This is a genomic window from Streptomyces sp. B3I8, from assembly GCF_030816915.1.
GTDB lineage: Bacteria > Actinomycetota > Actinomycetes > Streptomycetales > Streptomycetaceae > Streptomyces.
This window is the reverse complement of sequence record NZ_JAUSYN010000002.1, coordinates 1,025,172-1,082,842: the sequence shown is the minus strand read 5'-3', so window position 1 is coordinate 1,082,842 and position 57,671 is coordinate 1,025,172. Positions and strand designations below refer to the sequence as shown.

At 72.2% G+C, this 57,671-nt stretch carries 52 protein-coding genes and 1 riboswitch (2 of these 53 cut by a window edge); of the genes, 48 read left to right on the top strand and 4 right to left on the bottom strand.

The genetic code is table 11. The features are described from left to right. The 18 genes from QFZ64_RS07050 to nusB all read left to right on the top strand — a co-directional run. A protein-coding gene (locus QFZ64_RS07050) for an MBL fold metallo-hydrolase (RefSeq protein ID WP_307063455.1) crosses the window boundary here: on the top strand, nt 1–195 show its 3' end. It extends 522 nt beyond the left edge of the window; the window shows 195 of its 717 coding nt (coding positions 523–717); its start codon lies off the left edge, out of view; its stop codon occupies nt 193–195. Between the two features lie 13 nt (nt 196–208). Beyond that, a complete protein-coding gene (hisS, locus tag QFZ64_RS07045; RefSeq protein ID WP_307063453.1) occupies nt 209–1,471 on the top strand; it encodes a histidine--tRNA ligase in 1,263 nt (420 codons plus the stop codon). Between the two features lie 377 nt (nt 1,472–1,848). Beyond that, nucleotides 1,849–2,514: a vitamin K epoxide reductase family protein gene (locus QFZ64_RS07040; RefSeq protein WP_307063451.1), complete on the top strand. Its 666-nt coding sequence runs from the start codon at nt 1,849–1,851 to the stop codon at nt 2,512–2,514. 89 nt (nt 2,515–2,603) lie between these two features. Next, nucleotides 2,604–3,965 carry a replication-associated recombination protein A gene (locus QFZ64_RS07035; protein WP_307063450.1) on the top strand — a complete coding sequence of 454 codons (1,362 nt, stop codon included), beginning with the start codon at nt 2,604–2,606 and terminating at the stop codon, nt 3,963–3,965. 411 nt (nt 3,966–4,376) lie between these two features. Next, entirely contained in the window at nt 4,377–4,991 is a 615-nt protein-coding gene (gene rpsD, locus QFZ64_RS07030; RefSeq protein ID WP_307063447.1) for a 30S ribosomal protein S4, read from the top strand. 256 nt (nt 4,992–5,247) lie between these two features. Next, complete coding sequence (locus QFZ64_RS07025; protein WP_307063445.1) at nt 5,248–5,718, top strand: DUF948 domain-containing protein; 471 nt, start codon at nt 5,248–5,250, stop codon at nt 5,716–5,718. A 6-nt stretch (nt 5,719–5,724) separates the two neighbouring features. Further along, on the top strand, nt 5,725–6,081 hold the full coding sequence (locus QFZ64_RS07020) for a hypothetical protein (RefSeq protein ID WP_307063443.1): 357 nt from the start codon (nt 5,725–5,727) through the stop codon (nt 6,079–6,081). Further along, nucleotides 6,081–8,753 carry an alanine--tRNA ligase gene (alaS, locus tag QFZ64_RS07015; protein WP_307063441.1) on the top strand — a complete coding sequence of 891 codons (2,673 nt, stop codon included), beginning with the start codon at nt 6,081–6,083 and terminating at the stop codon, nt 8,751–8,753. The genes QFZ64_RS07020 and alaS overlap by 1 nt, the downstream gene beginning before the upstream one ends. After that, entirely contained in the window at nt 8,753–9,217 is a 465-nt protein-coding gene (gene ruvX / locus QFZ64_RS07010) for a Holliday junction resolvase RuvX (RefSeq protein ID WP_307063439.1), read from the top strand. Before alaS ends, ruvX begins: the two co-directional genes overlap by 1 nt. Nucleotides 9,218–9,340: 123 nt before the next feature. Then, nucleotides 9,341–11,194, top strand: coding sequence for an endolytic transglycosylase MltG (mltG, locus tag QFZ64_RS07005; protein WP_307063437.1), 1,854 nt, complete (start codon nt 9,341–9,343; stop codon nt 11,192–11,194). A gap of 7 nt (nt 11,195–11,201) precedes the next feature. Next, entirely contained in the window at nt 11,202–12,038 is an 837-nt protein-coding gene (locus QFZ64_RS07000; protein WP_307063435.1) for a shikimate dehydrogenase, read from the top strand. A gap of 175 nt (nt 12,039–12,213) precedes the next feature. After that, the gene (aroC, locus tag QFZ64_RS06995) at nt 12,214–13,398 is read left to right on the top strand and encodes a chorismate synthase (protein ID WP_307063433.1); all 1,185 of its coding nucleotides are present in this window, start codon (nt 12,214–12,216) and stop codon (nt 13,396–13,398) included. Next, nucleotides 13,395–13,913: a shikimate kinase gene (locus QFZ64_RS06990; RefSeq protein WP_307063431.1), complete on the top strand. Its 519-nt coding sequence runs from the start codon at nt 13,395–13,397 to the stop codon at nt 13,911–13,913. Before aroC ends, QFZ64_RS06990 begins: the two co-directional genes overlap by 4 nt. Continuing rightward, on the top strand, nt 13,910–15,001 hold the full coding sequence (aroB, locus tag QFZ64_RS06985) for a 3-dehydroquinate synthase (RefSeq protein WP_307063429.1): 1,092 nt from the start codon (nt 13,910–13,912) through the stop codon (nt 14,999–15,001). The genes QFZ64_RS06990 and aroB overlap by 4 nt, the downstream gene beginning before the upstream one ends. A gap of 227 nt (nt 15,002–15,228) precedes the next feature. Continuing rightward, nucleotides 15,229–16,215 (top strand): AAA family ATPase, encoded by a 987-nt coding sequence (locus tag QFZ64_RS06980; RefSeq protein ID WP_307063427.1) that lies wholly within the window; start codon nt 15,229–15,231, stop codon nt 16,213–16,215. Between the two features lie 97 nt (nt 16,216–16,312). Then, the gene (locus QFZ64_RS06975; RefSeq protein ID WP_307063425.1) at nt 16,313–17,440 is read left to right on the top strand and encodes an aminopeptidase P family protein; all 1,128 of its coding nucleotides are present in this window, start codon (nt 16,313–16,315) and stop codon (nt 17,438–17,440) included. Between the two features lie 48 nt (nt 17,441–17,488). Further along, a complete protein-coding gene (efp, locus tag QFZ64_RS06970; RefSeq protein ID WP_307063422.1) occupies nt 17,489–18,055 on the top strand; it encodes an elongation factor P in 567 nt (188 codons plus the stop codon). 2 nt (nt 18,056–18,057) lie between these two features. After that, the gene (gene nusB, locus QFZ64_RS06965) at nt 18,058–18,486 is read left to right on the top strand and encodes a transcription antitermination factor NusB (protein WP_307063420.1); all 429 of its coding nucleotides are present in this window, start codon (nt 18,058–18,060) and stop codon (nt 18,484–18,486) included. Nucleotides 18,487–18,575: 89 nt separating this feature from the next. On the opposite strand, the gene bldD is transcribed toward nusB, so the two are convergent. Beyond that, complete coding sequence (gene bldD, locus QFZ64_RS06960) at nt 18,576–19,076, bottom strand: transcriptional regulator BldD (RefSeq protein WP_006141583.1); 501 nt, start codon at nt 19,074–19,076, stop codon at nt 18,576–18,578. A 360-nt stretch (nt 19,077–19,436) separates the two neighbouring features. On the opposite strand from bldD, the gene pyrR reads away from it, so the two are divergent. The 14 genes from pyrR to QFZ64_RS06890 all read left to right on the top strand — a co-directional run bounded on the left by pyrR (nt 19,437) and on the right by QFZ64_RS06890 (nt 36,119). Then, complete coding sequence (gene pyrR, locus QFZ64_RS06955; protein WP_307063416.1) at nt 19,437–20,024, top strand: bifunctional pyr operon transcriptional regulator/uracil phosphoribosyltransferase PyrR; 588 nt, start codon at nt 19,437–19,439, stop codon at nt 20,022–20,024. Nucleotides 20,025–20,211: 187 nt separating this feature from the next. Continuing rightward, complete coding sequence (locus QFZ64_RS06950; RefSeq protein ID WP_307063414.1) at nt 20,212–21,201, top strand: aspartate carbamoyltransferase catalytic subunit; 990 nt, start codon at nt 20,212–20,214, stop codon at nt 21,199–21,201. Next, nucleotides 21,198–22,493 carry a dihydroorotase gene (locus QFZ64_RS06945; protein WP_307063412.1) on the top strand — a complete coding sequence of 432 codons (1,296 nt, stop codon included), beginning with the start codon at nt 21,198–21,200 and terminating at the stop codon, nt 22,491–22,493. Before QFZ64_RS06950 ends, QFZ64_RS06945 begins: the two co-directional genes overlap by 4 nt. After that, nucleotides 22,490–23,056 carry a hypothetical protein gene (locus QFZ64_RS06940; RefSeq protein ID WP_307063410.1) on the top strand — a complete coding sequence of 189 codons (567 nt, stop codon included), beginning with the start codon at nt 22,490–22,492 and terminating at the stop codon, nt 23,054–23,056. The genes QFZ64_RS06945 and QFZ64_RS06940 overlap by 4 nt, the downstream gene beginning before the upstream one ends. Continuing rightward, nucleotides 23,053–24,207, top strand: a complete 1,155-nt coding sequence (carA, locus tag QFZ64_RS06935) for a glutamine-hydrolyzing carbamoyl-phosphate synthase small subunit (RefSeq protein ID WP_307063408.1) — start codon at nt 23,053–23,055, stop codon at nt 24,205–24,207. The genes QFZ64_RS06940 and carA overlap by 4 nt, the downstream gene beginning before the upstream one ends. Further along, nucleotides 24,200–27,508, top strand: coding sequence for a carbamoyl-phosphate synthase large subunit (carB, locus tag QFZ64_RS06930; RefSeq protein WP_307063405.1), 3,309 nt, complete (start codon nt 24,200–24,202; stop codon nt 27,506–27,508). Before carA ends, carB begins: the two co-directional genes overlap by 8 nt. 52 nt (nt 27,509–27,560) lie before the next feature. After that, nucleotides 27,561–28,667: a quinone-dependent dihydroorotate dehydrogenase gene (locus tag QFZ64_RS06925; protein ID WP_307063403.1), complete on the top strand. Its 1,107-nt coding sequence runs from the start codon at nt 27,561–27,563 to the stop codon at nt 28,665–28,667. After that, nucleotides 28,664–29,524 (top strand): orotidine-5'-phosphate decarboxylase, encoded by an 861-nt coding sequence (gene pyrF, locus QFZ64_RS06920; RefSeq protein WP_307063401.1) that lies wholly within the window; start codon nt 28,664–28,666, stop codon nt 29,522–29,524. The genes QFZ64_RS06925 and pyrF overlap by 4 nt, the downstream gene beginning before the upstream one ends. A gap of 233 nt (nt 29,525–29,757) precedes the next feature. Next, nucleotides 29,758–30,081, top strand: a complete 324-nt coding sequence (locus QFZ64_RS06915; protein WP_030382391.1) for an integration host factor — start codon at nt 29,758–29,760, stop codon at nt 30,079–30,081. Between the two features lie 71 nt (nt 30,082–30,152). Further along, nucleotides 30,153–30,746, top strand: a complete 594-nt coding sequence (gmk, locus tag QFZ64_RS06910) for a guanylate kinase (protein ID WP_307063400.1) — start codon at nt 30,153–30,155, stop codon at nt 30,744–30,746. 41 nt (nt 30,747–30,787) lie between these two features. Continuing rightward, nucleotides 30,788–31,060 carry a DNA-directed RNA polymerase subunit omega gene (rpoZ, locus tag QFZ64_RS06905; RefSeq protein WP_030610454.1) on the top strand — a complete coding sequence of 91 codons (273 nt, stop codon included), beginning with the start codon at nt 30,788–30,790 and terminating at the stop codon, nt 31,058–31,060. 161 nt (nt 31,061–31,221) lie between these two features. Next, complete coding sequence (gene coaBC, locus QFZ64_RS06900) at nt 31,222–32,433, top strand: bifunctional phosphopantothenoylcysteine decarboxylase/phosphopantothenate--cysteine ligase CoaBC (RefSeq protein WP_307063397.1); 1,212 nt, start codon at nt 31,222–31,224, stop codon at nt 32,431–32,433. Between the two features lie 241 nt (nt 32,434–32,674). Continuing rightward, a complete protein-coding gene (metK, locus tag QFZ64_RS06895) occupies nt 32,675–33,883 on the top strand; it encodes a methionine adenosyltransferase (RefSeq protein ID WP_307063395.1) in 1,209 nt (402 codons plus the stop codon). 106 nt (nt 33,884–33,989) lie between these two features. Beyond that, on the top strand, nt 33,990–36,119 hold the full coding sequence (locus QFZ64_RS06890; protein WP_307063394.1) for a primosomal protein N': 2,130 nt from the start codon (nt 33,990–33,992) through the stop codon (nt 36,117–36,119). A 221-nt stretch (nt 36,120–36,340) separates the two neighbouring features. On the opposite strand, the gene QFZ64_RS06885 is transcribed toward QFZ64_RS06890, so the two are convergent. Then, nucleotides 36,341–36,883, bottom strand: a complete 543-nt coding sequence (locus QFZ64_RS06885; protein WP_307063392.1) for a hypothetical protein — start codon at nt 36,881–36,883, stop codon at nt 36,341–36,343. Between the two features lie 359 nt (nt 36,884–37,242). Between QFZ64_RS06885 and fmt the strand changes: the two genes are divergently transcribed. The 9 genes from fmt (at nt 37,243) to QFZ64_RS06840 (ending at nt 48,310) form a co-directional block, all read left to right on the top strand. Continuing rightward, the gene (fmt, locus tag QFZ64_RS06880; RefSeq protein ID WP_307063390.1) at nt 37,243–38,175 is read left to right on the top strand and encodes a methionyl-tRNA formyltransferase; all 933 of its coding nucleotides are present in this window, start codon (nt 37,243–37,245) and stop codon (nt 38,173–38,175) included. Nucleotides 38,176–38,435: 260 nt separating this feature from the next. Then, on the top strand, nt 38,436–39,854 hold the full coding sequence (locus QFZ64_RS06875; protein ID WP_307063388.1) for an RsmB/NOP family class I SAM-dependent RNA methyltransferase: 1,419 nt from the start codon (nt 38,436–38,438) through the stop codon (nt 39,852–39,854). A 255-nt stretch (nt 39,855–40,109) separates the two neighbouring features. After that, on the top strand, nt 40,110–40,796 hold the full coding sequence (gene rpe, locus QFZ64_RS06870; RefSeq protein ID WP_307063385.1) for a ribulose-phosphate 3-epimerase: 687 nt from the start codon (nt 40,110–40,112) through the stop codon (nt 40,794–40,796). A gap of 103 nt (nt 40,797–40,899) precedes the next feature. After that, entirely contained in the window at nt 40,900–41,925 is a 1,026-nt protein-coding gene (locus QFZ64_RS06865) for a sugar-binding transcriptional regulator (protein WP_307063383.1), read from the top strand. A gap of 210 nt (nt 41,926–42,135) precedes the next feature. Next, the gene (locus QFZ64_RS06860; protein WP_307063381.1) at nt 42,136–43,587 is read left to right on the top strand and encodes a GuaB1 family IMP dehydrogenase-related protein; all 1,452 of its coding nucleotides are present in this window, start codon (nt 42,136–42,138) and stop codon (nt 43,585–43,587) included. A 115-nt stretch (nt 43,588–43,702) separates the two neighbouring features. Continuing rightward, nucleotides 43,703–44,155: an Lrp/AsnC family transcriptional regulator gene (locus QFZ64_RS06855; RefSeq protein ID WP_307063378.1), complete on the top strand. Its 453-nt coding sequence runs from the start codon at nt 43,703–43,705 to the stop codon at nt 44,153–44,155. 172 nt (nt 44,156–44,327) lie between these two features. Continuing rightward, nucleotides 44,328–45,662, top strand: coding sequence for an MFS transporter (locus QFZ64_RS06850; protein WP_307063376.1), 1,335 nt, complete (start codon nt 44,328–44,330; stop codon nt 45,660–45,662). Nucleotides 45,663–45,702: 40 nt separating this feature from the next. Further along, nucleotides 45,703–46,500, top strand: coding sequence for a carbon-nitrogen hydrolase family protein (locus QFZ64_RS06845; RefSeq protein ID WP_307063374.1), 798 nt, complete (start codon nt 45,703–45,705; stop codon nt 46,498–46,500). A 97-nt stretch (nt 46,501–46,597) separates the two neighbouring features. Further along, the gene (locus QFZ64_RS06840; RefSeq protein ID WP_307063372.1) at nt 46,598–48,310 is read left to right on the top strand and encodes an NAD(P)/FAD-dependent oxidoreductase; all 1,713 of its coding nucleotides are present in this window, start codon (nt 46,598–46,600) and stop codon (nt 48,308–48,310) included. 57 nt (nt 48,311–48,367) lie between these two features. Here QFZ64_RS06840 and QFZ64_RS06835 read toward each other — a convergent pair whose 3' ends face one another. Further along, a complete protein-coding gene (locus tag QFZ64_RS06835) occupies nt 48,368–49,069 on the bottom strand; it encodes a DUF5995 family protein (protein ID WP_307063371.1) in 702 nt (233 codons plus the stop codon). A gap of 285 nt (nt 49,070–49,354) precedes the next feature. Between QFZ64_RS06835 and QFZ64_RS06830 the strand changes: the two genes are divergently transcribed. Both QFZ64_RS06830 and QFZ64_RS06825 read left to right on the top strand, forming a co-directional pair. Beyond that, the gene (locus QFZ64_RS06830) at nt 49,355–50,737 is read left to right on the top strand and encodes a uracil-xanthine permease family protein (protein WP_307063369.1); all 1,383 of its coding nucleotides are present in this window, start codon (nt 49,355–49,357) and stop codon (nt 50,735–50,737) included. 198 nt (nt 50,738–50,935) lie between these two features. Then, on the top strand, nt 50,936–51,400 hold the full coding sequence (locus tag QFZ64_RS06825; protein WP_307063368.1) for a thioesterase family protein: 465 nt from the start codon (nt 50,936–50,938) through the stop codon (nt 51,398–51,400). On the opposite strand, the gene QFZ64_RS06820 is transcribed toward QFZ64_RS06825, so the two are convergent. Further along, entirely contained in the window at nt 51,357–52,589 is a 1,233-nt protein-coding gene (locus tag QFZ64_RS06820; protein WP_307063367.1) for an MFS transporter, read from the bottom strand. The two genes, QFZ64_RS06825 and QFZ64_RS06820, sit on opposite strands and share 44 nt — an antisense overlap. Before the next feature lie 194 nt (nt 52,590–52,783). Here QFZ64_RS06820 and QFZ64_RS06815 point away from each other — a divergent pair, with 194 nt between their 5' ends. The 5 genes from QFZ64_RS06815 to ribH form a co-directional block, all read left to right on the top strand. Next, complete coding sequence (locus tag QFZ64_RS06815; RefSeq protein ID WP_307063366.1) at nt 52,784–53,965, top strand: ROK family transcriptional regulator; 1,182 nt, start codon at nt 52,784–52,786, stop codon at nt 53,963–53,965. Nucleotides 53,966–54,353: 388 nt separating this feature from the next. Beyond that, a riboswitch (FMN riboswitch) is annotated at nt 54,354–54,484 on the top strand. 204 nt (nt 54,485–54,688) lie between these two features. Then, nucleotides 54,689–55,324: a riboflavin synthase gene (locus QFZ64_RS06810; protein WP_307063364.1), complete on the top strand. Its 636-nt coding sequence runs from the start codon at nt 54,689–54,691 to the stop codon at nt 55,322–55,324. Next, the gene (locus QFZ64_RS06805; protein ID WP_307063363.1) at nt 55,321–55,965 is read left to right on the top strand and encodes a nicotinamide mononucleotide transporter family protein; all 645 of its coding nucleotides are present in this window, start codon (nt 55,321–55,323) and stop codon (nt 55,963–55,965) included. The genes QFZ64_RS06810 and QFZ64_RS06805 overlap by 4 nt, the downstream gene beginning before the upstream one ends. After that, nucleotides 55,962–57,269: a bifunctional 3,4-dihydroxy-2-butanone-4-phosphate synthase/GTP cyclohydrolase II gene (locus tag QFZ64_RS06800; RefSeq protein WP_307063362.1), complete on the top strand. Its 1,308-nt coding sequence runs from the start codon at nt 55,962–55,964 to the stop codon at nt 57,267–57,269. Before QFZ64_RS06805 ends, QFZ64_RS06800 begins: the two co-directional genes overlap by 4 nt. Nucleotides 57,270–57,410: 141 nt before the next feature. After that, a protein-coding gene (ribH, locus tag QFZ64_RS06795) for a 6,7-dimethyl-8-ribityllumazine synthase (RefSeq protein WP_307063360.1) crosses the window boundary here: on the top strand, nt 57,411–57,671 show its 5' portion. It continues 225 nt past the right edge of the window; 261 of the gene's 486 nt are visible here — the first part of the coding sequence; the start codon lies at nt 57,411–57,413; its stop codon lies off the right edge, out of view.

Genomic DNA, 57,671 nt, shown 5'->3' with positions numbered 1-57,671 from the left:
GGCGGTGACACGGAAGAGCTGCTCGCGTCGCTGGCCCGCGTGTGCCTGCCGCTCGAGGACCCGACCGTGGTGCTGTCCGGTCACGGCCCCCAGACGACCATCGGCCAGGAGCGCGCCACCAACCCGTATCTGCGGCAGGTGGCCGCGGGCAGCCGCGAGAGCGGCGCACCCGGCGCTCCCCGACGAGGAATGTGACGAGAAACCCTCCGTGAGCACTTTCAACGCCCCCAAGGGCACGTACGACCTGCTGCCGCCCGACTCCGCCACGTTCCTGGCGGTGCGCGAGGCGATCGCCCGGCCGCTGCGCAACTCCGGCTACGGCTACATCGAGACGCCCGGCTTCGAGAACGTCGAACTCTTCGCGCGCGGCGTCGGCGAATCGACCGACATCGTGACCAAGGAGATGTACGCGTTCGAGACCAAGGGCGGCGACCGGCTCGCCCTGCGCCCCGAAGGCACCGCCTCCGTGCTGCGCGCCGCCCTGGAGGCCAACCTCCACAAGGCGGGCAACCTCCCCGTCAAGCTCTGGTACTCGGGCTCCTACTACCGCTACGAGCGCCCCCAGAAGGGCCGCTACCGCCACTTCTCCCAGGTCGGCGCCGAGGCCATCGGCGCGGAGGACCCGGCGCTCGACGCCGAGCTGATCATCCTCGCCGACCAGGCGTACCGCTCGCTGGGACTGCGCGACTTCCGCATCCTGCTCAACAGCCTCGGCGACAAGGAGTGCCGCCCGGTCTACCGTGCCGCCCTCCAGGACTTCCTGCGCGGCCTCGACCTCGACGAGGAGACGCTGCGCCGCGCGGAGATCAACCCGCTGCGCGTCCTCGACGACAAGCGTCCCGACGTCCAGAAGCAGCTCACCGACGCCCCGATCCTGCGCGACTACCTGTGCGACGCGTGCAAGGCGTACCACGAGGAGGTCCGCGAGCTGATCGGTGCGGCGGGCGTCGTCTTCGAGGACGACGCGCGGCTCGTGCGCGGCCTGGACTACTACACCCGAACGACCTTCGAGTTCGTCCACGACGGTCTGGGCGCCCAGTCCGCGGTGGGCGGCGGCGGCCGCTACGACGGCCTCTCCGAGATGATCGGCGGGCCCGCGCTGCCCTCGGTCGGCTGGGCGCTGGGCGTGGACCGCACGGTGCTGGCGCTGCGGGCGGAGGGCGTCGAACTGCCGCTGCCGACCGTGACGAGCGTGTACGCGGTGCCACTGGGCGAGGAGGCCCGGCGGGTGCTGTTCGCCAAGGTGACGGAGCTGCGCAAGCTCGGCATCGCGACGGACTTCGCGTACGGGGGGAAGGGGCTCAAGGGAGCGATGAAGAACGCGAACCGGAGCGGAGCGCGGTACGCGATCGTCGCCGGGGAACGGGATCTCGCGGAGGGCGTGGTCCAGCTCAAGGACATGGAGTCCGGCGACCAGGCCCCGGTCGGCCTCAACGAGATCGTCGCCGAACTGGAAACCCGCCTGGGCTGAGCCGGCCCGGGGTTTTCCCGCCCCCGCCGCCCCTTCCCAGTTCCGTCCCCGGACTCAGAAGATCGCGCGGTTCCCCGCGCCCCTGACAGGGGCGCGGGGAACCGCGCGAGAAGCCCCGCCCACCCGCACGTCCGGGGTCGAAGGGGCAGCGCCCCCGAAGGGACGGGAAGGGTAAGGACGGTGAGGGCGGGAGAAAAACGAACACCCACCCCCGCGCTCGCTCACCCGTACCCCCACCCCGTCCATCGATGGCGTGAACCCGGCGGCCCCCACCCCCCAACCACCACCCCTTATCCGCAGCGAACGGTGAACACCCCTCCTCGTACGGCACAATGGCCCTGCCCACCCACCTCACCTCAAGCGACGGAATCGGCGTGATGAGCAAGACGACAGTCAGGGACGTCTCGACAGAGGACACCGAGCCGGAGCCGGAGCGCACCGCCGCGCCCCGCACGGTCGGCGCCGGCCGCGCCTTCTCCGTGATGCTGTTGATCACCGGTGCCCTCGGCCTGCTCGCCTCCTGGGTCATCACCCTGGACAAGATCAAGATCGCTGAGGCCAAGGCCGAGGGCAGGACGTTCACGCCCAACTGCAGCATCAACCCGATCGTCTCCTGCGGCAGCGTGATGGAGAGCAAGCAGGCCGCGGTGTTCGGGTTCCCCAACCCGTTCCTCGGCCTGGTCTGCTACGGCATCGTGATCTGCGTCGGCATGAGCCTGCTCACCCGGGCCCGCTTCCCCCGCTGGTACTGGCTGACCTTCAACTTCGGCACACTCTTCGGGGTGGGCTTCTGCACCTGGCTCCAGTTCCAGACGCTGTACGAGATCAACGCCCTGTGCCTGTGGTGCTCCCTGGCCTGGGTGATCACGATCACCATGTTCTGGTACGTGACCTCGCACAACGTGCGCAACGACTTCCTGCCCGCACCCCGCCCGGTGAAGAACTTCCTGAACGAGTTCACCTGGGTCCTGCCGGTCACCCACGTGGGCATCATCGCCATGCTCGTGCTGACCCGCTGGGGCAGCCAGCTCTGGGCCTCCTGAGCCCGTGAACCCCGCCCGGGTCCTCATGGGGCCCGCCCCGGCGGCCGGCCGGCCGCGGACTGTCAGTGGCGTGACTTAGGGTTTTCTCCGTGGAACCCGACCTGTTCACCGCCGCCGCCGAGGCCCGCCAGGAGAAGGACCCGGCCGCCAGCCCCCTGGCCGTCCGCATGCGCCCGCGCAGCCTCGACGAGGTGGTGGGCCAGCAGCACCTGCTCAAGCCCGGCTCCCCGCTGCGCAGACTGGTCGGCGAGGGCACCACCGCCGGCAGCCCGGCCGGCCCCTCCTCGGTCATCCTCTGGGGTCCGCCCGGCACCGGGAAGACGACCCTGGCGTACGTCGTCTCCAAGGCCACCAACAAGCGCTTCGTGGAACTGTCCGCGATCACCGCCGGCGTCAAGGAGGTCCGTGCCGTCATCGACGGCGCCCGCCGCGCCACCGGCGGCTACGGCACGGAGACCGTCCTCTTCCTCGACGAGATCCACCGCTTCAGCAAGGCCCAGCAGGACTCCCTGCTGCCCGCCGTCGAGAACCGCTGGGTCACTCTGATCGCCGCGACCACCGAGAACCCGTACTTCTCGGTCATCTCCCCGCTGCTCTCCCGCTCGCTCCTGCTCACCCTCGAACCCCTCACCGACGAGGATCTGCGCGGGCTGCTCCACCGGGCGCTGGCCGACGAACGCGGGCTGAAGGGCGCCGTCACCCTCCCAGAGGAGACCGAGGCGCACCTGCTGCGGATAGCCGGTGGTGACGCCCGGCGGGCGCTGACCGCCCTGGAGGCGGCGGCCGGCGCCGCGCTGGACAAGGGCGAACCGGAGATCGCCCTGACCACCCTGGAGGAGACGGTCGACCGGGCAGCAGTGAAGTACGACCGCGACGGCGACCAGCACTACGACGTGGCCAGCGCCCTCATCAAGTCCATCCGCGGTTCCGACGTGGACGCCGCGCTGCACTACCTCGCCCGCATGATCGAGGCCGGCGAGGACCCCCGGTTCATCGCCCGCCGATTGATGATCTCCGCCAGCGAGGACATCGGCCTCGCCGACCCCAGCGCACTGCCCACGGCCGTCGCCGCCGCCCAGGCCGTCGCCATGATCGGCTTCCCGGAGGCCGCGCTCACCCTCAGCCACGCCACGATCGCCCTCGCCCTGGCCCCCAAGTCCAACTCCGCGACGACCGCGATAGGCGCCGCCCTGGAGGACGTGCGCAAGGGCCTTGCGGGCCCCGTCCCGCCGCATCTGCGCGACGGGCACTACAAGGGCGCCGCCAAGCTCGGCCATGCCCAGGGATACGTCTTCCCGCACGACCTCCCCGAGGGCATCGCCGCCCAGCAGTATGCCCCGGACGCGCTCAAGGACCGCTCCTACTACCAGCCCACCCGGCACGGCGGGGAGGCCCGGTACGCGGACGCCGTGGAGTGGACCCGCAAACACCTCGGCCGCAAGCAGCCGTAGCCGGCGAATGCGGCGAGGAGCTCGCGGACGAGGAAGGGAGCCCGCGGCCGCCCCGGTCGAGAGCAGTGGCGGCCGCCCTGTAGAATTGCCGGGAGTGCTGCGTCCCGTGTCGGCTCCGGCCGACGCCACCAGAGCGGGACACCCAGCCGGAACCCCCTCGCCTCGCGGCAGGAGGATCCAGGAGCGTCGCGCACCGTCGAAGGTGTCGCGGGCAGCCCACCACCACCCCCGAAGTTTTCACGGACCCCGGGGTCCCGGTCGGTGGGCCACTCGCGTGCTGCACGTATGTGCCCAGAACAGGGGAGCGGCTGCCCGGCAGGCCCGGTTTCACCGGCCCGGCGGGTTTCCCCGGCTGCGGATGCGACCTCCCGTAACCCTGGTGAAGCCGTAAGCGAGAGAAGAGAAGAAGAAGTGGCGAACCAGCCCCGCCCCAAGGTCAAGAAGTCGCGTGCCCTCGGCATCGCGCTGACCCCGAAGGCCGTCAAGTACTTCGAGGCCCGCCCCTACCCGCCGGGTGAGCACGGCCGCGGCCGCAAGCAGAACTCGGACTACAAGGTCCGTCTGCTCGAGAAGCAGCGTCTGCGCGCGCAGTACGACGTGTCCGAGCGCCAGCTCGTCCGCGCCTACGAGCGTGCCGCCAAGACGCAGGGCAAGACCGGTGAGGCCCTGGTCATCGAGCTCGAGCGCCGTCTCGACGCGCTGGTCCTGCGGTCGGGCATCGCCCGCACGATCTACCAGGCCCGCCAGATGGTCGTCCACGGACACATCGAGGTCAACGGCCAGAAGGTCGACAAGCCGTCCTTCCGCGTGAAGCCGGACGACGTCGTCATGGTCCGTGAGCGCAGCCGGGAGAAGACCCTCTTCTCCATCGCCCGTGAAGGCGGCTTCGCCCCCGAGGGCGAGACCCCGCGCTACCTCCAGGTGAACCTCAAGGCCCTGGCGTTCCGCCTGGACCGCGAGCCGAACCGCAAGGAGATCCCGGTGATCTGCGACGAGCAGCTCGTCGTCGAGTACTACGCCCGCTGATCACCCCTCAGCGGACGCGGCGCACACCGTGTGCCCGGGCCCGTCGCCCCGCCCTCGTGGCCGGGACGGCGGGCCCCGGCGTTTGCGGGCGCCGTCGCCGGTAATGCGGTACGGACCGGCACTCCGGGCGCGATAGTCTCGGGGGTACTGCTCGTCGCCGGGTTCGACACGTTCGACGAGTTCAGCGGATTCGACGAGTTGAGCGAATTCGACGGATACGACGGTCAGACACGTTTCAGGGAGCGGGTGCGCACAGGTGTCCGGTGGAGAGGTGGCCGGAATCCTGGTGGCCGTGTTCTGGGCGATCCTGGTCTCCTTCCTCGCCGTGGCACTGGCGAGGCTGGCCCAGACGCTCCGGGCGACCACCAGACTCGTCGCGGACGTGACCGAACAGGCCGTCCCGCTGCTGAACGACGCCTCCGCGGCGGTGCGCTCGGCGCAGACCCAGATCGACCGGGTCGACGCCATCGCCACCGACGTCCAGGAAGTCACGTCGAACGCCTCCGCGCTGTCCACCACCGTCGCCTCCACCTTCGGCGGCCCCCTGGTCAAGGTCGCCGCGTTCGGCTACGGCGTGCGCCGCGCCCTCACCGGCCGCCGCGACGACCGGCCGTCCGCCGCCGAGTCCCGCCGCGAGGTGATCGTCGGCCGCACCGTCCCGGCCGCCCGCCGGGCCAGGCGCGCACAGCGGGCAGCCGACCGCGCCCACCGCGAAAAGGGGAACTGACCCAGCATGTTCCGCCGTACGTTCTGGTTCGGCACCGGCGTCGCCGCCGGGGTCTGGGCCACCACCAAGGTCAACCGCACGCTGAGGCGGCTCACCCCGGAGAGCCTCGCCGCCACCGCCGCCGACAAGGCGCTGGAGACCGGCCACCGGATCAAGGACCGGGCGGTCGGCTTCGCGCTCGACGTCCGCGACAACATGGCCCGCCGGGAGGCGGAACTGGGCGACGCGCTGGGCATCAACGCCCCCGTCCCCGGCCACGAACTCCCCGAGCCCCGGCGGTTCGCCGCCATCGAGAACCACGACACACCGCGGTACGTCGAGAGGCCGACGTACCACTCGTACAACCGGAATGAGGACCACTGATGGAGTCGGCCGAGATCCGCCGCCGCTGGCTGAGCTTCTTCGAGGAGCGCGGGCACACCGTCGTCCCTTCGGCGTCGCTCATCGCGGACGACCCGACTCTGCTCCTCGTCCCCGCCGGCATGGTGCCCTTCAAGCCCTACTTCCTCGGCGAGGTCAAGCCGCCCTTCGACCGCGCCACCAGCGTCCAGAAGTGCGTGCGTACACCGGACATCGAAGAGGTCGGCAAGACCACCCGGCACGGCACGTTCTTCCAGATGTGCGGCAACTTCTCCTTCGGCGACTACTTCAAGGAAGGCGCCGCCAAGCTCGCCTGGGAACTGCTCACCACCCCCCAGGACAAGGGCGGTTACGGCCTGGAGCCCGAGAAGCTCTGGATCACCGTCTACCAGGAGGACGACGAGGCCGAGCGGATCTGGCGCGATGTCGTCGGCGTCCCCGCCGAGCGGATCCAGCGCCTGGGCAAGAAGGACAACTTCTGGTCCATGGGCGTCCCCGGCCCCTGCGGCCCCTGCTCCGAGATCAACTACGACCGCGGCCCCGAGTTCGGCGTCGAGGGCGGCCCCGCCGTCAACGACGAGCGGTACGTGGAGATCTGGAACCTCGTCTTCATGCAGTACGAGCGGGGCCAGGGCATCGGCAAGGAGGACTTCGAGATCCTCGGGGACCTGCCGAGCAAGAACATCGACACCGGACTCGGTCTCGAGCGGCTCGCCATGATCCTCCAGGGCGTGCAGAACCTGTACGAGATCGACACCTCCATGGCCGTCATCGACAAGGCCACCGAGCTGACCGGTGTCGCCTACGGCGACGACCGGGACTCCGACGTCTCGCTGCGCGTGGTCACCGACCACATGCGCACCTCCGTGATGCTCATCGGCGACGGCGTCACCCCGGGCAACGAGGGCCGCGGCTACGTACTGCGCCGCATCATGCGCCGCGCCATCCGTAACATGCGTCTCCTCGGCGCCACCGGCCCGGTCGTCAAGGACCTCGTCGATACCGTGATCGCGACGATGGGGCAGCAGTACCCGGAGCTGGTGTCCGACCGCGAGCGCATCGAGAAGGTCGCCCTCGCCGAGGAGGCCCGCTTCCTCAAGACCCTCAACGCCGGCACCAACGTGCTGGACACCGCCGTGAGTGAGACCAAGGCCGCCGGCTCCACGGTGCTCGCCGGCGACAAGGCGTTCCTGCTCCACGACACCTGGGGCTTCCCCATCGACCTCACCCTGGAGATGGCCGCCGAGCAGGGGCTGTCCGTGGACGAGGACGGCTTCCGCCGCCTGATGAGGGAACAGCGGGAGCGTGCCAAGGCCGACGCCCTGGCCAAGAAGACCGGCCACGCCGACCTGGGCGCCTACCGCGAGATCGCCGACAGCGCCGGCGCCACCGACTTCATCGGCTACACCGACACCGAGGGCGAGTCCACCGTCGTCGGCATCCTCGTCGACGGCGTCTCCTCACCGGCCGCCACCGAGGGCGACGAGGTCGAGATCGTCCTCGACCGCACCCCGTTCTACGCCGAGGGCGGCGGCCAGATCGGCGACACCGGCCGCATCCGGGTCGACTCCGGCGCCGTCATCGAGATCCGCGACTGCCAGAAGCCGGTCCCGGGCGTCTACGTCCACAAGGGCGTCGTCCAGGTCGGCGAGGTCACGGTCGGCGCCAAGGCCCAGGCCTCGATCGACGACCGCCGCCGCAAGGCCATCGCCCGCGCCCACTCGGCCACCCACCTCACCCACCAGGCCCTGCGCGACGCCCTCGGCCCGACGGCCGCCCAGGCCGGCTCCGAGAACCAGCCCGGCCGCTTCCGTTTCGACTTCGGCTCCCCGGCCGCCGTCCCGACGGCCGTGATGACCGACGTCGAGCAGAAGATCAACGAGGTGCTCGCCCGCGACCTGGACGTCCGCGCCGACGTCATGGGGATCGACGAGGCCAAGAAGCAGGGCGCCATCGCCGAGTTCGGCGAGAAGTACGGCGAGCGCGTGCGCGTGGTCACCATCGGCGACTTCTCCAAGGAGCTGTGCGGCGGCACCCACGTCCACAACACCGCCCAGCTCGGCCTGGTCAAGCTGCTCGGCGAGTCGTCCATCGGCTCCGGTGTGCGCCGGATCGAGGCCCTGGTCGGCGTCGACGCGTACAACTTCCTGGCCCGCGAGCACACGGTCGTCAACCAGCTCACCGAGCTGGTCAAGGGCCGCTCCGAGGAGCTGCCCGAGAAGATCGCCGGCATGCTCGCCCGACTCAAGGACGCCGAGAAGGAGATCGAGAAGTTCCGCGCGGAGAAGGTGCTCCAGGCCGCCGGCGGACTCGCCGAGTCCGCCAAGGACGTGCGCGGCGTCGCCGTGGTCACCGGGCAGGTCCCGGACGGCACCTCCGCCGACGACCTGCGCAGGCTGGTCCTCGACGTACGCGGCCGCATCCAGGGCGGCCGGGCCGCCGTGGTCGCCCTGTTCGCCGTGAACAACGGCAAGCCGCTCACCGTGATCGCCACCAACGAGGCCGCCCGCGAGCGCGGTCTCAAGGCCGGTGACCTGGTGCGCACCGCCGCCAAGACCCTCGGCGGCGGCGGAGGCGGCAAGCCGGACGTGGCCCAGGGCGGCGGCCAGAACCCGGCCGCCGTCGGCGAGGCCGTGGAGGCGGTCGAACGCCTCGTCACCGAGACGGCCAAGTAGTGCGCCGGGGCCGCCGCCTCGCGATCGACGTCGGGGACGCCCGCATCGGGGTCGCCTCCTGCGACCCCGACGGGATCCTCGCCACCCCGGTGGAGACGGTCCCGGGGCGCGACGTCCCCGCCGCGCACCGCAGGCTGAGGCAGCTCGTCGAGGAGTACGAGCCGATCGAGGTCGTCGTCGGGCTGCCGCGTTCCCTCAAGGGGGGCGAGGGCCCGGCCGCGGTCAAGGTGCGCGGCTTCGCCCAGGAACTGGCGCGGCTGATCGCACCGGTGCCGGTGCGCCTGCTGGACGAGCGGATGACGACCGTCACGGCGAGCCAGGGACTGCGCGCCTCCGGCGTGAAGTCCAAGAAGGGGCGCTCCGTGATCGACCAGGCCGCCGCTGTGATCATCCTCCAGCAGGCACTGGAATCCGAACGGGTGTCAGGTACGTCTCCCGGCGAGGGCGTCGAAGTGGTCATCTGATCGCGATACGGTAACGTTCCGCGCCATGCGGACGGGGTTCGAACAGCCACCGCACAGCAAGAGGCAGAACCAAAGCCGGGCACGGGCGCGGCACTAGGGAGGCCTCGCGGCTCTAGGGGATCGATGACTGAGTATGGCCGGGGCCCGGGCTCCGAACCGTGGCATCCCGAGGACCCGTTGTACGGGGACGGCGGATGGGGAGGACAGCAGGCGCCCGCCGACCAGTCCCCCTACGGCGGCCATCAGCAGCCGCAGCAGCAGGGTCACGGCGACTGGAGCCAGGCGCAGCAGCAGCCCGGCTACGACCAGGGACAGCAGCAGTACCCGCAGCAGTACCCGGTGCAGCAGGGGCAGCAGTACCAGGGGCACGACCAGTACGGGCAGCCGTACCAGCAGGTGCAGGGCGGCTACCCCCAGCAGGGCGAGCAGAGCTACGCCGGTCATGTCCAACAGCAGTACGGGCAGGGACAGGGGCAAGGACAGGGCGACGGCGGCTGGCACGGAGCGGGACAGCAGCCGCAGACGCCCGGTGCCGGTCAGGGACAGCAGCCGCAGACGCCCGGTGCCGGTCAGGGACAGCAGCCGCAGATGCCCGCCCCGGGACAGCAGCAGGTCCCGGCCGGGGCACAGCAGCACGTTCCGTACGCCGCCGACCAGGGCGACGTCTACGCCGCGCAGCCCGCCACCGGGACCGAGCCGCGTCCGGACTGGGACCCGGGCCCGCCCGAGGAGGAGGAACACCCCTTCTTCGCGGGTGATCCGGACGGTCCCCGGGACGACGATCCGGCCGAGGACTTCGACGATCCGGACGAGCGGGACGCCCCCGACGGCCGCCGCGGCAAGGGGCGTGCCTCCACGAAGGGGGCCAAGGGCGGCAAGGACAAGGGCAGGAAGCGCCGCAACGGCTGTGCCTGCCTCGTGGTCGTCCTCGTCTTCGGTGGCGGCCTCGGCGGTGTCGGATATGTCGGCTACCACTTCTACCAGAACCGTTACGGCACGGCCCCCGACTACGCGGGCGACGGCACCGGCGAGAGCGTGACGGTCACCGTCCCGAAGGGCACCAACGGCGCCGCCATCGGGCAGCTCCTGAAGAAGGCCGGCGTGGTCAAGAGCGTGGACGCGTTCGTCGCCGCCCAGGCCGACAACGCCCAGGGCAACACCATTCAGGCGGGTGCCTACACGCTGCACAAGCAGATGTCCGCCGCCAGCGCCGTCGCCCTGATGCTCGATCCCAAGAGCCGCAACAACCTGGTCGTCTTCGAAGGCGAGCGCAACGCGGCGGTCTACGCGGACCTCGACAAGAAGCTCGACCTGGACAAGGGCACCACCAAGGGCGTCGCGGAGAAGAAGTGGTCGAAATTCGGCCTGCCGAGCTGGGCCGACACCGACGACGACATCAAGGACCCGCTGGAAGGATTCCTCTTCCCCTCCAGCTACGCCGTCTCCAAGGGCATGAAGCCCGAGGACGTGCTCGCGGACATGGTCAACCAGGCCAAGAAGCGGTACGCGGAGCTGGGCCTGGACGCGAAGGCCCAGAGCCTCGGCCTCGACAGTCCGCTGCAGGTCCTCACCGTCGCGAGCCTCGTGCAGGCCGAGGGCAAGAACAAGTCCGACTTCGAGAAGGTCGCCCGGGTCGTCTACAACCGGCTCAAGAAGGACAACACCGAGACCTACGGACTGCTCGACTTCGACTCCACGGTCAACTACCTGCGCGGCGAGTCCAAGCTGGCCACCGGTTCCGTCAACCAGCTGCGCCAGCTCGACGATCCGTACAACACGTACAAGATCAAGGGTCTGCCGCCCGGGCCGATCGACAACCCCGGCGAGGTCGCGATCGACGCCGCCCTCCACCCGGCCGAGGGCAACTGGTACTACTTCGTCTCGGTCAGCGAGGACAAGACACTGTTCGCCGAGACCAACGAGGAGCAGAACCGGAACCGCGAGAAGTACCTGGAAAGCCAGGAGAACGGACAATGACGGACCGATGACCGGCACCGACCCCACCCGCCGGGCCGCCGTGCTCGGCTCCCCGATCGCCCACTCCCTCTCCCCGGTGCTGCACCGCGCCGCCTACGCGGAACTGGGGCTCACCGACTGGTCCTACGACCGGTTCGAGGTGGACGAGGCGGCGCTGCCGGGGTTCCTCGAAGGGCTCGGGGGCGAGTGGGTGGGGCTGTCGCTCACCATGCCGCTCAAGCGGGCCGTCATCCCGCTGGTCGACGAGATCAGCGAGACGGCGGCCTCGGTCGAGGCCGTCAACACCGTCGTGTTCACCGCGGACGGCCGCCGACGCGGCGACAACACCGACATCCCCGGGATGGTCGCCGCGCTGCGCGAGCGGGGCATCGAACAGGTGGACTCCGCGGCGATCCTCGGCGCGGGGGCCACCGCCTCCTCCGCGCTCGCCGCCCTCGCCCGCGTCTGCACCGGCGAGGTCGTCGCCTATGTGCGCGGCGAGGTCCGCGCCGCCGAGATGCGGGAGTGGGGCGCGCGCCTGGAGGTGCCGGTCCGTACCCGGGACTGGGCGCACGCCGCGGAGGCGCTCGGCGCCCCCCTGGTGATCGCCACCACCCCCGCCGGGGCGACCGACGCGCTCGCCGGTGCCGTACCCGAACGGCCCGCCACCCTCTTCGACGTCCTCTACGACCCCTGGCCGACCGCCCTGGCGGCGCGCTGGTCGGCGTACGGCGGTGCCGTCGTCGGCGGGCTCGACCTGCTGGTGCACCAGGCCGTCCTTCAGGTCGAACAGATGACCGGTGTGCCTGTCGCGCCCCTGGAGGCCATGCGCAAGGCGGGGGAGCACGCGCTGGCGGCGCGCTGAGCGTCGCCGACACCGGGTCCGCGCGTCCGCTGTATGGACCGACGGCCGGTTCCTCCCGGGGGACGTGGGAGGATTCAGGCGGCGGGCCGGCACCGCGCACCCCGGTCACGCCGTCGCCGTACGCGAGGACGCGCGTACGGGGGGCAGTTCGGGGCGCGAGCACTGAGGAGCTTCGTTGAGCAGGCTGCGTTGGCTGACCGCGGGTGAGTCCCACGGTCCCGCACTTGTCGCGACGCTGGAGGGCCTTCCCGCCGGCGTACCGATCACCACCGACATGGTGGCCGACCACCTGGCGAGGCGACGGCTCGGCTATGGGCGCGGCGCCCGGATGAAATTCGAACGTGACGAGGTCACGTTCCTCGGCGGGGTGCGGCACGGTCTCACGCTGGGCTCCCCGGTCGCGGTCATGGTGGGCAACACCGAGTGGCCGAAGTGGGAGCAGGTCATGGCGGCCGACCCGGTCGACGCGGAGATCCTCGCGGGCCTGGCCCGCAACGCCCCGCTGACCCGCCCGCGTCCGGGCCACGCGGACCTGGCCGGCATGCAGAAGTACGGCTTCGACGAGGCCCGGCCGATCCTGGAGCGCGCCTCCGCCCGCGAGACCGCCGCCAGGGTGGCGCTGGGCGCGGTGGCCCGGTCGTACCTGAAGGAGACGGCCGGCATCGAGATCGTCTCCCATGTGGTGGAGCTGGCCGAGGCGAAGGCGCCGTACGGCGTGTATCCGACGCCTGCGGACGTGGAGCGGCTGGACGCGGACCCGGTGCGCTGCCTGGACGCGGACGCCTCCGCGGCGATGGTCGACCGGATCGACCAGGCCCACAAGGACGGCGACACGCTCGGCGGCGTGGTCGAGGTGCTGGCGTACGGCGTGCCGGTGGGTCTCGGCTCGCACGTGCACTGGGACCGACGGCTGGACGCCCGGCTCGCCGCCGCGCTGATGGGTATCCAGGCCATCAAGGGCGTCGAGGTCGGCGACGGCTTCGAACTGGCGCGCGTGCCGGGTTCGCAGGCGCACGACGAGATCCTGGCCACCGACGAGGGCATCAGGCGCTCCTCCGGGCGCTCCGGCGGCACCGAGGGCGGACTCACCACGGGTGAGCTGCTGCGGGTGCGGGCCGCGATGAAGCCCATCGCGACCGTGCCGCGGGCGCTGCGGACGGTGGACGTGGTCACCGGCGAGCAGGCGCAGGCCCACCACCAGCGCTCGGACGTGTGTGCGGTACCGGCGGCCGGGATCGTCGCGGAGGCCATGGTCGCGCTGGTCCTGGCCGACGCGGTCGCGGAGAAGTTCGGCGGCGACAGCGTCGCCGAGACCCACCGCAACGTGACGTCCTTCCTCGAGAACCTGGCGATCCGGTGAGCGCCGCGCCGGTCGTCGTCCTGGTCGGCCCGATGGGCGTGGGCAAGTCCACCGTGGGCGAGCTGCTCGCCGAGAGGCTCGGCGTCACGTACCGGGACACGGACGCCGACATCGTCGCCGCGCGGGGCCGCACCATCTCGGAGATCTTCGTCGACGAGGGCGAGCCGGTCTTCCGCGCCCTGGAGAAGGACGCCGTACGACGGGCGCTGGCCGAGCACGACGGCGTCCTCGCGCTCGGCGGCGGCGCGGTCCTGGACGCGGACACCCGCGCGCTGCTCACCGGGCACAAGGTCGCCTACCTCACGATGGACGTCGAGGAGGCCGTCCGGCGCACGGGCCTGAACGTCGCCCGGCCGCTGCTCACCATCAACCCGCGCAAGCAGTGGCGCGAGCTGATGGAGGCCCGGCGGCACCTGTACGAAGAGGTCGCCACCGCGGTGGTGGCCACCGACGGACGCGACCCGGAAGAGGTCGCGCAAGCCGTCCTGGACGCTATGGGATGGAAGAAGTCATGAGCGAGTCGGTCACACGCATCGAGATCGGCGGCACCGCCGGAACCGAGCCCTACGAGGTCCTGGTGGGCCGGCAGCTCCTCGGTGAGCTGGGCACACTCATCGGGCCCAAGGCGAAGCGGGTCGCGGTCGTGCACCCCGAGGCGCTCGCCGAGACCGGCGAGGCGCTCCGCGCCGACCTCGCCGACCAGGGGTACGAGGCGATCGCCGTCCAGGTGCCGAACGCGGAGGAGGCCAAGACCGCCGAGGTCGCCGCCTACTGCTGGAAGGCGCTCGGGCAGTCCGGATTCACCCGCACCGACGTGATCGTCGGCGTCGGCGGCGGGGCCACCACCGACCTGGCCGGCTTCGTCGCCGCGACCTGGCTGCGCGGGGTGCGTTGGATCGCCGTCCCCACCACCGTGCTCGCCATGGTGGACGCGGCGGTCGGCGGCAAGACCGGCATCAACACCGCCGAGGGCAAGAACCTGGTGGGTGCGTTCCACCCGCCTTCGGGCGTGCTGTGCGACCTCGCGGCGCTGGGGTCCCTGTCGGTCAACGACTACGTCTCCGGGCTCGCCGAGGTCATCAAGGCCGGGTTCATCGCCGACCCGGTGATCCTCGACCTCATCGAGGAGGACCCGCAGGCCGCCCGCACGCCGGACGGTCCGCACACCGCCGAGCTCATCGAGCGCTCCATCCGGGTCAAGGCCGCGGTCGTCTCCGCGGACCTCAAGGAGTCCGGGCTGCGCGAGATCCTCAACTACGGGCACACGCTCGGGCACGCCATCGAGAAGAACGAGCGCTACAAGTGGCGGCACGGCGCGGCCGTCGCCGTCGGCATGCACTTCGCCGCGGAACTCGGCCGCGTGGCGGGCCGCCTGGACGACGCCACGGCCGACCGGCACCGCACCGTCCTGGAGTCCGTCGGGCTGCCCCTGCACTACCGGCACGACCAGTGGCCCCGGCTCCTGGAGAACATGAGGGTCGACAAGAAGTCCCGCGGCGACCTCCTCCGCTTCATCGTCCTGGACGGCCTCGCCAGGCCGACGGTCCTGGAGGGCCCGGACCCGGCGGTACTGCTGGCCGCGTACGGAGAGGTCGCCGAGTAACGCACGCCTCCCCGTGGTCAGTTCTGGGGCCGGGGGTTCGCCCCGGCATCCTCCGGGGGGTTCAGGGGGGCAGCCCCCTCGGGGCTGGGGCGGCAGCCCCGGGGGCGGAGCCCCGTACCCCCGGCCGTTCACACAGACACGGCCAAGGACGGTACCGTTCGGTAGGCGGCGGGCGGTCGGGCCCCGCGGACAGCGCCGACAGCCTGTACGAGACGGAGTGGCACCGGATGCAGCACGCAGTGGGAGCTCCGCTGCCGCCGCCCCTTCAGCAGGGGCAGCCGCCGGCGGCCGTGTGGTCATCGGCCGCGCACCACCCCCAGGGCCACCCGGGCCCCGCGCCGGCGACACCGCCGGGCTTCGGCACCGGGCCGGTGCCGCCCCCGGGCGGGCCCTCCACGCACATGCCCGCGCCGCCGGCCCACGCCCCTGTCCCGCCCCACGCCCCCGCCCCCGTTCCGGCCGGCGTGCCCGCACCGCCCGCTCCGCAGGCACCTCCCGCTCCGGCGGGCCCGCCCGCGCACCACGGGCCGCCGCCCGCACCCTCCGCTCCGCCCGCGCAGGTCCGGCCGGAGACCACCGGTCATGTGACGCTCCCGCCGGGCGGCCCCGTCGGCATCCCGCACGTCCCGCCCGCCGCGGGCGCGCCCGATCCGACGACCACCACGCTCGCCGTTCTGCTGATCGGCCCCGCCGGGGCCGGCAAGACCAGTGTCGCCAAGTACTGGGCGGACCGCCGCCGGGTCCCCACCGCGCACATCAGCCTCGACGACGTGCGCGAATGGGTTCGCTCCGGCTTCGCCGACCCGCAGTCCGGATGGAACGACAACTCCGAGGCGCAGTATCGTCTCGCCCGCCGCACCTGCGGCTTCGCCGCCCGCAACTTCCTGGCCAACGGCATCTCCTGCATCCTGGACGACGCCGTCTTCCCGGACCGCCCCGTCGTCGGCCTCGGCGGCTGGAAGCGGCACGTGGGCCCCGGCCTGCTGCCGGTCGTCCTGCTGCCCGGCCTGGAGATCGTCCTGGAGCGCAACGCCGAGCGCTCGGGCAACCGCCGCCTCACCGACGAGGAGGTCGCCCGCATCCACGGGCGCATGGCCGGCTGGTACGGCTCGGGTCTGCCGATCATCGACAACTCCCACCTGGACGTCCCGTCCACCGCCCGGCTCCTGGACGACGTCCTGGCCCGGGCGATAGCGAGCCCGCCCACCTGGTGACGGCCGGCCGGACGGACGGACCGCGGGAACGGTTCTGCCACCCCCGCCCGGCGGCCCCCAACCGGCACAAATCGCCCGCAGCTCATACGCTCGGGACATGTCCGAGGTGTACGCGATCCGCCGCAACCGCCTGAGGGACCGCTGCAGCGCGAGCGGCAGCGCGACGGCACTGATCTCCCGCCCCGTCAACGTCCGCTATCTCGCTGGCGCCGCGCCCCGCGGTTCGGTCCTGCTGCTCGGCCGTGACGAGGACCTGCTGCTCAGTCCCGGTCCGCCCGATCCGCAGCCCGGGGCCGACCGCCTCGACGAATCGCTGCGCGTCCAGACCCTGCCGGGCCGTGCCGCGGGCCAGGGCGCCCGCGTCGGTGACGCGGCGGTCGCCGCCGCCGACCTGGCCGCCGGTCAGGGCGCCGAGTCCCTCGCGGTGGAGGAGCACCACCTCACGGTCTCCCGTCACCGTGCCCTGCGCTCCGTGGCGCCCCGGCTGCGGCTGGACGACGTCGGCGGCGTCGTCGAACAACTGCGCCTCGTCAAGGACGAGGAGGAGATCGCCCTGCTGCGCGTCGGCGCGGAGATCGCCGACCAGGCCCTCGGCGAACTCCTGGAGTCGATCCTGGTCGGCCGCACCGAGCGGCACCTCGCCCTCGAACTGGAGCGCCGCCTCGTGGACCACGGCGCCGACGGCCCCGCCTTCACCACCTCCGTCGCCACCGGCCCGCACTCCGGCCGCCGCGGTCACCGCCCCACCGACCGCCGGGTGGAGGAGGGCGACTTCCTCACCGTGTGCCTCGGCGCCGCCTACCACGGCTACCGCTGCGAGATCGGCCGTACGTTCGTCATCGGAACCTCGCCCGCCGACTGGCAGATCGAGCTGTACGACCTGGTCTTCGCCGCCCAGCGGGCCGGACGCGAGTCCCTGGCACCCGGTGTGGCGTGCCGCGACGTGGACCGGGTGGCGCGGCAGGTGATCGACTCCGGGGGCCACGGGGACGAGCAGCCGCAGATGACGGGACACGGTGTCGGACTGGAAATCGAAGAGGACCCTCAATTGGCCCCCACGGCCATGGGTAAACTGGACGCTTGCGTGCCGGTCACCGTCGAACCGGGGGTCCACCTTCCGGGCCGGGGCGGTGTCCGGATCGATGACACGCTCGTCGTACGCCCCGAGGCGGACGGCGGACCCGAGCTACTCACCATCACGACCAAGGAGCTGCTCGCGCTGTAGCGCTTGCCTTCTTGTCGTCCACTCGTCAGTCCAGGAGATTCCGCAACCGTGGCTTCCACGAACGACCTCAAGAACGGCCTGGTGCTCAAGCTCGAAGGCGGCCAGCTCTGGTCCGTCGTCGAGTTCCAGCACGTCAAGCCCGGCAAGGGCCCGGCCTTCGTGCGCACCAAGCTCAAGAACGTGCTCTCCGGCAAGGTCGTCGACAAGACGTTCAACGCCGGCGTCAAGGTCGAAACGGCCACCGTCGACAAGCGCGACATGCAGTTCTCCTACATGGACGGCGACTACTTCGTCTTCATGGACATGGAGACCTACGACCAGCTCCACGTCGACCGCAAGGCCGTCGGGGACGCCGCGAACTTCCTGATCGAGGGCTTCACGGCCACCGTCGCGCAGCACGAGGGCGAGGTGCTCTTCGTGGAGCTGCCCGCCGCCGTCGAGCTGACCATCCAGGAGACCGAGCCGGGTGTCCAGGGCGACCGCTCCACCGGCGGTACCAAGCCCGCCACCCTGGAGACCGGTCACCAGATCCAGGTCCCGCTCTTCATCACCACCGGTGAGAAGATCAAGGTCGACACCCGTTCGAGTGACTACCTCGGCCGGGTGAACAGCTAACCGTGGCTGCCCGTAACACGGCCCGCAAGCGCGCCTTCCAGATCCTCTTCGAAGGCGACCAGCGAGGCGCCGACGTCCTGACCGTGCTCGCGGACTGGGTCTCCCTGTCCCGGAGCGACACCCGGCAGCCGCCGGTCAGCGAGTACACGATGCAGCTCGTCGAGGGCTACGCGGAGCATGTGACGCGGATCGACGAGCTCCTCGCGCAGTACGCGGTGGGCTGGACGCTGGACCGGATGCCGGTCGTCGACCGCAACATCCTGCGGCTCGGCGCCTACGAGCTGATCTGGGTCGACGAGACGCCGGACGCGGTCGTGCTCGACGAGATGGTCCAGCTCGCCAAGGAGTTCTCCACGGACGAGTCACCGGCGTTCGTGAACGGCCTCCTCGGCCGTCTGAAGGAGCTGAAGCCGTCGTTGCGGCGCGGATAGCGCCGCGGCGCCTCACACGGCCGCCGGGGTGGCGGGAACCTCCTGGGTTCCCGCCACCCCGGCGGCACGTTTCTGCGTGAGGCCGCCGGTCAGGCGTCCTCGTGGGCGACGGCGCGGCGCGCGTCCGCGTCGAGGACACCCCAGGTGATCAGCTGCTCGGTGAGCACCGAGGGCGACTGGTCGTAGATGACGGCGAGTGTCCGCAGGTCGTCCTGGCGGATGGAGAGGACCTTGCCGTTGTAGTCACCACGCTGCGACTGGATCGTCGCCGCGTAGCGCTGCAGGGGGCCGGCTTTCTCCACCGGCACAGTGGCCAGCCGCTCCAGGTCGAGGACGAGCTTCGGCGGCGGCTCGGCGGCCCCGCCCGGCGTGGTGCCCGGCAGCAGCTCCTGCACCGGTACCCCGTAGAAGTCCGCCAGCTCGGCGAGGCGCTGCACGGTCACGGCACGGTCGCCGCGCTCGTACGAACCGACGACGACGGCCTTCCAGCGTCCCTGGGACTTCTCCTCGACACCGTGGAGGGACAGCCCCTGCTGGGTGCGGATCGCCCGGAGCTTGGCCCCGAGCTGTTTGGCGTATTCGCTGGACATATGGCTCCCGGACACTGTGTCGACGTGCGGCGCGGCCGCGCGGCTTGGTGACTCACTGTGAGGTTACGCAGCGTGACTCTCCCCCGTCAAGCGGAATCGGTCGGCCCGCCCCTTCCACGTGCCGGCGGCGGGTGGTGGCGCCGAACGGGTGGCATCCGTCGGCCGAAGGGGTGACCGGGCGGCGGGTCGGAGGGGGAAACCGGTGCAGAACGGGGGGAGGAACCGGGGGATCCCGGTGGCAAACCGGCGCCGCGGAGGGGGCGCGGGCAGGAGCCCAAGCCGGACCTGGTAGCGTGGATGGCGCAAATCCGACGTCCTTTAAGGTCCGTCCCGTGAGGCGGAGAAGGAGGTCCGTTTCCCATGGACAACAAGGTCGGCAGGCCTGTCGACACGCAGGCTTCCGATGCCCGGCCCGTGCTCGAGGGGCCCGACATCGCGCGGGTACTGACCCGCATCGCCCACGAGATCGTCGAACGCGCCAAGGGCGCCGACGACGTGGTGCTCCTCGGCATTCCGACCCGGGGCGTCTTCCTCGCCCGCCGGCTCGCCGTCAAGCTCGAACAGATCACCGGCCGTACCGTCCCGGTCGGCTCCCTCGACATCACCATGTACCGCGACGACCTGCGCATGCAGCCCCCGCGTGCGCTCGCCCGCACCGACATCCCCGGTGACGGCGTCGACGGCCGCCTCGTCGTCCTCGTCGACGACGTGCTCTTCTCCGGCCGCACCATCCGCGCCGCCCTGGACGCGCTGGGCGACATCGGCCGGCCACGCGCCGTGCAGCTCGCCGTCCTCGTCGACCGCGGCCACCGCGAACTCCCGATCCGCGCCGACTACGTCGGCAAGAACCTCCCCACGTCGCTCCGGGAGACGGTCAAGGTCCTGCTCTCCGAGGAGGACGGCCGCGACACCGTGCTGCTCGGGGTGAAGCCGGCCGCCCAGCCGTAGCTCCCGGCGTACGGCACCGCCGTACGCCTGCCGCGAGCGAGCCCCCGCCGGGCACCCGTGCGCCCGCGCGTGTGCCGTACCGCCACACCGGAAGCCCCTGCCGGCGAAAGGCCCTGCCGCCGGAAGGCGCCCGGCCTCCCCGCACCCCGGCCCCCTGCCCCGAACCGCCCTACGGAGCCTGAAAAAGATGCAGCGTCATCTCATCTCGGCCGCCGACCTCACCCGCGACGACGCCGTCCTGATCCTCGACACCGCCGAGGAGATGGCCCGGGTCGCCGACCGGCCGATCAAGAAACTGCCCACCCTGCGCGGCCGTACCGTCGTCAACCTCTTCTTCGAGGACTCGACCCGCACCCGGATCTCCTTCGAGGCCGCCGAGAAGCGCCTGTCCGCGGACGTCATCAACTTCACCGCCAAGGGCTCCAGCGTGTCCAAGGGCGAGTCCCTCAAGGACACGGCGCAGACCCTGGAGGCGATGGGCGTCGACGCCGTCGTCATCCGGCACGGCGCCTCCGGCGCCCCCTACCGGCTGGCCAACTCCGGCTGGATCGACGCCGCCGTGATCAACGCGGGCGACGGCACCCATCAGCACCCCACCCAGGCCCTCCTGGACGCCTTCACCATGCGCCGCCGCCTGGTCGGCCGGGACGCCGGGCTCGGCCGGGACCTCACCGGCAAGCGCATCACGCTCGTCGGCGACATCCTGCACAGCCGGGTCGCCCGCTCCAATGTCGACCTGCTGCACACCCTGGGCGCCGAGGTGACCCTGGTCGCCCCGCCCACCCTGCTCCCGGTCGGCGTGGAGAGCTGGCCCTGCGAGGTCTCCTACGACCTCGATTCGACACTCCCCAAGTCCGACGCGGTGATGCTGCTCCGCGTGCAGCGCGAACGCATGAACGCCGCGTTCTTCCCGACCGAGCGCGAGTACTCCCGCCGCTACGGCCTCGACGGCGACCGCATGGCGCGGATGCCCGGCCAGGCCGTCGTGATGCACCCCGGACCCATGGTCCGCGGCATGGAGATCACCGCCGAGGTCGCCGACTCGCCGCGCTGCACCGCTGTCGAGCAGGTCGCCAACGGCGTCTCGATCCGCATGGCCGTCCTGTACCTGCTGCTCGGCGGCAACGAACCCGCCCTCACGCACGCCCGCACCACGGAGGAGAACCAACCGGCATGAGCAAGACCCTGATCCGCGGTGCGAAGGTGCTCGGTGGCGCGCCGCAGGACGTCCTGATCGACGGCGAAACGATCATGCACATCGGCACCGGGCTGTCCGCCGGTGACACCGAGGGCGCGGAGATCGTCGAGGCCGACGGCAAGGTGCTGCTGCCGGGCCTGGTCGACCTGCACACCCATCTGCGCGAGCCCGGCCGCGAGGACTCCGAGACCGTGCTCACCGGTACCCGCGCGGCGGCCTCCGGCGGCTACACGGCCGTCTTCGCCATGGCCAACACCTTCCCCGTCGCCGACACCGCCGGCGTGGTCGAACAGGTGTACCGACTCGGCCGGGAACACGGATACTGCGACGTGCAGCCCATCGGCGCCGTCACCGTCGGCCTGGACGGCAAGAAGCTCGCCGAACTGGGCGCCATGCACGACTCGGCGGCCGGCGTGACCGTCTTCTCCGACGACGGCAAGTGCGTCCACGACGCCGTGATCATGCGCCGCGCCCTGGAATACGTGAAGGCCTTCGGCGGCGTCGTCGCGCAGCACGCGCAGGAACCGCGCCTCACCGAGGGCGCCCAGATGAACGAGGGCGTCGTCTCCGCCGAGCTCGGTCTCGGCGGCTGGCCGGCCGTCGCAGAGGAGTCGGTCATCGCCCGGGACGTGCTGCTCGCCGACCACGTCGGCTCCCGCGTCCACATCTGCCACCTGTCCACCGCGGGCAGCGTCGACATCGTCCGCTGGGCCAAGTCCCGCGGCATCCGGGTCACCGCCGAGGTCACCCCGCACCACCTGCTCCTCACCGACGAACTGGTGCGCACCTACAACCCGGTCTACAAGGTCAACCCGCCGCTGCGCACCGAACGCGACGTGCACGCGCTGCGCGAGGCGCTGGCCGACGGCACGATCGACATCGTCGCCACCGACCACGCCCCGCACCCGCACGAGGACAAGGACTGCGAGTGGGCCGCCGCCGCCATGGGCATGGTCGGCCTGGAGACCGCGCTGTCGGTGGTCCAGGAGACGATGGTGGAGACCGGGCTGCTGGACTGGGCCGGGGTGGCCGCGCGCATGTCCGCCAAGCCCGCCGAGATCGGACAGGCGCACGGCCACGGCCGGCCCGTCTCGGCAGGTGAGCCCGCCAACCTCACCCTGGTCGACACGGCATACCGTGGGCAGGTGGACCCCGCGGGCTTCGCCTCGCGCAGCCGCAACACCCCGTACGAGGGCCGCGCGCTGCCGGGCCGTGTCACCCACACCTGGCTCCGGGGCAGGGCCACGCTCGTCGACGGGAAGCTCACGTGACATCTCTGCAGCTACTGGCCGCCGAACAGAAATCGGCGGAAGTGACCGACTGGGCCGCCCGCATCGGCTGGCTGGTGGGCCTCGCTCTCTTTGTCGCCCTCCTCTACTGGCTGATGCGCGAGGGCTGGAAGTGGCGCGGCACCCTCCAGAGCGACCTCCCGGAGCTTCCCGAGGCGCCGGACGACCGGGGCCCCGCCACCCTCACGGCGAGCGGCCGCTACCACGGCTCCACCACCGCCGGACAGTGGCTCGACCGCATCGTCGCGCGCGGCCTGGGCACCCGCAGCCGGGCCGAGCTCACCCTGACCCACGCCGGACTGGAGGTCGTACGCCCCGGGGCGGCCGACTTCTTCGTCCCGGCCGCCGCACTGCGCGGGGCCCGGCTCGACAAGGGCATCGCCGGCAAGGTCCTCACCGAGGGCGGACTGCTGGTGGTCACCTGGGAGCACGGCGACAGGCTGATCGACTCCGGCTTCCGCTCCGACCACGCGGCCGAGCACCCGGAGTGGGTCGAGGCCCTGAGCCACATGATCAACAAGACGGAAACGGAAGGCGCACGATGACCACCTCCACAAGGGGAGCCAAGTCTCCCGCCGTACTCGTCCTGGAGGACGGCCGTATCTTCCGCGGCCGTGCCTACGGGGCCGTGGGGGAGACCTTCGGTGAAGCGGTGTTCTCCACCGGCATGACCGGCTACCAGGAGACCCTCACCGACCCGTCGTACCGCCGGCAGGTCGTCGTGATGACCGCCCCGCACGTCGGCAACACCGGCGTCAACGACGAGGACGCCGAGTCGAAGCGCATCTGGGTCGCGGGCTACGTGGTGCGCGACCCCGCGCGCGTGCCGTCGAGCTGGCGCAACCGGCGCACCCTCGACGAGGAACTGGCCGGCCAGGGCGTCGTCGGCATCTCCGGCGTCGACACCCGCGCCCTCACCCGCCACCTGCGCGAACGCGGCGCCATGCGGGTGGGCATCTTCAGCGGCGACGCCCTGAAGGACGACGCCACCCTGCTGGCGCGCGTCCGGGAGGTGCCCGAGATGAAGGGCGCCAGCCTCTACGAGGAGGTCACCACCGAGGAGGCGTACGTCGTCCCGGCGCACGGGGAGAAGAAGTTCACCGTCGCCGCGATCGACCTCGGCATCAAGGGGATGACCCCGCACCGCATGGCCGAGCGCGGCATCGAGGTGCACGTCCTGCCCGCCACGGCCACGCTCGACGACGTGTACGCGGTCTCCCCGGACGGCGTGTTCTTCTCCAACGGTCCCGGCGACCCGGCCACCGCCGACCACCCCGTCGCCCTCATGCGCGGCGTCCTGGAGCGCGGCACCCCGCTGTTCGGCATCTGCTTCGGCAACCAGCTCCTCGGCCGCGCGCTCGGGTTCGGCACCTACAAGCTGAAGTACGGCCACCGCGGCATCAACCAGCCGGTGCAGGACCGTACGACCGGCAAGGTCGAGGTCACCGCGCACAACCACGGCTTCGCCGTCGACGCGCCCACGGACAAGGTCTCCGAGACCCCCTTCGGCCGCGCCGAGGTCTCCCACGTCTGCCTGAACGACAACGTGGTGGAGGGCCTGCGGCTCCTCGACCGGCCGGCCTTCAGCGTCCAGTACCACCCCGAGGCGGCGGCCGGCCCGCACGACGCCGCCTACCTGTTCGACCGTTTCACGTCTTTGATGAGCTCAGTCCCGATGGAGGGCCAGCGTGCCTAAGCGCACCGATATCCAGTCCGTCCTGGTCATCGGCTCCGGCCCGATCGTCATCGGCCAGGCCGCCGAGTTCGACTACTCCGGCACCCAGGCGTGCCGCGTCCTGAAGGCCGAAGGCCTGCGGGTGATCCTCGTCAACTCCAACCCGGCGACGATCATGACCGACCCGGAGATCGCCGACGCCACCTACGTCGAGCCGATCACCCCGGAGTTCGTCGAGAAGATCATCGCCAAGGAGCGCCCCGACGCGCTGCTGCCCACCCTGGGCGGCCAGACGGCCCTGAACACCGCGATCTCCCTGCACGGTAACGGCGTCCTGGAGAAGTACGGTGTCGAGCTGATCGGCGCCAACGTGGAGGCCATCCACAAGGGCGAGGACCGCGACCAGTTCAAGCTGGTCGTCGAGGAGGTCCGCAAGAAGATCGGCCACGGCGAGTCCGCCCGCTCGGTCATCTGCCACACCATGGACGACGTCCTCGCGGGCGTCGAGACGCTCGGCGGCTACCCGGTCGTGGTCCGCCCCTCCTTCACCATGGGCGGCGCCGGCTCCGGCTTCGCCCACGACGAGGAGGAGCTGCGCCGCATCGCCGGCACCGGCCTCACCCTCTCGCCGACCACCGAGGTGCTCCTGGAGGAGTCCATCCTCGGCTGGAAGGAGTACGAGCTGGAGCTGATGCGCGACAAGCACGACAACGTCGTGGTCGTCTGCTCCATCGAGAACTTCGACCCCATGGGCGTGCACACCGGCGACTCCATCACCGTCGCCCCCGCGATGACGCTCACCGACCGCGAGTACCAGATCCTGCGCGACATGGGCATCGCGATCATCCGCGAGGTCGGCGTCGACACCGGTGGCTGCAACATCCAGTTCGCGGTCGACCCCGCCGACGGCCGGGTCATCGTCATCGAGATGAACCCCAGGGTCTCGCGTTCCTCCGCGCTCGCCTCCAAGGCGACCGGTTTCCCCATCGCCAAGATCGCGGCCAAGCTCGCCGTCGGCTACACCCTCGACGAGATCCCCAACGACATCACCGAGCAGACCCCGGCCTCCTTCGAGCCCACGCTCGACTACGTGGTGGTCAAGGCCCCGCGGTTCGCCTTCGAGAAGTTCCCCTCCGCCGATTCCACGCTGACCACCACCATGAAGTCGGTCGGCGAGGCCATGGCGATCGGCCGGAACTTCACCGAGGCCTTCCAGAAGGCGCTGCGCTCCCTGGAGAAGAAGGGCAGCCAGTTCACCTTCGTCGGGGACCCCGGGGACAAGGCCGCCCTCCTCGAAGAGGCCGTGCGCCCCACCGACGGCCGCATCAACGCCGTCATGGGCGCCATCCGCGCGGGCGCCACCCCCGAGGAGGTCTTCGAGGCCACGAAGATCGACCCGTGGTTCGTCGACCAGCTCTACCTCCTCAAGGAGATCGCCGACGAGCTCGCCTCCGTCGAGCGCCTGGACGCCGGACTGCTCGCCGAGGCCAAGCGGCACGGCTTCTCCGACCAGCAGATCGGCGAGATCCGCGGGCTGCGCGAGGACGTGGTGCGCGAGGTGCGGCACGCGCTGGGCGTGCGCCCGGTCTACAAGACCGTCGACACCTGCGCCGCCGAGTTCGCCGCCCGGACGCCGTACTTCTACTCCTCCTACGACGAGGAGAACGAGGTCGCCCCGCGCGAGAAGCCCGCCGTCATCATCCTGGGCTCCGGCCCGAACCGTATCGGCCAGGGCATCGAGTTCGACTACTCCTGCGTCCACGCCTCCTTCGCACTCAGCGACGCCGGCTACGAGACCGTGATGGTCAACTGCAACCCCGAGACCGTCTCCACCGACTACGACACCTCCGACCGGCTCTACTTCGAGCCGCTCACCCTGGAGGACGTCCTGGAGATCGTCCACGCCGAGCAGCAGGCCGGACCCGTCGCGGGCGTCCTCGTCCAGCTCGGCGGACAGACCCCGCTCGGCCTCGCGCAGGCCCTGAAGGACAACGGTGTGCCCGTCGTGGGCACCTCCCCGGAGGCCATCCACGCCGCCGAGGACCGCGGCGCCTTCGGCAGGGTGCTCGCCGAGGCCGGCCTGCCCGCCCCCAAGCACGGCACCGCCACCACCTTCGCCGAGGCCAAGACCATCGCCGACGAGATCGGCTACCCGGTCCTGGTGCGGCCCTCCTACGTGCTCGGCGGGCGCGGCATGGAGATCGTCTACGACGAGACCCGGCTGGCGACCTACATCGCCGAGTCCACCGAGATCAGCCCCTCCCGGCCGGTCCTGGTCGATCGCTTCCTCGACGACGCCATAGAGATCGACGTCGACGCCCTCTACGACGGCACCGAGCTCTACCTCGGCGGCGTCATGGAGCACATCGAGGAGGCCGGCATCCACTCCGGCGACTCCGCCTGCGCCCTGCCCCCGATCACCCTCGGTGGCCACGACATCAAGCGGCTGCGCGCCTCCACCGAGGCCATCGCGCGCGGCGTCGGCGTCCGCGGACTGATCAACATCCAGTTCGCGCTGTCCGGCGACATCCTCTACGTCCTGGAGGCCAACCCGCGCGCCTCCCGTACGGTGCCCTTCACCTCCAAGGCGACCGCGGTGCCGCTGGCCAAGGCCGCCGCCCGCATCTCGCTCGGCGCCACCGTCGCCGAACTGCGCGCCGAGGGGCTGCTGCCGGCGAACGGTGACGGCGGCACCCTGCCGCTGGACGCGCCGATCTCCGTCAAGGAGGCCGTGCTGCCCTGGAGCCGCTTCCGGGACACCTCCGGGCGCGGCGTCGACACCGTGCTCGGCCCCGAGATGCGCTCCACCGGCGAGGTCATGGGCATCGACTCCGTCTTCGGCACCGCCTACGCCAAGTCGCAGGCCGCCGCCTACGGGCCGCTGCCCACCAAGGGCCGCGCGTTCATCTCGGTCGCCAACCGCGACAAGCGCTCCATGATCTTCCCCGCCCGCGAACTGGTCGCCCACGGCTTCGAACTGTTCGCGACCTCCGGCACCGCCGAGGTCCTGCGGCGCAACGGCATCGACGCCACCGTCGTACGCAAGCAGTCCGAGGGCCCCGGCCCGAACGGCGAGAAGACCATCGTCCAGCACATCCACGACGGCGAGGTCGACCTCATCGTCAACACCCCCTACGGCACCGGCGGCCGCCTCGACGGCTACGAGATCCGCACGGCGGCCGTGGCCCGCTCCGTGCCCTGCCTGACCACGGTCCAGGCGCTGGCCGCCGCCGTCCAGGGCATCGACGCCCTCCACACCGGTGGCGTGGGAGTGCGCTCCCTGCAGGAACACGCCGAATCGCTGACCGCGGCCCGCGACTGACGGACGAGGGGGACACCGGAAACGGTGTCCCCCTCCTCATGAGGACACCCACATGTACCCGCTCTTCTTCCGGCTCGTCTTCTCCCGCCTGGACCCGGAACGCGCGCACCACCTGGCAATGCGCTGGATCCGCCTCGTCGCCCGCGTCCCCGTCCTGCGCACGCTCGTCGCGGCGGCCCTCGCCCCCCGCCACAGGGAACTGCGCACCGAGGCGCTGGGGCTGCGCCTGCACAGCCCTTTCGGGCTCGCCGCGGGCTTCGACAAGAACGCCGTCGCGATCGACGGACTGGCGATGCTCGGCTTCGACCACGTCGAGATCGGCACCGTCACCGGCGAGCCCCAGCCCGGCAACCCGAGGAAGCGGCTGTTCCGCCTGGTGCCGGACCGGGCGCTGATCAACCGCATGGGCTTCAACAACGACGGCTCCGCCGCCGTCGCCGCCCGCCTGGCCGCCCGCACCCCCGTCTTCCGGACGGTGCTCGGCGTCAACATCGGCAAGACCAAGGTCGTCCCGGAGGGGGAGGCCGTCGCCGACTACGTGAAGTCCGCCGAACGGCTCGCCCCGCACGCCGACTACCTCGTCGTCAACGTCTCCTCGCCCAACACCCCCGGCCTGCGCGATCTTCAGGCCACCGAGGCGCTGCGCCCGCTGCTGACCGCCGTCCGGGAGGCCGCCGACCACGCGGTGACCGGGCGCCGCGTGCCCCTGCTGGTCAAGATCGCGCCCGACCTGGCCGACGAGGACGTGGACGCCGTCGCCGACCTCGCCGTGGAACTCGGCCTCGACGGGATCATCGCCACCAACACCACCGTCGCCCGCGAGGGCCTCGGCCTGCGCGCCGACGCCTCCGTGGTGAGGGAGACCGGCGGCCTGTCCGGTGCCCCGCTCAAGGAACGCTCCCTCGAGGTGCTGCGCCGCCTCTACGCGCGCGTGGGCGACCGCGTCACCCTGGTCGGCGTCGGCGGCATCGAGGACGCCGAGGACGCCTGGCGGCGCATCCTGGCCGGCGCCACCCTGGTCCAGGGCTACAGCGCCTTCATCTACCAGGGCCCCTTCTGGGGCCGCTCCGTCCACAAGGGTCTCGCCGCGCGCCTGCGCACCAGCCCGTACCCGTCCCTCGCCGACGCGGTCGGCGCCGACGTGAGGAACCCCGCATGACCTCGTACGAGCCCTTCGGCGCCCGGCTGCGCCGTGCCATGGACGAGCGCGGACCGCTGTGTGTCGGCATCGACCCGCACGCCTCCCTGCTCGCCGACTGGGGCCTGAACGACGACGTGAGCGGCCTGGAGCGGTTCAGTCGCACGGTCGTCGAGGCCGTGGCCGGCCGGGTCGCCGTACTGAAGCCGCAGAGCGCGTTCTTCGAGCGCTTCGGCTCGCGCGGCGTCGCCGTCCTGGAGGCGACGGTCCAGGAGGCGCGGGCCGCAGGCGCGCTCGTCGTCATGGACGCCAAGCGCGGCGACATCGGCTCCACCATGGCCGCCTACGCCGAGGCCTTCCTGCACCGGGACGCCCCCCTGTTCTCGGACGCGCTCACCGTCTCGCCGTACCTGGGGTACGGATCGCTGCGGCCCGCCGTGGAGCTGGCCCGGGGGAGCGGCGCCGGCCTCTTCGTCCTCGCGCTCACCTCCAACCCGGAGGGCGGCGAGGTGCAGCACGCGGTGCGCGCCGGGGACGGCGAGGGCGCGGGCCGGAACGTGGGCGCCACGGTCCTGGCCCACCTGGCCGCCGAGAACGCGGGGGAGGACCCGCTGGGCTCCTTCGGGGCGGTCGTCGGCGCGACACTCGGCGACCTGTCGTCGTACGACCTGGCGATCAACGGTCCGCTCCTCGCACCCGGCATCGGCGCCCAGGGCGCCACCCCGGCCGATCTCCCGCGGGTCTTCGGCGCCGCGGTGCGCGACGTCGTGCCCAACGTCAGCCGCGGCGTGCTCCGCCACGGGCCCGACGCGGGCGCGTTGCGGAGGGCCGCGGACCGCTTCGCGGAGGAGGTCAGGGCGGCAGTGACGGCTTCTTGACACCACTTGAGCCTGAATACAGGCTCAAATCCAGGCCGTTATGCCGCAAATGTCTGGCTCGACAGAGGCTGACCAGGACTTTTCCGCTGTTCTCGCTGACTCTCGCGGACTTGACCGCTAGTCTCCGACGAGAGTGAACGGGCGAGCGTGTTGCCCGTGCCTCACCAGGTGTGGGACGACTAGGTTCCTCACCGGTCCGTATCCGACAGTTCGACATCCGAGGTGACGTAGGCGTGGCTCTTCCGCCCCTTACCCCCGAACAGCGCGCAGCCGCGCTCGAAAAGGCCGCCGCGGCTCGCCGGGAGCGGGCCGAGGTGAAGAATCGACTCAAGCACTCCGGCGCCTCCCTTCACGAGGTCATCAAGCAGGGCCAGGAGAACGACGTCATCGGCAAGATGAAGGTCTCCGCACTCCTGGAGTCCCTGCCGGGCGTGGGCAAGGTCCGCGCCAAGCAGATCATGGAGCGGCTCGGCATCTCCGAGAGCCGCCGGGTCCGCGGTCTCGGCTCCAACCAGATCGCCTCCCTGGAGCGGGAGTTCGGCAGCCAGGCCAGCTGAGTACGGGGCCCCGGGATCGCTGGAATCCCGTCGAGTCCGGGGCACCCCGGGATTGCTGGAATAATCACCGCATGGCTGTAACACCCCGGGGGACGTCCCCCGTACCCCCGGACGCACGTCCGCGGCTGACCGTGCTCTCCGGCCCCTCCGGGGTCGGCAAGAGCACGGTCGTCGCACATATGCGCAAGCAGCACCCCGAGGTCTGGCTCTCGGTGTCGGCGACGACCCGCACGCCCCGCCCCGGTGAGAAGCACGGGGTCCAGTACTTCTTCGTCACCGACGAGGAGATGGACAAGCTGATCGCCAACGGCGAGCTCCTGGAGTGGGCCGAGTTCGCCGGCAACCGCTACGGCACGCCGCGCGCCGCCGTGCTGGAGCGGCTGGAGGCGGGCGAGCCGGTCCTGCTGGAGATCGACCTCCAGGGTGCCCGGCTGGTCCGCGAGTCCATGCCGGACGCCCGTCTCGTGTTCCTGGCGCCACCCTCCTGGGAGGAGCTCGTGCGCCGGCTCACCGGGCGCGGCACCGAGCCGCCCGAGGTGATCGAGCGCCGTCTCGCGGCGGCGAAGATCGAACTCGCGGCCGAGTCGGAGTTCGACGAGACCCTTGTCAACACCTCCGTCGAGGACGTGGCGCGCGAGCTGCTAGTGTTGATGGACGTAGTGTGATCGTTTTCTTCGATCTCATCCCATCTTTCGGAAGGTAGAGCGTGTCCTCTTCCATCACCACGCCCGAGGGCATCATCAACCCGCCGATCGACGAGCTCCTCGAGGCCACCGACTCGAAGTACAGCCTCGTGATCTACGCGGCCAAGCGGGCCCGCCAGATCAACGCGTACTACTCGCAGCTCGGCGAAGGTCTCCTCGAGTACGTCGGTCCCCTGGTCGACACGCACGTCCACGAGAAGCCGCTGTCGATCGCCCTGCGTGAGATCAACGCCGGTCTGCTGACCTCCGAGGCCGTCGAGGGCCCGGCGCAGTAACGGCGCGCAGGAACGGCGTCCAGCGGTAGCGGCAGTCGCATTTTCAGACTGCAAGTAGTTTTTCCACAGGCCCGGCAGCGCGACTGCCGGGCCTGTGGTGTGTCATGGAACCCGTACGCCGACGAGCCGATGCGTACGGGTGTCGAGAGCGGGGAGGCCCGGTGCATCCGGACAGCAAGCCCAAGGTCGTTCTGGGGGTCAGCGGTGGCATCGCCGCTTACAAGGCGTGCGAGCTGCTGCGCCGGCTGACCGAGTCCGGCCATGACGTACGAGTCGTCCCCACCGCCTCCGCGCTGCACTTCGTCGGCGCCGCCACCTGGTCCGCGCTCTCCGGCCACCCGGTCTCCACCGAGGTCTGGGACGACGTCCACGAGGTGCCGCACGTGCGCATCGGCCAGGCCGCCGACCTCGTCGTCGTCGCACCCGCCACCGCCGACACCCTGGCCAGGGCCGCCCACGGCCTCGCCGACGACCTGCTGACCAACACCCTCCTCACCGCCCGCTGCCCGGTCGTCTTCGCCCCCGCGATGCACACCGAGATGTGGGAGCACCCCGCCACCCGGGAGAACGTGGCGACGCTGCGCCGCCGGGGCGCCGTCGTCATCGAGCCCGCCGTCGGCCGTCTCACCGGCGTCGACACCGGCAAGGGCCGGCTGCCCGACCCGGCCGAGATCTTCGAGGTGTGCCGCCGCGTCCTGGCCCGGGGTGCGAGCCGACCCGACCTCGCGGGGCGGCACGTCGTGGTCAGTGCCGGCGGCACCCGGGAACCGCTCGACCCGGTCCGCTTCCTCGGCAACCGCTCCTCCGGCAAGCAGGGCTACGCCCTCGCCCGCACGGCCGCCGCGCGGGGAGCCAGGGTCACCCTGGTCGCCGCCAACGCCGCGCTGCCCGACCCGGCCGGCGTCGACGTCGTCCCGGTGGGCACGGCGGTCCAGCTGCGCGAGGCGGTGCTGAAGGCGGCGGCCGACGCCGACGCCGTCGTCATGGCCGCCGCGGTCGCCGACTTCCGCCCCGCCGTCTACGCGGCCGGCAAGATCAAGAAGAAGGACGGTCAGGAACCCGAACCGGTCACGCTGGTACGCAATCCGGACGTCCTCGCCGAGATATCGGCCGACCGGGCGAGGCCCGGGCAGGTGATCGTGGGCTTCGCCGCCGAGACCGACGACGTCCTCGCCAACGGCCGCGCCAAGCTGGCGCGCAAGGGCTGCGACCTGCTCGTCGTCAACGAGGTGGGGGAGCACCGGACCTTCGGCGCCGAGGAGAACGAGGCCCTGGTCCTGGGGGCCGACGGCAGCGAAACCCCCGTGCCGCACGGCCCGAAGGAGGACCTGGCCGACACCGTCTGGGACCTCGTGGCCGCCCGACTCGCCTGACCACCCCGGCCGTCCCCGCGGACCCGCCCGCTCCGTTCGTGCCCTCTGCCGAGGCCCCCTGGAAAGCGGACCCGGCATTGGGCAGAATGCCCGTGCCGCAGGTCACAGCGGTACCGAGAAGCGAGACAGGTAGGCCCGTGGCCGGGCATGACCGATAAACTGTCATCGGACGTTGCCGGGCGCAGCTCCCGGCCCGTCCACCAATGATCAGCCAGCAGCCGCTGCAACCCCAGGGAGCGTTGTGTCCCGTCGCCTGTTCACCTCGGAATCAGTCACCGAGGGTCACCCGGACAAGATCGCTGACCAGATCAGTGACACCATCCTCGATGCGCTCCTGCGGGAGGACCCGACCTCCCGGGTCGCCGTGGAGACGCTGATCACCACCGGCCTCGTGCACGTGGCCGGCGAGGTCACCACCAAGGCGTACGCGGACATCGCGACGCTGGTGCGCAACACGATCCTCGGGATCGGGTACGACTCGTCCAAGAAGGGCTTCGACGGCGCCTCCTGCGGTGTCTCCGTCTCCATCGGCGCGCAGTCTCCGGACATCGCCCAGGGTGTGGACGCGGCTTATGAGAACCGTGTCGAGGGGGACGACGACGAGCTGGATCGGCAGGGCGCCGGCGACCAGGGCCTGATGTTCGGCTACGCCTCGGACGAGACGCCCACGCTGATGCCGCTGCCCGTCTTCCTGGCCCACCGGCTGTCCAAGCGCCTCTCCGACGTCCGCAAGAACGGCACCATCCCCTACCTGCGCCCGGACGGCAAGACGCAGGTCACCATCGAGTACGACGGCGACAAGGCGGTCCGCCTCGACACGGTCGTCGTCTCCTCCCAGCACGCCAGTGACATCGACCTGGAGTCGCTGCTGGCCCCCGACATCCGCGAGTTCGTCGTCGAGCCGGAGCTGAAGGCCCTGCTGGACGACGGCATCAAGCTGGAGACCGAGGGCTACCGCCTGCTGGTCAACCCGACCGGCCGCTTCGAGATCGGCGGCCCGATGGGCGACGCCGGCCTGACCGGCCGCAAGATCATCATCGACACCTACGGCGGCATGGCCCGCCACGGCGGCGGCGCCTTCTCCGGCAAGGACCCCTCCAAGGTCGACCGCTCGGCCGCCTACGCGATGCGCTGGGTCGCCAAGAACGTGGTCGCCGCGGGCCTGGCCTCCCGCTGCGAGGTCCAGGTCGCCTACGCGATCGGCAAGGCCGAGCCGGTGGGCCTGTTCGTGGAGACCTTCGGCACCGCCAAGGTCGACGCGGAGAAGATCGAGGCCGCCATCGCCGAGGTCTTCGACCTCCGCCCGGCCGCCATCATCCGCGACCTCGACCTGCTCCGCCCGATCTACGCCCAGACGGCGGCGTACGGCCACTTCGGCCGCGAACTCGCCGACTTCACCTGGGAACGCACGGACCGCGTGGACGCGCTGCGTGAGGCCGTGGGCCTCTGAGCCGAGCGAGCTCAGCCGTCCGTGGGCCCGGCCCCTCTTTCGGGGGCCGGGCCCACGGTGTTCGCGCCCCCGTCCGTTGTCAGTGCCCTTTGGTAAGAATGCAGATGTGAGCAGCGAGAACGGGAGGGCGGGGGCCGGAGGCGCGGGGGGTGAGGCGCCGCCGGAGCAGCTCGCGTTGATCCGCGAGAGTGTGCGCAAGGCGAAAGTGCCCCGGGCCAAGCCGCGCACCTGGCGGGGGGCGGCGCTGGCCAAGGAGCTGCCCGTGGCCCGGGTGCTGGTCGACAAAGGCGTGCTGCACCTCGACCGGTACTTCGACTACGCCGTGCCCGAGGAGCTCGACGCGGCCGCGCAGCCGGGGGTGCGGGTGCGGGTCAGGTTCGGCGCCGGGGGGCGCACCGTGCGGGACGGGCGGCGTGAAGGCGGGAGCCTCATCGACGGGTTCCTGGTCGAGCGGGTCGCCGAGTCCGACTACGCCGGGCCGCTGGCCGCCCTCGCGCAGGTCGTGTCGCCGGAACCGGTTCTCGACCCCGAGCTGCTGGGCCTCGCCCGCGCCGTCGCCGACCGGTACGCGGGGAGTCTCGCCGACGTGCTGCAACTGGCGGTGCCGCCCCGGCACGCCCGCGCCGAGGCCCGCGAGTCGGGTGCGCCGCCCGCGCCGCCGGCCCCGCCCGAGCCCGGCAGCTGGGCGCGTTACGGCAGGGGCGAGGGCTTCCTGCGGGCCCTGGCCACCGGCGGCGCGCCGCGGGCGGTGTGGACCGCGCTGCCCGGTCCCGAGTGGGCCGAGGAGATCGCCCGGGCCGTGCGGGCCACGCTCGCCTCGGGCCGCGGTGCGCTGGTCGTCGTACCGTCCGGGCGGCCCGCGGGCCGGGTCGGCGCCGCGCTCACCGCCCTGCTGGGTGAGGGACAGCACGCGGTGCTGACCGCCGACGTGGGACAGGAGCAGCGGTACCGGGAATGGCTCGCCGTGCGCCGGGGCGCGGTGCGGGCCGTCGTCGGGACCCGCGCCGCGATGTTCGCGCCGGTGCGGAACCTGGGACTTGTCGTGGTGTGGGACGACGGCGACTCCGGGCACAGCGACGACCACGCGCCCTTCCCGCACGTGCGGGAGGTGCTGGAGCTGCGCGCCACCCGCGACCGGTGCGCGTTCCTGCTGGGCGGCTGGAGCTGCACGGTGGAGGCCGCGCAACTGGTCGAGAGCGGCTGGGCCGCGCCCCTGGTCGCCGACCGGGAACGGGTGCGGGCCACCGCCCCGCTGGTGCGGACCGTCGGCGACCAGGACCTGGCCCGCGACGAGGCCGCCCGCGCGGCCCGGCTCCCCACGCTCGCCTGGCAGACGCTGCGCGAGGGACTGCGGCACGGACCGGTGCTGATCCAGGTGCCGCGGCGGGGATACGTGCCCCGGCTGGCCTGTGCCCAGTGCCGGGCACCGGCCCGCTGCGGGCGCTGCGCCGGACCGCTGGAGGCACGGGACGCCGGTGAGCTGCGGTGCGTGTGGTGCGGTACCGGGGAGCCGGCCTGGCACTGTCCGGAATGCGGTGGGTTCCGCCTGCGGGCGCAGGTCGTGGGGGCGCGGCGGACGGCGGAGGAGCTGGGGCGGGCGTTCCCGGCGGTGCCGGTGCGCACCTCAGGACGCGAGCATGTGCTGGACACGGTGCCGGGGACGCCCGCGCTGGTGGTGAGCACGCCCGGGGCTGAACCCGTCGCCGAGGGCGGGTACGCGGCGGCGCTGCTGCTCGACGGCTGGGCGATGCTTGGCCGGCCCGACCTGCGGGCGGGGGAAGAGGCGCTGCGGCGGTGGATCGGCGCGGCCGCGCTGGTCCGGCCGCAGGAGGCCGGGGGAACGGTGGTGATCGTCGCCGAACCGACGCTGCGGCCCGTGCAGGCGCTGGTGCGCTGGGACCCGGCCGGGCACGCGGTACGCGAGCTGGGGGAGCGGCGCGAGCTCGGCTTCCCGCCGGTGTTCCGGATGGCGGCGGTGGCTGGACCGGTGGGCACCGTGTCGGAGTTCCTGGCGGCGGTGGAGCTGCCGGGGGACGCCGACGTATTGGGGCCGGTCCCGGTCGTGGCGCCGGGAGGCGCCGTCCCGTCGGGGGAGAGCGAGCGGGCGTTGGTCCGGGTGCCGCCGGGCAGCGGGGCGGGGCTCGCGACGGCGCTCAAGGTGGCGCAGGCGGCACGGATGGCACGCGGAGCGGGGGCCGAGGTGAGGATACGCATCGACCCGCCGGACATCGGCTGAGGTGACCCGTCCCGCCGCCCCCGACGGAGTTCGGGCGGGCGGAGGCGGACGCGGCGCCCGGTCTACGGGCGCGGGAACGGCGGGAGGGGGCCCGTCGGCCCCGCCGGTCACGCGGTGACGCCGTGCACGGCGACCTCGTGCACCGCGGAATCGCGCGCGGCGACGACCGTGACGGCCTGGAGCCCCGGCTGTGCGCGGGGCTCCGCGGGCGTGCCGACCGGTCAGCCGTTGCGGGGGGTCGGGAACGCGGGAGGCCTGGGCTCCTCGCGCAGCGACGGGCTCCCCGCCGTGGGCTGGGTCGGCATCGTGCGTGCCGCCGGAACTGTCGGCAGTCCGGAGCCGACGTTGACGGGGCGGGACCCCGCCGACCCCGCGGACTCCGCCGTGCGTTCCGCCTCGGCGGCTGCCTGGGCGGCCGCCCGGCGCGCGCCGTAGCGCCGGTGCACCGCCTGCTTGGTGACGCCGAGCGCCGAGCCCACCGCGTCCCACGAGAACCCCAGGGAGCGGTCGAAGTCCACGGCCGCCGTGACCAGGGTCTCGACGCTGTCCCGCAGTTCCTGCGCGAGCCGGACGGTCGGGGCGGGGGCCCGCCCGTAGACGACGAAGCCCGCGGAGGGGCCGGAGCGGCGGGGACGGTAGACGTTGCCCAGCTGGGCGGTGAGCGTGCGCAGCGCGTCCACCTGCCGGCGGACCCGCTCGATGTCCCGCACCAGCAAGTGCAGGCTGGCCCGGGCCTGGGCGTCGTGGGTTGCGTGGTCGGCCATGAACAAGCCTCTCGAACCGGCGATGAAGAGATGGAGAGATACAGCGGTGGTGAGACGTGCGGGTGGTGAGGTGTGCGGGTGGTGCGATGTGGAGGTGCGTACGGCAAGCTGTGGACCGTGGTTCCGGCCCGTCGGGGTCAACTCCTTCTTGACCAACGCGTTTCTGCGTGACTGGTCACGGTGTGGGGGCGCGGAAGCGTACGCGTACGCCCGCCGGGCCCGTCCGCACCCCCGACGGCGACTGTGACGGCGACGCTGCCGGGCCACGGCCGTCCGGCGGCACCGGGCCATAGACTGGGCGGACTTCGTCGCCGGTACGCATTGGTACGCATCCCTGCCCGAGAGGCCGACACACCCGTATGAAGCTCGTCTTCGCAGGCACCCCCGAGGTCGCCGTCCCCGCCCTGGACGCCCTGATCGCCTCCGGGCGGCACGAGGTCGCCGCCGTCGTCACCCGCCCCGACGCACCGGCCGGCCGGGGACGGCGGCTGATCGCCAGCCCGGTCGCCGAGCGGGCCGAGGAGGCCGGCATCGAGGTGCTCAAGCCGCACCGGCCCGGCGGCGAGGACTTCCTGGCCCGGCTGCGCGAGATCGCCCCCGACTGCTGCCCCGTCGTCGCCTACGGAGCCCTGCTGCCCCGCGTGGCCCTCGACGTCCCGGTCCACGGCTGGGTCAACCTGCATTTCTCCCTGTTGCCCGCGTGGCGCGGGGCCGCCCCCGTGCAGCATTCCCTCATGGCGGGCGACGAGATCACCGGTGCCTCCACCTTCCTGATCGAGGAAGGGCTCGACTCCGGTCCGGTCTACGGCACCGTCACCGAGGAGATCCGGCCCACCGACACCAGCGGCGATCTGCTCACCCGGCTCGCCTTCGCCGGCTCCGGGCTGCTGGCCGCCACGATGGACGGGATCGAGGACGGCACCGTGAAGGCGGTGCCGCAGCCCGCCGAGGGCGTCACCCTGGCCCCGAAGATCACGGTGGAGGACGCGCGCGTCGACTGGGCGGCCCCGGCCCTGCGCGTCGACCGTGTCGTGCGCGGCTGCACCCCGGCCCCCGGCGCCTGGACCACCTTCCGCGGCGAGCGGCTCAAGCTGATCCAGCTCGCCCCCGCCCCCGAGCGCGCCGATCTCGACCCGGGCGGCCTCGCCGTGGGCAAGAACAGCGTCCACGTGGGCACCGGCTCGCACGCCGTCGAGCTGCTGTGGGTGCAGGCCCAGGGCAAGAAGCCGATGCGCGCGGCCGACTGGGCGCGCGGCGTGCGCATCACGGAGGCCGAGCTGCTGGGCTCCTGACGAGGGCCTGGTCCCCCGCGGCGGCGGGTGCTCGGCGACGGCGACGGCGACGGCGACAGAAGAGCCGGCGACGGCGGCAGGGACCCGACAGCGGGGCCCGCGACGACGGCCGGGGCCGCCCCATGGCGAAGGGGGCGGCCGGGGCGCCCACGGCGGGAAGGGGGCGCCGGAACCGGCCCGGTGCGCGCGCCGGCGGCCGCCCGGCGGCCACCGCGTAGGCTGGACGGACAGCCCGTTCTGCGACCCGGAGCACCTTTTTCGTGAGCGATCAGCCCCGCCGTCCCCGTAAACCCGGCAAGCCGTACCGCAAGCCCCAGAAGGACCCCGTCCGCTTCCTCGCCTTCGAGGCGCTGCGCGCGGTGGACGAACGGGACGCGTACGCCAACCTCGTCCTTCCCCCGCTGCTGCGCAAGGCCCGGGAGCAGGAAGGCTTCGACGGCCGGGACGCCGCGCTGGCCACCGAGCTCGTCTACGGCACACTGCGTCGGCAGGGCACGTACGACGCCGTCCTCGCCGCCTGCGTCGACCGGCCGCTGCGCGAGGTGGACCCGCCGGTCCTCGACGTGCTCAGTCTCGGCGCGCACCAGCTGCTCGGCACCCGCATCCCGACGCACGCCGCGGTCTCCGCTTCCGTCGAGCTGGCCCGCGTGGTGCTCGGCGACGGGCGGGCCAAGTTCGTCAACGCCGTGCTGCGCAAGGTCGGCCGGCACGATCTCGACGGCTGGCTGGAGCAGGTCGCGCCGCCGTACGACGAGGACCCCGAGGACCACCTCGCGGTCGTGCACTCGCATCCCCGCTGGATCGTCTCCGCGCTGTGGGACTCCCTCGGCGGCGGCCGGGCCGGCATCGAGGACCTGCTCGAGGCCGACAACGAACGCCCCGAGGTCACCCTCGTCGCCCGCCCCGGCCGGGCCACCGCCGGGGAACTGCTGCGCGAGCCGGCCGCCGAGCCGGGCCGCTGGTCGCCGTATGCCGTGCGGCTCACCGAGGGCGGCGAGCCCGGGGCCGTGGAGGCCGTGCGCGAGGGGCGCGCGGGGGTGCAGGACGAAGGCAGCCAGCTCGTCGCGCTCGCCTTCGCGAACGCTCCCGTGGAGGGCCGCGACGAACTGTGGCTGGACGGCTGCGCCGGGCCCGGCGGCAAGGCGGCACTGCTGGCCGCGCTCGCCGCGGAGCGCGGGGCCGCACTGGTGGCGGCGGAGAAGCAGCCGCACCGGGCGGGCCTGGTGGCCAAGGCGCTGCACGGCAACCCCGGGCCGTACCAGGTGGTCACCGCCGACGGGACCCGGCCCGCATGGCGGCCCGGGACGTTCGACCGGGTGCTGGTGGACGTCCCCTGCACCGGTCTGGGCGCGCTGCGCAGGCGGCCGGAGGCGCGGTGGCGGCGCCGGCCGGAGGACCTGGAAGGGTTCGCGCCGTTGCAGCGGGGGCTGCTGGAGATGGCGCTGCGGTCGGTGCGGGTGGGGGGCGTCGTGGGGTATGCGACATGCTCGCCGCACCTCGCCGAGACGCGGGCGGTGGTGACGGACGTGCTCAAGCGACACCCGGGGTTCGAATCGCTCGACGCACGGCCGCTGCTGCCGGGGGTGTCGCTGCTGGGCGACGGCCCGGACGTGCAGCTGTGGCCGCATCTGCACGGGACGGACGCGATGTATCTGGCGCTGGTGCGCCGGGTTTCCTGAGGGGGCGGCCGGCCCCGGGGTTGTCGCCCCCGCCGCCCACACCCTTCCCGTTCTCGAGGGGCTCCGCCCCTGTGACCCGGGACGCGAGAGCTCGGGTGACCGGGGCGTGTGGGCGGGTGAGCCGTGGCTCTCGCGCGGTTCCCCGATCCCCTGACGGGGCGCAGCCCCGGCTGAAGGGGCGCGGGGAGCCGCGCGAGCAAAGCACGATGTGCCCGCGGGGCGAACGCCGCGGCTTCGGCATGGGAGGCTTGAGGCATGGCCGTGCAGATCAACCCCAGCATCCTGTCCGCCGACTTCGCGCGTCTCGCCGACGAGGCACGGGCCGTCGAGGGGGCCGACTGGCTCCACGTCGACGTCATGGACAACCACTTCGTCCCCAATCTCACGCTCGGCGTGCCGATTGTGGAGTCGCTGGCCCGGGCGACGGACACTCCGTTGGACTGCCACCTGATGATCGAGGCCCCCGACCGCTGGGCGCCCCAGTACGTCGAGGCCGGCGCCTCCTCCGTCACCTTCCACGTGGAGGCGGCCGCCGCCCCGGTGCGTCTCGCCCGTGAGATCCGCGCCAAGGGAGCCCGCGCCTCCATGGCCCTCAAGCCCGCGACACCGATCGAGCCGTACGAGGACCTGCTGCCCGAGCTCGACATGCTGCTGATCATGACCGTCGAGCCCGGCTTCGGCGGCCAGGCCTTCCTCGACATCATGCTGCCCAAGATCCGCCGCACGCGGGAGCTGATCGGCAAGCACGGCCTCGATCTGTGGCTCCAGGTCGACGGCGGTGTCTCGGCCACGACCATCGAGCGCTGCGCGGAGGCGGGCGCCGACGTCTTCGTCGCCGGCAGCGCGGTCTACGGTGCCGGCGACCCCGCCGCCGCGGTGCGCGCCCTGCGCGCCCGGGCCGAGAACGTGACGGCAGGTGCCTCCTGGGCATGCGACCACTGAACCAACGCGAGCTGAACGCCGACCGTCCGGGCTGATCGGGACCCATGGATCTGCAAGGATGAACGGCGAATCGAGAATGTGAACAGCAGCACGAAGTGAGGAGATGGCCGTGTCGGGTATGTCGGCGGGCCGGTCGGCGATGCGGATGGGACCCGCGGAGCTGGTGCAGGCGGCGGCCATGGCACGCCGCTTCTACCTCGAGGGCAAATCGAAGATCCAGATCGCCGAGGAGTTCGGCGTCAGCCGGTTCAAGGTGGCCCGGGTCCTGGAGACCGCTCTCGAACGGGATCTCGTGCGCATCGAGATCCGCGTCCCCGCGGAGCTGGACGCCGAGCGTTCCGACGCGCTGCGGGCCCGTTACGGCCTCCGGCACGCCGTCGTGGTCGAGTCCCCCGCCGACGCGGACGAGTCGCCCGACCCGGAGAACCTCGGCGAGGTCGCCGCGGATCTCCTGGGCGAACTGGTGACCGAGGGCGACATCCTCGGGCTCGCCTGGGGGCGCTCCACCATCCACATGGCGGCAGCCCTCGACCGGCTGCCGCCGTGCACGGTCGTGCAGCTCACGGGCGTGTACGACGCCGGGACCGCCGAACGCGGGTCGGTGGAGGCGGTACGGCGTGCGGCGCAGGTCTCCGGGGGAGACGCGCACCCCATCTACGCCCCGATGCTGCTGCCGGACGCGGCGACCGCGACGGCGCTGCGGCACCAGACCGGGATCGCGCGGGCCTTCGAGTACTTCGACAAGGTCACCGTCGCGTGCGTCTCCATCGGCTCCTGGGAGGCGGGCATCTCCACGGTGCACGACATGCTCAGCGAGGAGGAGCGTTCGCACTACGCGACGCTGGGCGTCGCCGCGGAAATGTCCGCGCACCTGTTCGACGCCGAGGGGCGCCGGGTGGGGCGTGACCTGGGGGAACGGTGCATCACCGTCAAGGCGGACCAGCTCCGGCGCATCCCCGAGGTCATCGCGATCGCGGGCGGACAGCGGAAGGCGGCGGCGATCGACGCGGTGCTGCGGTCCGGACTGGTGACCAGCCTGGTGACCGACACGTCGGCCGCGGACGCGCTGATGACGGCGGGCCCGCCCCCGAAGGCGGCACTGAGCCGCGCGGACCCCGACGGGATATAGGGCGGCTCAGGGGAGCGGGGAACCGCGCGTCTTTTTTCGGGGGTCCGGGGGCGGAACCCCGAGGGGTGCGAGCGGGAAGGGGCGGCGGGGCGAGTGAAAAAGGCCTCCACTCCCCGCGACTCCCCGCCGCCCCCTGGACGTTCCTACAACCGCACCCCCGCCCGCCCTGGACGATCCTCCGCGTCCCTTTCGGTCACACTCCGTGTGAGAATGAAGTACGTGCGTTTCCTCCACGACATCAAGCCGCCCCATGACCTGACGTACGACGACGTCTTCATGGTCCCGCGCCACAGCAACGTCGGCTCCCGCCTGTCCGTCGACCTCAGTTCCCCGGACGGCAGCGGCACGACCATCCCGCTCGTCGTCGCCAACATGACCGCGATCGCCGGCCGCCGCATGGCCGAGACCGTGGCCCGCCGCGGCGGCCTGGCCGTCATTCCGCAGGACATCCCGATCGAGGTCGTCACCGACGTCGTCTCCTGGGTCAAGAGCCGTCACCACGTGCTCGACACCCCGATCGTCCTCGCCCCGCACCAGACCGTCGCCGACGCCCTCTCCCTGCTGCCCAAGCGGGCCCACAACGCCGGCGTGGTCGTCGACGAGAACCGGCGCCCCGTCGGCGTCGTCACCGACCGGGACCTGACCGGCGTCGACCGCTTCACCCAGCTCGAAGTCGTCATGTCCAAGGATCTGCTGCTCCTCGAGGCGGACATAGACCCGCGCGAGGCCTTCAACCGCCTGGACGCCGCCAACCGCCGCTACGCCCCGGCCGTCGACGCCGAGGGCCGCCTCGCCGGCATCCTCACCCGCACCGGAGCCCTGCGCGCCACCCTCTACACCCCCGCCACCGACGCCCGGGGCGGGCTGCGCGTCGCCGCCGCCGTCGGCATCAACGGCGACGTGGCGGGCAAGGCGAAGCAGCTTCTCGACGCCGGCGTCGACACCCTCGTGATCGACACCGCGCACGGCCATCAGGAGTCGATGATCAGCGGCCTGAAGGTGGTCCGCGACCTCGACCCCGGGGTGCCGATCGTGGCCGGCAACATCGTCTCCGCCGAGGGCGTCAAGGACCTGATCGACGCGGGCGCGGACATCATCAAGGTCGGTGTCGGCCCCGGTGCCATGTGCACCACCCGCATGATGACCGGCGTCGGCCGGCCGCAGTTCTCCGCCGTCCTGGAGTGCGCGGCCGAGGCCCGCAAGTACGGCAAGCACGTGTGGGCCGACGGCGGCGTCCGCCACCCGCGCGACGTGGCCATGGCCCTCGCGGCCGGCGCGTCCAACGTGATGGTCGGTTCCTGGTTCGCGGGCACCTACGAGTCGCCCGGCGACCTCCAGCACGACGCCGACGGCCGCCCGTACAAGGAGTCGTTCGGCATGGCTTCCGCCCGTGCCGTGCGCAACCGGACCTCGGAGGAGTCGGCGTACGACCGCGCCCGCAAGGCGCTGTTCGAGGAAGGCATCTCCACGTCCCGGATGTTCCTCGACCCGGCCCGCCCGGGCGTCGAGGACCTCATCGACATGATCATCGCGGGCGTCCGCTCCTCCTGCACCTACGCCGGCGCCGCCTCCTTGGAAGAGTTCGCCGAGAAGGCCGTCGTGGGCATCCAGAGCGCGGCCGGGTACGCCGAGGGCAAGCCCCTGCACGCGAGCTGGAGTTGAAGAGGACCGGGCAGAACGCGGCCCGGTTGAACAGGACCGACCCGACCCGGGCTCCTGTCGACGTCCCACGTCCCACCGACACTGATCAGAACCGACCAGAAGTGATCCACCACCCGTGCTGAACGATCTCGACGAACGCATCGTGCACGCCCTCGCAGAGGACGCCCGGCGCTCCTATGCGGACATCGGGCAACAGGTCGGCCTGTCGGCTCCCGCCGTGAAGCGGCGCGTCGACCGGCTGCGTGGCGTCGGCGCCATCACCGGTTTCACCGTCCGCGTGGACCCGGCGGCCCTCGGCTGGGAGACCGAGGGGTTCGTCGAGATCTACTGCCGGCGCAACACCTCGCCGGAGACCATCCGGCGAGGCCTGGAGCGCTACCAGGAGGTCGTGGCCGCGTCCACCGTCACCGGGGACGCGGACGCGGTCGTCCAGGTCTTCGCCTCCGACATGCGCCACTTCGAACGCGTGCTGGAACGGATCGCGGGCGAGCCCTTCGTGGAACGCACGAAGTCCGTACTGGTGCTCTCCCCCCTGCTGCGCCGCTTCTCGTCGGGCGCGCCCACGTAAGAGGGGCCGGCGGCGCCCGAAATCCCGGCGACACCGCCCGCCCCGCCGGTCTACGCTTCCCGCATGACCTGGCGACATTGATACCCCGCCTGTGCTTCCCGAGGGCCGCCTCGGACGCCGACGTGCCACGTGCCACACGTCCGGTGTCCGACATCCGACCTCGGGAAGGCCGATGCCCACTTCACCCGCGCCCGCCACCGGTCCGCGGCGGCTCACGCGCACCCTCTACCGCTACGCGTTCCTCGACGAGTTCGTCCTGCTGTACCCGGTGTACGCGCTGCTGTTCAGCGACGCCGGGCTCTCGCTCGGGCAGATCTCCTCCCTGTTCGCCCTGTGGTCCCTCACCGGGGTCCTGCTGGAGGTGCCCTCCGGAGCCTGGGCCGACGGCACCTCCCGGCGCCGGCTGCTCGTCCTCGCCCCTCTGCTCACCGCCACCGGGTTCGCCCTGTGGGTGCTGCTGCCGTCGTACGCCTCCTTCGCCGTCGGCTTCGTGCTGTGGGGCGCCGGCGGAGCGCTCGGTTCCGGCACGCTCGAAGCACTGGTGTACGACGAACTGGAGCGGCTCGGGGCCGCGGACCGCTATGCCGGGATCATGGGCCGGACGCGCGCCTGCGGACTGGTGGCCGTCACGGCCGCGATGGCCCTCGCCGGACCGGTGTTCGCCCGGGGCGGCTATCCCGCCGTCGGCGCGGCGAGCGTACTGACCTGTCTCCTCGCGGCGGCCACGGCGACCCGCCTCCCCGAACACCGGGGGCCGGCCGCCCACGCCAGGGGCTGGACCGCGACCCTGCGAGCCGGGCTCGCCGAGGCTCGCGCCGACCGGTCCGTACGCGGGGCGCTGCTGCTCGTCCCGGCCGTGACCGCCGTCTTCGAGGCCCTCGACGAGTACACGCCGCTGCTGGCGCACGACACCGGCGTGGCCGAGACCGACGTCCCCTGGTTCCTGCTGCTGGTCTGGGCCGGTGCCACTGCGGGCGGTCTGCTGACCGGACCCGCGTCCCGGCTCGGCAGCCGCGGGCTCGCCGTGCTGCTGGCGGGCGCCGCCTGCGCGTTGGCCCTGGGCGCCGCCTCCGGAAGCCCGGCCGGTCTGGTGCTGGTCGCCGCGGCCTTCGGCGGCTTCCAGCTGGCGGTCGTGCTCGCCGACGCACGGCTCCAGCGGCGTCTTGAGGACACCGGCCGGGCCACCCTCACCTCGGTCGCGGGCCTGGGCAGCTCGCTCACCACGATCGCCGTGTACGCGGGATACGGGACGCTCGCCACGGCCGCCGGGCACGCCACCGCCTTCGCCTGGGGCGCGGTGCCGTACCTGCTGACGGCGGCCCTGCTGGCGAGAGCGGGCCGCCGATCCCGCCGCTTCCGCCGTTCCCGCCGTTCATGGCGATGCTCCCGTCGCCTCCGGCGCACACGCAACGAATCGCCGGAAGCCGTACGCGAGACGCAACGGAACGCGCACCCGCGCGCAACGGCTCCGCCTTGTCCGCCCGTGCCGCCCGACCGTACCGTCTAAACGACCCCCGACCCCCCTCCGTACCCGGTGAGGATCCCGCATGCGCACCGCCCTGCTCCAGAGCTCCGGCCGCCCCGGCTCCGTCGTCGAGAACCTGAAGGTCCTCGACGAGGCCGCGGGCCGGGCCGCCGCCGCGGGCGCCGGGCTGCTCGTCACACCGGAGCTGTTCCTGACCGGGTACGCGATCGGCGACGGGCTCGCCAGGCTCGCCGAGCCCGCCGACGGCGAGGCCGCCGACGCGGTCGCGGAGACCGCCGCCCGCCACGGACTCGCCGTCGCCTACGGCTATCCCGAACGCGTGTCCGACGGAACGGGAACGGTCTTCAACTCCGTCCAGCTTGTCGCAGCCGACGGCACCCGGCTCGCGAACTACCGCAAGACCCACCTCTACGGCGGCTTCGAGCGCGCGCACTTCACCCCGGGCGGGCGACAGGTCGTCCAGGCCGAGCTGGGCGGCCTCACCGTCGGCCTGATGATCTGCTACGACGTGGAGTTCCCGGAGAACGTCCGCGCCCACGCCCTGGCCGGCACCGACCTGCTGCTCGTGCCGACGGCGCAACTGCACCCCTTCCAGTTCGTCGCCGAGTCCCTCGTCCCGGTACGGGCCTTCGAGAACCAGATGTACCTGGCCTACGTCAACCGGGTCGGACAGGAGGGCGAGTTCGAGTTCGTCGGGCTCTCCACGCTCGCCGGACCCGACGGCACCGCCCGCGCCAGGGCCGGGCGGGCGGAGGAACTGCTGCTCGCCGACGTGGACCCCGGTCTCCTGGCCGCCTCCCGCGAGGCCAACCCGTATCTGGCGGATCGCCGCCCGGGGCTGTACGGCACCCCCGCCTGACCTCCGCGGCCGCTCACCCCCGCACACCCTTTCCCCGGCCAACCCCCCTCCCGTCCAACCCCCTTCCCCGCACACCCGCGCAAGGAGTCCGTACCTCATGACGTCCACCGTGCCCAACGCGATCGAGCAGCCCGACGGGCAGCAGCCGCCGATCACCATGTTCGGCCCGGACTTCCCGTACGCCTACGACGACTTCCTCGCGCATCCCGCGGGCCTCGGCCAGGTCCCCGCGACCGAGCACGGCACCGAGATCGCGGTCATCGGCGGCGGGCTGTCCGGCATCGTCGCCGCGTACGAGCTGATGAAGATGGGCCTGAAGCCGGTGGTGTACGAGGCCGACCGGATCGGCGGCCGGCTGCGGACGGTGGGCTTCGAGGGCTGCGACCCCTCGCTGACCGCGGAGATGGGCGCGATGCGTTTCCCGCCGTCCTCCACGGCGCTCCAGCACTACATCGACCTGGTGGGCCTCGAGACCCTGCCGTTCCCCAACCCCCTCGCGGAGGCCACCCCGTCGACCGTCGTGGACCTCAAGGGCGAGTCCCACTACGCCGAGACCATGGCCGACCTCCCGCAGGTCTACCGGGACGTGGCCGACGCCTGGGCCCGCTGCCTGGAGGAGGGCGCCGACTTCTCCGACATGAACCGCGCCCTGCGGACGCGGGACGTGCCGCGCATCCGCGAGATCTGGTCGAGGCTCGTCGAGAAGCTCGACAACCAGACCTTCTACGGCTTCCTCTGCGACTCGGACGCCTTCAAGTCCTTCCGGCACCGGGAGATCTTCGGCCAGGTCGGCTTCGGCACCGGCGGCTGGGACACCGACTTCCCCAACTCCATCCTGGAGATCCTCCGCGTCGTCTACACCGAGGCCGACGACCACCACCGCGGCATCGTCGGCGGCTCCCAGCAACTGCCGCTGCGGCTGTGGGAGCGCGAACCGGAGAAGATCGTCCACTGGCCGTACGGCACCTCGCTGAAAGCCCTGCACATCGGCGGCGAGCCCCGCCCGGCGGTGACCCGGCTGCACCGCACGGCGGGCAACCGCATCACGGTGACGGACGCGGACGGCGACATCCGCACCTACCGCGCGGCCGTCTTCACCGCCCAGTCCTGGATGCTGCTCTCGAAGATCGACTGCGACGACTCGCTCTTCCCGATCGACCACTGGACCGCCATCGAGCGCACCCACTACATGGAGAGCTCCAAGCTGTTCGTGCCGGTCGACCGGCCGTTCTGGCGGGACAAGGCCGTCGACGACCAGGGCAACCCGACCGGGAGGGACGTCATGTCGATGACGCTCACCGACCGCATGACCCGCGGCACCTACCTGCTGGAGGACGGCCCGGACCGGCCCGCGGTCATCTGCCTCTCCTACACCTGGTGCGACGACAGCCTGAAGTGGCTGCCGCTGTCCGCGAACGAGCGGATGGAGGTGATGCTGAAGTCGCTCGGTGAGATCTATCCCGGTGTCGACATACGGAAGCACATCATCGCCAGCCCGGTGACCGTCTCCTGGGAGAACGAGCCCTACTTCATGGGCGCGTTCAAGGCCAACCTGCCCGGTCACTACCGTTACCAGCGGCGCCTGTTCACCCACTTCATGCAGGACCGGCTGCCCGCCGACAAGCGCGGCATCTTCCTCGCCGGCGACGACATCTCCTGGACGGCGGGCTGGGCCGAGGGGGCGGTGCAGACCGCGCTCAACGCGGTCTGGGGCGTCATGCACCACCTGGGCGGCACGACCGACGCGACCAACCCCGGGCCGGGCGACGTGTACGACGAGATCGCGCCGGTGGAACTGCCGGAGGACTGACGGGGGCGGGTGAGGCGGGGGCCCGTGCATCCCTTGAGGGCCGGGCCCATGCAGCCCCTACGGCCCGTAGGGGCTGCATGGGCCCCAGCGGCCCAGCGGGGTGAGCAGCATGCGGCTCGCCAGGCCGACCACCGCGTCCAGGCGGGCGGCGAACTCCTCCGCCAGCTCCGGCAGCCCGCGCAGCGCCCACAGCGCGCGGGCCGCGGACCAGCCCGCCTCCCGGGCCCGCTCCAGGCTCCACGAGCCCAGCAGATGGGTCAGCGGATCGGCGACCTGCAACAGGTCGGGGCCCGGCATCAGCTCCTCGCGGATACGTTCCTCCAGTGCGACGAGGACATCGCCGACGTGCTCGAAGCCGGCCTCCAGGTCCTCGGGTTCGCAGCCGAGCACCCGGCAGGCGTCCACAACCGCCAGGGCGAGGTCGTGCCCGACGTGCGCGTTGATCCCCGCGAGGGCGAACTGCAGCGGGCGTACGCCCGGATGCCGGCGGAACTGGAACAACGGCCGCCAGCACGCGGGTACCGGCCCCCGCTCGGCCACCGTCAGGTACCGCTCGGCGAAGCGGACGTCGAGCGTGCTCGCGCCCCTGCGATCCGGGAACTCACCGGCGTCGATGCGCCGGTCCAGCTCCTCGGTGACCGCGAGGTAGACCCCGTTGAACACCCCCACGCCGTCCCCCTCGGGCCAGGCCGCGCCCAGCGCACGCATACGGGCCACGACGCCGTCGACACCGACCACGGACTCCTGCAACCGCACCATGCACGCAGCGTCCCAGGCCCCCGCCACCGGGGCGGCCGGGGCCGACGGCATTCCCCACAACGGGGGACGTGAGGACTGGGCCGGGCGGGGGAGGGGAGGGCGGCCGGGGCCCGCGGCCTGACCGGAGGCCGTGTCCGGACACTGTTTCCCGGTCGGCAGCGACCGGCCGTGGGGCCGCTCCCCGGTCGAACTCCGCGGCAGCAGGTGGTCGGCGCCTCGGCGGTCCGGTCGGGTGACCGCACACCCTATATTTTCTTGCGGTACTGAACGAACGGAGTGTGCTTGATGTCGGGTTTTGGTTGGAAGCTGCACGGCGATGGGCGCCGCCTGGAAGCGGGTGAGGTCGTCCGGCCGGGAGAGCGGCTCACCTGGACCCGGACGATCGGGCTGGGCGCTCAGCATGTCGTGTCGATGATCGGCGCGTGTTTCGTCGCCCCGGTGCTCATGGGGCTCGATCCGAGTCTCGGTCTGATGGCCTCGGGGGTGGCGACGCTGCTGTTCCTCGTCATCACACGCGGAAGGGTCCCCAGCTACCTGGGGTCGTCGCTCTCTTTCGTCGGCGTGGCGGCGGTCATCGGGAGTCAGGGCGGGGGACCGGCGGAGCTGACCGGTGCACTGTTCGTCGTGGGGCTCGCGCTCGCCGTGGTCGGTGTGGTGATTCGTTTCCTCGGATCGCGGGTCATCCACGCCGTACTGCCGCCGGCGGTGACGGGCGCCGTGGTCATGCTGATCGGCTTCAATCTGGCCCCGGTGGCCGCCTCGACCTACTGGCCGCAGGACCAGTGGTCGGCGCTGGCCACGATGGGCTTCACCGGCCTGGCTCTGGTGGTGCTGCGCGGCTTCTGGTCGCGCATCGCGATCTTCCTCGGCCTGGTGTTCGGATATCTGCTGTCGTGGGTCCTGGATCTGACCGCAGGGAAGATCCATTCCGTGGACGGCAGCGGCAAGGTGACGGACCACTGGCGCCTGGACCTTACGTCGGTCCAGCAGGCCGGCTGGGTCGGCTTCCCCGATCTGCACGCGCCCGCGTTCAGCACGTCGGCGATCGTCGTGGCCCTCCCGGTTCTGATCGCCCTGGTGGCGGAGAACACCGGTCACATCAAGGCCGTCGGTGAGATGACGGGCGACCCGCTGGACGACGAGCTCGGCACGGCCATCATGGCGGACGGGGCCGCCACCATGGTCTCGACGGTCGCCGGCGGCCCGGCCACCACCACCTACGCGGAGAACATCGGCGTCATGGCGGCGACCCGCGTCTACTCGACCGCGGCCTACCTCTGCGCGGCGATCTTCGCGCTCCTGTTCGGGCTCTGCCCCAAGTTCGGCGCGTTCGTCGCCGCGATCCCGGGCGGAGTACTGGGCGGCATCACCGTGATCCTCTACGGCATGATCGGTCTGCTCGGCGCCCAGATCTGGATCCGCAACAAGGTCGACTTCGGGCAGCCGCTCAACCTGATCCCGGCGGCGGCGGGACTGATCGTCGGCATCGGCGGCGTCAGCCTGAAGATCTCCGACAACTTCGAGCTCAGCGGCATCGCGCTGGGCACCCTGCTCGTGCTGGCCGGTTACCACTGCCTGCGCTGGCTGTCCAAGGCGGCGGGCACCTATCAGCCGGCGCTGCTGGACGGCGGCCTGACCGAGTACGACGACGAGGAGCGGCAGCCGTAGAGCGGCGGGGCGGCGGCACCCCGCCGACGCCCGCCCCGCACGCTCCGCCTGTCCCGCAGGCCGAGTCATGGGCGGAGTCCCTGCTCAGCGCTGCTGAGCGGTCGCTTAGGATGGGTGGGGTGGCCCGGCCCGGCCGGCGTCGGCGGGCCGGCCGAGAACGACCCTCCCGTCTCCCGCCCCCTCCCCAGGAGCCGCCCAGTGACCGCCGAAGCCCCGGCCGCGCCCGCACTGTCGTACGGGCGGCTGATACCCATCGCCGTCCACTTCGACGACCTCGACGCCCTCGGGCTGCTGCACAACGCCCGCTACCCGGTCATGGTCGAACGCGCCTGGGCCGAGCTGTGGCAGGGGTACGGGTTCGGCGGGTACGAGGGGGACTGGGAGGCCGCCGGTGACTTCTGCAACGCGGTGCGGGAGCTGCGGATCGGGTACGAGGCGCCGGTGAGCCGCCCCGGCGCGTACGCCGTGCACCTGTGGCTGGAACGGCTCGGCACCACCGGGCTCACGTACGGGTTCCGGTTCTGCTCGGCGGACGGGGCCCTGACGTACGCCCGCGGCAGCCGGGTGCTGGTCCGTCTCGACCCCGCGACGCTGCGGCCCGCACCCTGGAGCGAGCGGTTCAGGGCCGTGGGTCGGGAACTGCTGCACCCGGACCACCGCTGATCTTCTGCCGGTCGCGGTCGCCGACCCGCAGCACTCCGGCGAACACCGCGAGCCCGCAGGCGAGCAGTGTCACCAGGCCGAACGACGCCATCAGGCTCGTCGCCTGGGCCAGTGTGCCGATCGCGCCGGGGGCGACGAGGCCCGAGGTGTAGGTGACGGTCGCGACGCCCGCGATGGCCTGGCTCGGGTTCGGCCCACTGCGGCCGGCCGCGGCGAAGCACAGCGGGACGACCACCGCGATGCCGAGGCCCATCAGCGCGAAGCCGCCCATGGCGACGGCCGGGTGCCCGGCCAGTACGACCATCAGCCCGCCGAACGTCGCCAGTACGCCGCCCACGCGTACGGTCCTGGCGGCGCCGAACCGGTCCACCACCGCGTCGCCCACGAGCCGCGCCACCGCCATGGTGAGCGTGAAGCCCGTGGTGCAGGCCGCCGCGAGGCCCGCCGACGTCTCCAGCCGGTCCCGCAGGTACACCGCCGACCAGTCCAGGCTCGCGCCCTCCGCGAACACCGCGCAGAAACCGACCGCGCCGATCAGCAGCGCGGACCGGGGCGGCAGCGAGAACCGGGGCGGCGGCTCCTCGTCCTCGGCGGGCCGCAGGTCCAGCACCCAGTGGCAGGCGACGAGGCCGAGCACGGTCAAGGCGGCCGCGGCCAGCGCGTGGTGCACGCGCGCGTCGCTGCCCAGGTGCGCGGCGAGGGTGCCGCCGGCCGAGCCGATCAGGGCGCCGGCGCTCCACATCCCGTGCAGCCCGGACATGATCGACTTGTCGAGACGGTTCTCCACCTCCACGCCCAGCGCGTTCATCGCCACGTCCGACATGCCCGCCGCCGCGCCGTAGGCGAACAGCGCCGGGCACAGCGCGTACACGTTCGGCGCCAGCGACGGCAGGATCAGGGAGAGCGTCCACAGTGCGAGCAGGCCGCGCAGCGCGGCGCGGGAACCGAAGCGGTGGGTGATCCGGCCCGCGAGCGGCATCGCCGCGGCCGCGCCGAACGCCGGGAAGGCCAGCGCCAGGCCGAGCTGGCCCGCACTCACCGAGGCGTGGTCCTGGATCCAGGGCACCCGGGTCGCGAACGAGCCGGTCACCGCGCCGTGCACGGCGAACACGGCCGCCACGGCGTACCGCGCCCGCCTCACGCGCTGCCTGTCATGGACCCTGTGGCCCGTTCCGTGCACGTCCGCCATGGTGCCTCTTCCCTCCCTGGAGCCGTGAATCCGCAGTGACCGGCGACCGGCGTAAACTATCAGGGACCCTGCCTGATAGATAGCCGCTTTACGGTCGGGCGGTCGGCGGCCTGTTACCGGGGCCGTGGCCTGCGGTCCGGTGCCCGGGGTGACGGGTGCCCCCGGCCGTCCGTCCCGTCTGGGAGGATCCCCGCATGCCCGCATCCCCGCGTACCGCCCGGGCCATCAACGACCGGCTCGCACTCCGGCTGCTGCAGGAGCACGGCCCGCTCACGGCCGGGCAGTTGAAGCAGCTCACCGGACTGTCCCGGCCCACGGTCGCCGACCTCGTCGAACGCCTGGCCGTGGCCGATCTGATCGAGGTGGTGGGGGAGTCGGGCGAGCAGCGGCGCGGGCCGAACGCGCGGCTGTACGGGATCGTCGCGGGGCGCGCGCATCTGGCCGCGCTCGACGTGCGCACCGAGGGGGTGACGGTCGTCGTCGCCGATCTTCTCGGCGTGGTGCTCGCCGAGGCCTCCGTGCCGATCGGCGACGGCACGGGGACCGGGCCGGCCGTCGAGCAGGCGGTGACGTTGGTGGAGCGCACCGCCAAGGAGGCCGGCGTCGACCGGCTGCACACCGTCGGGATCGGCGCACCCGGGCTGATCCACCCCGCCACGGGGGAGCTGCGCGACTCCTCCGGCCTGCCCGAGTGGCACCGGCGGCTGGTGGCCGCGTTGCAGGAGCGGCTGCCCGCGCGGGTGATCGTCGAGAACGAGACCAACCTCGCGGCGCTGGCCGAGCGGCGCGACGGGGCCGTGCGCGACCGCGACACGTTCGTGCTGCTGTGGCTGGGGCACGGCACGGGGGCGGCGGTGATGCTCGACGGCGCGCTGCGGCGGGGTGCCTCCGGCGGGACCGGGGAGATCGGGTTCCTGCCGGTGCCGGGGACCGGGGGGCTGCCGTCGGCGACCGACTGCGCGGGCGGATTCCACGCGCTGGCGGGGGCGGCGGCGGTGGTGCGGCTCGCGGAGCGGTACGGGGTGACGGCGCCCGGGGGTGAGCCGGGGGCGCATGCGGCGGGGCTGGTGCGGGCGGGGATCGACGGCGGCGCGGAGTTGTTCCTCGACGCGCTCGCCGAACGGCTGGCGATCGGGGTGTCGTCCGTGGTCGCGGTGCTGGATCCCGGGTGTGTGGTGCTGGGGGGCGAGGTGGGGCAGGCCGGCGGGGAGGAGCTGGCGGGGCGCGTGGCGGAGCGGCTGGCGGGGATGTCGCCGCTGCCGACGGAGGTGCGGGTGGGGGAGCTGGGAGGCGCGGCGGTGTTGCGTGGCGCGCTCCTGATGGCCCGTGACGCGGTGCAGCGGGCGGTGTTCGCGGCTGCGGCGCAGCTCGGCTGACGTCCGGTCCGGCTGTGCCGGCGGGTTCATCGCCCCCGCCGCCCCTGCCCCTCCCGCCCTTCAGGTGCTCCGTCCCTGCGACCCCGCATGTGTTTTCTCCGGCAGGCGGTCGGTGGTCGCGCGCGGTTCCCCGCGCCCCCTACGGTTACGGGCGCTGCCCCATTGACCGTCTGGTCCAGACCACTTACCGTCAGCCCTGACGTCGCGCGCCGTGCGCGTAGCGGCGTTCGCCGGCGGCCCGGCGGTGGTGACGACGGCCCTTGCCCGCCGCCGGGCTTCCCGTAGCCGGTCTCTGCGAAGCACCGCTGTCTGTGAGGCACCGCTGTCTGTGAGGCACCGCACAGTCACTCACCCGCATGGGCGTGGCACACTGTGTCTGTACCAGAAGCAGCGCACTCCGGGGTCGGTGAAAGTCCGAACCGGCGGTTACAGTCCGCGACCCGGTCGCTTCCAGCGGCCGGTTGACCAGGTGAAATTCCTGGACCGACGGTTAAAGTCCGGATGGGAGGCAGTGCGCGGCGGGCGGGCATTCGTGCGCGCCGCCGTACCGGTTCGTCCTCAGGGACACGCGACCGTGCGGACCCGCGAGATCTCTCGCGCGGCCCCGCACCACGCGCCCCAGGACGCGTCCGCTCGGCGTCGCCCCAGGTGTTCCTCCCGTACGAGTCTGTCGTTCCGACAGCCCCCGGAGTCCGTGCCCGAAGAGGCAGGAGGACCCGGGAAGTGTTCACCGGAATCGTCGAAGAGCTGGGCGAAGTGACCGCCGTGGAGGACCTCGGCGACGCCGCCCGCTTCCGGCTCCGTGGCCCCGTCGTCACCGAGGGGGCGCAGCACGGCGACTCCATCGCCGTCAACGGCGTCTGTCTCACCGTCGTCGACCACGAGGGCGACGAGTTCACCGCCGACGTCATGGCGGAGACCCTGACGCGCTCCAGCCTCGGCGCCCTAGCCGTCGGCTCCCGCGTCAACCTCGAACGCCCCACCGCCGTCGGCGCCCGCCTCGGCGGGCACATCGTGCAGGGCCACGTGGACGGCACGGGCGAGATCCTCGCGCGTACGCCCTCCGAGAACTGGGAGCTCGTCAAGGTCTCCCTCCCCGCGGACCTCGCGCGGTATGTCGTGGAGAAGGGCTCCATCACCGTCGACGGCATCAGCCTCACCGTCGTCGAGGCCGGTGACGCGCACTTCACCGTCAGTCTGATCCCCACGACGCTCGCCCTGACCACGCTGGGCCGCAAGCAGCCCGGCGACCCGGTCAACCTCGAGGTCGACATCGTCGCCAAGTACGTCGAGCGGCTGCTCGGCGCGAACGCGAACGTCAGCGTGACCGTGGACGCGGACCGGGAGGCGGCGCGGTGAACTGGCTGAACTCGCAGGCGTTCACCCTCTTCGACCAGCAGATCAAGTGGTCGGACATGATCGGCAACGTCATCGGCCTGGTCGGTCTGGCGTTCGGCTGGCGCCGGTCCATCTGGAGCTGGCCCACCCAGTTCCTCTCCGGCATCGTCCTCTTCGCCGCGTTCGCCACCGCCCACCTCTCCGGCAGCGCCGGCAAGCAGATCGTCGTCATGGTCGTCGCCGGTTACGGCTGGTGGCGGTGGAACCGCGGCCGGGACGGGGCCGAGGACGGCCACATCGCCGTCCGGTTCGCCACCTGGCGCGAGCGCGCGGCGCTGATCGCGGTCGCCGCAGTCGGCACGGTCGCCGTCGCCGCCGTGTTCAAGGCGTACCCGTCGCTGTCCTGGGACCCCTGGCCGGACGCGTACATCTTCGTCGGCACGATCGTCGCGATGTACGCCCAGGCCCGCGGCATGGTCGAGTTCTGGCTGGCCTGGCTGCTCGTCGACGCCGTCGGTGTCCCGCTCAACTTCGCCAACGGTTTCGCCTTCTCCGGTTTCGTCTACGTCCTCTACGGCGCGCTCGTCCTGTGGGGCCTGCGCGACTGGTGGCTGCGCTCCCGCCGGGGCACGCGGCCCGTCCTGGAAGGAGCCACGGCATGACCACGGCGCCCGTCCTGCACAGCACCGACCTCCTCGACGACCTCGCGCTCGACCCCGTCGAACAGGCGATCGCCGACATCGCGGCCGGCCGCCCGGTCGTGGTCGTCGACGACGAGGACCGTGAGAACGAGGGCGACCTCGTCATGGCCGCCGAGAAGGTCACCCCCGCGCACGTCGCCTTCATGATGAGCGAGTGCCGCGGCCTGATCTGCGCCCCCATGGAGGGCGCGGAACTGGACCGGCTGCGGCTGCCCCAGATGGTCGACGACAACACCGAGTCCATGAAGACCGCGTTCACCGTCTCCGTGGACGCGGGCCCCGCGCACGGCGTGACCACCGGCATCTCCGCCGCCGACCGCGCCACCACGCTGCGGCTCCTTGCGGACGGCACCGCCGAGCCCGCCGACCTCGTCCGCCCCGGCCACATCTTCCCGCTGCGCGCCCGCCCCGGGGGCGTCCTCACCCGCAACGGCCACACCGAGGCCGCCGTCGACCTGGCCCGGCTCGCCGGCCTGCGCCCGGCCGGCGCGATCGTGGAGATCGCCGGCGAGGACGGCCGCATGCTGCGGCTGCCCGACCTCGTGCCGTTCGCCCGCAAGCACGGCCTGACGATCATCTCCATCGAGGACCTGGTCGCCTACCGCCGCTCCGCCGGGACCGCCCGGCCCGCCGAGCCCGCCGTCCGCCACGAGGCCGAGGTCCGACTGCCCACCACGCACGGCGAGTTCACCGCGCACGGCTACCGCGCCACCGCCGACGGTGTCGAGCACATCGCCCTCGTCCACGGCGACCTCGGCGACGGCGAGGACGTCCTGGTGCGCGTCCACTCCGAATGCCTCACCGGCGACGTCTTCCACTCCCTGCGCTGCGACTGCGGACCGCAGCTCGAAGCCTCCCTCGAGCTCGTCCAGCGCGAGGGCAGGGGGGTGGTGGTCTACCTGCGCGGCCACGAGGGGCGCGGCATCGGCCTGATGTCCAAGCTGCGCGCGTACGAACTCCAGGAGCGCGGCCGCGACACCCTCGACGCCAACCTCGAACTGGGTCTGCCCGCCGACGCCCGGGACTACGGCGCCGGCGCGCGGATACTCGCCGACCTCGGGGTGCGCAGCGTCCGGCTGCTGACCAACAACCCGGACAAGACCGACGCGCTCGAACGCCACGGCGTACGGGTCACCGCGCGGGAACCCATGCCCGTGCAGGCCGGCGAGCACAACCTCCGTTACCTGCGCACCAAACGGGACCGGATGGGGCACGACCTGCCCTGGCTGGACACGGCCACCGCGTCCCCTTGCGGCAACCAGTAACAAGCACCAAGAAGCAAGCACCAAGAAGCAAGCACCAAGAAGCAAGAAGCAAGAAGCAAGAAGCAAGAAGCAAGAAGCAAGAAGCAGGAACACGACACGGCCGGGCAGTCCGGTCGGACCACCTTCAGGAGACACGAGAACGTGAGTGGCAAGGGCGCACCGGAGCTGTCCGTACGGAACGTGAGCGACCTCAGGGTCGCCGTCGTCGCGGCACAGTGGCACGACAAGGTGATGGACGGACTGGTGGACGGTGCCCTGCGCGCCCTCGGCGACCTGGGCATCGACGAGCCCACGCTGCTCCGGGTCCCCGGCAGCTTCGAACTCCCGGTCGCCGCCAAGGTCCTCGCGGGCCGCGGCTACGACGCCGTCGTCGCCCTGGGCGTCGTCATCCGCGGCGGCACA

Excerpts from the sequence above, each read along its gene's own strand:
- QFZ64_RS06980 (WP_307063427.1), top strand. The coding sequence starts at position 15,229 with ATGCAGCACGCAGTGGGAGCTCCGCTGCCGCCGCCCCTTCAGCAGGGG.
- QFZ64_RS06865 (WP_307063383.1), top strand. The coding sequence starts at position 40,900 with ATGGCCGTGTCGGGTATGTCGGCGGGCCGGTCGGCGATGCGGATGGGA.
- QFZ64_RS07040 (WP_307063451.1), top strand. The coding sequence starts at position 1,849 with ATGAGCAAGACGACAGTCAGGGACGTCTCGACAGAGGACACCGAGCCG.
- QFZ64_RS06850 (WP_307063376.1), top strand. The coding sequence starts at position 44,328 with ATGCCCACTTCACCCGCGCCCGCCACCGGTCCGCGGCGGCTCACGCGC.
- fmt (WP_307063390.1), top strand. The coding sequence starts at position 37,243 with ATGAAGCTCGTCTTCGCAGGCACCCCCGAGGTCGCCGTCCCCGCCCTG.
- pyrF (WP_307063401.1), top strand. The coding sequence starts at position 28,664 with ATGACCTCGTACGAGCCCTTCGGCGCCCGGCTGCGCCGTGCCATGGAC.
- QFZ64_RS06835 (WP_307063371.1), bottom strand. The coding sequence starts at position 49,069 with ATGGTGCGGTTGCAGGAGTCCGTGGTCGGTGTCGACGGCGTCGTGGCC.
- QFZ64_RS06885 (WP_307063392.1), bottom strand. The coding sequence starts at position 36,883 with ATGGCCGACCACGCAACCCACGACGCCCAGGCCCGGGCCAGCCTGCAC.
- mltG (WP_307063437.1), top strand. The coding sequence starts at position 9,341 with ATGACTGAGTATGGCCGGGGCCCGGGCTCCGAACCGTGGCATCCCGAG.
- gmk (WP_307063400.1), top strand. The coding sequence starts at position 30,153 with ATGGCTGTAACACCCCGGGGGACGTCCCCCGTACCCCCGGACGCACGT.
- pyrR (WP_307063416.1), top strand. The coding sequence starts at position 19,437 with ATGGACAACAAGGTCGGCAGGCCTGTCGACACGCAGGCTTCCGATGCC.
- QFZ64_RS06925 (WP_307063403.1), top strand. The coding sequence starts at position 27,561 with ATGTACCCGCTCTTCTTCCGGCTCGTCTTCTCCCGCCTGGACCCGGAA.
- QFZ64_RS06800 (WP_307063362.1), top strand. The coding sequence starts at position 55,962 with ATGACCACGGCGCCCGTCCTGCACAGCACCGACCTCCTCGACGACCTC.
- QFZ64_RS06950 (WP_307063414.1), top strand. The coding sequence starts at position 20,212 with ATGCAGCGTCATCTCATCTCGGCCGCCGACCTCACCCGCGACGACGCC.
- QFZ64_RS06945 (WP_307063412.1), top strand. The coding sequence starts at position 21,198 with ATGAGCAAGACCCTGATCCGCGGTGCGAAGGTGCTCGGTGGCGCGCCG.
- QFZ64_RS06840 (WP_307063372.1), top strand. The coding sequence starts at position 46,598 with ATGACGTCCACCGTGCCCAACGCGATCGAGCAGCCCGACGGGCAGCAG.
- QFZ64_RS06815 (WP_307063366.1), top strand. The coding sequence starts at position 52,784 with ATGCCCGCATCCCCGCGTACCGCCCGGGCCATCAACGACCGGCTCGCA.
- QFZ64_RS06845 (WP_307063374.1), top strand. The coding sequence starts at position 45,703 with ATGCGCACCGCCCTGCTCCAGAGCTCCGGCCGCCCCGGCTCCGTCGTC.
- QFZ64_RS07020 (WP_307063443.1), top strand. The coding sequence starts at position 5,725 with ATGTTCCGCCGTACGTTCTGGTTCGGCACCGGCGTCGCCGCCGGGGTC.
- carA (WP_307063408.1), top strand. The coding sequence starts at position 23,053 with ATGACCACCTCCACAAGGGGAGCCAAGTCTCCCGCCGTACTCGTCCTG.
- aroB (WP_307063429.1), top strand. The coding sequence starts at position 13,910 with ATGAGCGAGTCGGTCACACGCATCGAGATCGGCGGCACCGCCGGAACC.
- QFZ64_RS06820 (WP_307063367.1), bottom strand. The coding sequence starts at position 52,589 with ATGGCGGACGTGCACGGAACGGGCCACAGGGTCCATGACAGGCAGCGC.
- rpe (WP_307063385.1), top strand. The coding sequence starts at position 40,110 with ATGGCCGTGCAGATCAACCCCAGCATCCTGTCCGCCGACTTCGCGCGT.
- bldD (WP_006141583.1), bottom strand. The coding sequence starts at position 19,076 with ATGTCCAGCGAATACGCCAAACAGCTCGGGGCCAAGCTCCGGGCGATC.
- QFZ64_RS06975 (WP_307063425.1), top strand. The coding sequence starts at position 16,313 with ATGTCCGAGGTGTACGCGATCCGCCGCAACCGCCTGAGGGACCGCTGC.
- QFZ64_RS07000 (WP_307063435.1), top strand. The coding sequence starts at position 11,202 with ATGACCGGCACCGACCCCACCCGCCGGGCCGCCGTGCTCGGCTCCCCG.
- alaS (WP_307063441.1), top strand. The coding sequence starts at position 6,081 with ATGGAGTCGGCCGAGATCCGCCGCCGCTGGCTGAGCTTCTTCGAGGAG.
- QFZ64_RS06860 (WP_307063381.1), top strand. The coding sequence starts at position 42,136 with ATGAAGTACGTGCGTTTCCTCCACGACATCAAGCCGCCCCATGACCTG.
- QFZ64_RS06830 (WP_307063369.1), top strand. The coding sequence starts at position 49,355 with ATGTCGGGTTTTGGTTGGAAGCTGCACGGCGATGGGCGCCGCCTGGAA.